The 57,671-nt window shown below is 67.6% G+C and carries 43 protein-coding genes; 16 read left to right on the top strand and 27 right to left on the bottom strand.

Annotation, left to right across the window (positions count from 1 at the left end):
- From AB0368_RS33445 to AB0368_RS33460, 4 genes are all read left to right on the top strand, one after another.
- Nucleotides 1–100 (top strand): integrase core domain-containing protein (locus AB0368_RS33445; RefSeq protein ID WP_139338199.1); only part of this gene is annotated, 100 nt, incomplete at its 5' end.
- A 9-nt stretch (nucleotides 101–109) separates the two neighbouring features.
- Nucleotides 110–583 carry an NUDIX hydrolase gene (locus tag AB0368_RS33450; protein ID WP_366158022.1) on the top strand — a complete coding sequence of 158 codons (474 nt, stop codon included), beginning with the start codon at nucleotides 110–112 and terminating at the stop codon, nucleotides 581–583.
- 580 nt (nucleotides 584–1,163) lie between these two features.
- Nucleotides 1,164–1,790, top strand: coding sequence for a hypothetical protein (locus tag AB0368_RS33455; protein WP_366158023.1), 627 nt, complete (start codon nucleotides 1,164–1,166; stop codon nucleotides 1,788–1,790).
- A gap of 181 nt (nucleotides 1,791–1,971) precedes the next feature.
- The gene (locus AB0368_RS33460) at nucleotides 1,972–2,100 is read left to right on the top strand and encodes a hypothetical protein (protein ID WP_366158024.1); all 129 of its coding nucleotides are present in this window, start codon (nucleotides 1,972–1,974) and stop codon (nucleotides 2,098–2,100) included.
- A gap of 148 nt (nucleotides 2,101–2,248) precedes the next feature.
- Here AB0368_RS33460 and AB0368_RS33465 read toward each other — a convergent pair whose 3' ends face one another.
- The gene (locus AB0368_RS33465) at nucleotides 2,249–2,854 is read right to left on the bottom strand and encodes an ATP-binding protein (protein WP_366158025.1); all 606 of its coding nucleotides are present in this window, start codon (nucleotides 2,852–2,854) and stop codon (nucleotides 2,249–2,251) included.
- The gene (locus AB0368_RS33470; protein WP_366158026.1) at nucleotides 2,842–3,456 is read right to left on the bottom strand and encodes an acyl-CoA dehydrogenase family protein; all 615 of its coding nucleotides are present in this window, start codon (nucleotides 3,454–3,456) and stop codon (nucleotides 2,842–2,844) included. Before AB0368_RS33470 ends, AB0368_RS33465 begins: the two co-directional genes overlap by 13 nt.
- A 450-nt stretch (nucleotides 3,457–3,906) precedes the next feature.
- Between AB0368_RS33470 and AB0368_RS33475 the strand changes: the two genes are divergently transcribed.
- The 5 genes from AB0368_RS33475 (at nucleotide 3,907) to AB0368_RS33495 (ending at nucleotide 12,809) form a co-directional block, all read left to right on the top strand.
- Nucleotides 3,907–4,227, top strand: a complete 321-nt coding sequence (locus AB0368_RS33475; RefSeq protein WP_366158027.1) for a hypothetical protein — start codon at nucleotides 3,907–3,909, stop codon at nucleotides 4,225–4,227.
- A gap of 165 nt (nucleotides 4,228–4,392) precedes the next feature.
- Nucleotides 4,393–5,706: an MFS transporter gene (locus AB0368_RS33480; RefSeq protein ID WP_366158028.1), complete on the top strand. Its 1,314-nt coding sequence runs from the start codon at nucleotides 4,393–4,395 to the stop codon at nucleotides 5,704–5,706.
- Complete coding sequence (locus AB0368_RS33485) at nucleotides 5,703–6,284, top strand: hypothetical protein (RefSeq protein ID WP_366158029.1); 582 nt, start codon at nucleotides 5,703–5,705, stop codon at nucleotides 6,282–6,284. The genes AB0368_RS33480 and AB0368_RS33485 overlap by 4 nt, the downstream gene beginning before the upstream one ends.
- Before the next feature lie 433 nt (nucleotides 6,285–6,717).
- The gene (locus AB0368_RS33490) at nucleotides 6,718–7,452 is read left to right on the top strand and encodes a hypothetical protein (protein ID WP_366158030.1); all 735 of its coding nucleotides are present in this window, start codon (nucleotides 6,718–6,720) and stop codon (nucleotides 7,450–7,452) included.
- A 164-nt stretch (nucleotides 7,453–7,616) separates the two neighbouring features.
- On the top strand, nucleotides 7,617–12,809 hold the full coding sequence (locus tag AB0368_RS33495; RefSeq protein ID WP_366158031.1) for a hypothetical protein: 5,193 nt from the start codon (nucleotides 7,617–7,619) through the stop codon (nucleotides 12,807–12,809).
- 47 nt (nucleotides 12,810–12,856) lie between these two features.
- Here the strand turns inward: AB0368_RS33495 and AB0368_RS33500 are convergent, their stop codons facing one another.
- The gene (locus tag AB0368_RS33500) at nucleotides 12,857–13,006 is read right to left on the bottom strand and encodes a hypothetical protein (RefSeq protein WP_366158032.1); all 150 of its coding nucleotides are present in this window, start codon (nucleotides 13,004–13,006) and stop codon (nucleotides 12,857–12,859) included.
- A gap of 316 nt (nucleotides 13,007–13,322) precedes the next feature.
- On the opposite strand from AB0368_RS33500, the gene AB0368_RS33505 reads away from it, so the two are divergent.
- Nucleotides 13,323–17,234: a hypothetical protein gene (locus AB0368_RS33505; protein WP_366158033.1), complete on the top strand. Its 3,912-nt coding sequence runs from the start codon at nucleotides 13,323–13,325 to the stop codon at nucleotides 17,232–17,234.
- A gap of 251 nt (nucleotides 17,235–17,485) precedes the next feature.
- On the opposite strand, the gene AB0368_RS33510 is transcribed toward AB0368_RS33505, so the two are convergent.
- The 6 genes from AB0368_RS33510 to AB0368_RS33535 all read right to left on the bottom strand — a co-directional run bounded on the left by AB0368_RS33510 (nucleotide 17,486) and on the right by AB0368_RS33535 (nucleotide 31,280).
- Nucleotides 17,486–18,640, bottom strand: coding sequence for a DUF2399 domain-containing protein (locus AB0368_RS33510; RefSeq protein WP_366158034.1), 1,155 nt, complete (start codon nucleotides 18,638–18,640; stop codon nucleotides 17,486–17,488).
- Nucleotides 18,637–23,862, bottom strand: a complete 5,226-nt coding sequence (locus tag AB0368_RS33515) for an SbcC/MukB-like Walker B domain-containing protein (protein ID WP_366158035.1) — start codon at nucleotides 23,860–23,862, stop codon at nucleotides 18,637–18,639. Before AB0368_RS33515 ends, AB0368_RS33510 begins: the two co-directional genes overlap by 4 nt.
- A complete protein-coding gene (locus AB0368_RS33520) occupies nucleotides 23,855–25,162 on the bottom strand; it encodes a DUF2398 family protein (RefSeq protein ID WP_366158036.1) in 1,308 nt (435 codons plus the stop codon). Before AB0368_RS33520 ends, AB0368_RS33515 begins: the two co-directional genes overlap by 8 nt.
- The gene (locus AB0368_RS33525; protein WP_366158037.1) at nucleotides 25,159–26,637 is read right to left on the bottom strand and encodes a DUF2397 family protein; all 1,479 of its coding nucleotides are present in this window, start codon (nucleotides 26,635–26,637) and stop codon (nucleotides 25,159–25,161) included. Before AB0368_RS33525 ends, AB0368_RS33520 begins: the two co-directional genes overlap by 4 nt.
- 321 nt (nucleotides 26,638–26,958) lie before the next feature.
- Complete coding sequence (locus AB0368_RS33530) at nucleotides 26,959–30,444, bottom strand: DEAD/DEAH box helicase (protein WP_366158038.1); 3,486 nt, start codon at nucleotides 30,442–30,444, stop codon at nucleotides 26,959–26,961.
- The gene (locus tag AB0368_RS33535) at nucleotides 30,429–31,280 is read right to left on the bottom strand and encodes a hypothetical protein (RefSeq protein WP_366158039.1); all 852 of its coding nucleotides are present in this window, start codon (nucleotides 31,278–31,280) and stop codon (nucleotides 30,429–30,431) included. The genes AB0368_RS33530 and AB0368_RS33535 overlap by 16 nt, the downstream gene beginning before the upstream one ends.
- Before the next feature lie 262 nt (nucleotides 31,281–31,542).
- Here AB0368_RS33535 and AB0368_RS33540 point away from each other — a divergent pair, with 262 nt between their 5' ends.
- Both AB0368_RS33540 and AB0368_RS33545 read left to right on the top strand, forming a co-directional pair.
- The gene (locus AB0368_RS33540) at nucleotides 31,543–31,860 is read left to right on the top strand and encodes a hypothetical protein (protein ID WP_366158040.1); all 318 of its coding nucleotides are present in this window, start codon (nucleotides 31,543–31,545) and stop codon (nucleotides 31,858–31,860) included.
- A gap of 90 nt (nucleotides 31,861–31,950) precedes the next feature.
- Complete coding sequence (locus AB0368_RS33545) at nucleotides 31,951–32,394, top strand: type II toxin-antitoxin system prevent-host-death family antitoxin (protein ID WP_366158041.1); 444 nt, start codon at nucleotides 31,951–31,953, stop codon at nucleotides 32,392–32,394.
- 111 nt (nucleotides 32,395–32,505) lie between these two features.
- On the opposite strand, the gene AB0368_RS33550 is transcribed toward AB0368_RS33545, so the two are convergent.
- The 3 genes from AB0368_RS33550 to AB0368_RS33560 all read right to left on the bottom strand — a co-directional run bounded on the left by AB0368_RS33550 (nucleotide 32,506) and on the right by AB0368_RS33560 (nucleotide 34,691).
- Nucleotides 32,506–32,853, bottom strand: coding sequence for an Lsr2 family protein (locus AB0368_RS33550; protein WP_366158042.1), 348 nt, complete (start codon nucleotides 32,851–32,853; stop codon nucleotides 32,506–32,508).
- Between the two features lie 195 nt (nucleotides 32,854–33,048).
- Nucleotides 33,049–33,660, bottom strand: coding sequence for a hypothetical protein (locus AB0368_RS33555; protein ID WP_366158043.1), 612 nt, complete (start codon nucleotides 33,658–33,660; stop codon nucleotides 33,049–33,051).
- Between the two features lie 161 nt (nucleotides 33,661–33,821).
- Nucleotides 33,822–34,691, bottom strand: a complete 870-nt coding sequence (locus AB0368_RS33560; RefSeq protein ID WP_366158044.1) for a site-specific integrase — start codon at nucleotides 34,689–34,691, stop codon at nucleotides 33,822–33,824.
- Nucleotides 34,692–35,545: 854 nt separating this feature from the next.
- Between AB0368_RS33560 and AB0368_RS33565 the strand changes: the two genes are divergently transcribed.
- Genes AB0368_RS33565 through AB0368_RS33575 form a run of 3 tightly spaced genes read left to right on the top strand, consistent with a single transcriptional unit; the run spans nucleotide 35,546 to nucleotide 36,663 of the window.
- A complete protein-coding gene (locus tag AB0368_RS33565; protein WP_366158045.1) occupies nucleotides 35,546–36,010 on the top strand; it encodes an MFS transporter in 465 nt (154 codons plus the stop codon).
- Between the two features lie 2 nt (nucleotides 36,011–36,012).
- Nucleotides 36,013–36,354, top strand: a complete 342-nt coding sequence (locus tag AB0368_RS33570) for a hypothetical protein (RefSeq protein WP_366158046.1) — start codon at nucleotides 36,013–36,015, stop codon at nucleotides 36,352–36,354.
- 21 nt (nucleotides 36,355–36,375) lie between these two features.
- Nucleotides 36,376–36,663 (top strand): hypothetical protein, encoded by a 288-nt coding sequence (locus tag AB0368_RS33575; RefSeq protein WP_366158047.1) that lies wholly within the window; start codon nucleotides 36,376–36,378, stop codon nucleotides 36,661–36,663.
- A 70-nt stretch (nucleotides 36,664–36,733) separates the two neighbouring features.
- Here AB0368_RS33575 and AB0368_RS33580 read toward each other — a convergent pair whose 3' ends face one another.
- The 9 genes from AB0368_RS33580 to AB0368_RS33620 form a co-directional block, all read right to left on the bottom strand.
- A complete protein-coding gene (locus AB0368_RS33580; protein WP_366158048.1) occupies nucleotides 36,734–38,095 on the bottom strand; it encodes a hypothetical protein in 1,362 nt (453 codons plus the stop codon).
- A 290-nt stretch (nucleotides 38,096–38,385) separates the two neighbouring features.
- Nucleotides 38,386–39,594: a site-specific integrase gene (locus AB0368_RS33585; protein WP_366158049.1), complete on the bottom strand. Its 1,209-nt coding sequence runs from the start codon at nucleotides 39,592–39,594 to the stop codon at nucleotides 38,386–38,388.
- Between the two features lie 266 nt (nucleotides 39,595–39,860).
- Nucleotides 39,861–40,568 carry a hypothetical protein gene (locus AB0368_RS33590; protein ID WP_366158050.1) on the bottom strand — a complete coding sequence of 236 codons (708 nt, stop codon included), beginning with the start codon at nucleotides 40,566–40,568 and terminating at the stop codon, nucleotides 39,861–39,863.
- 1,039 nt (nucleotides 40,569–41,607) lie between these two features.
- The gene (locus AB0368_RS33595) at nucleotides 41,608–42,672 is read right to left on the bottom strand and encodes an XdhC/CoxI family protein (protein WP_366158051.1); all 1,065 of its coding nucleotides are present in this window, start codon (nucleotides 42,670–42,672) and stop codon (nucleotides 41,608–41,610) included.
- A 1-nt stretch (nucleotide 42,673) separates the two neighbouring features.
- Nucleotides 42,674–45,235, bottom strand: a complete 2,562-nt coding sequence (locus tag AB0368_RS33600; RefSeq protein WP_366158052.1) for a molybdopterin cofactor-binding domain-containing protein — start codon at nucleotides 45,233–45,235, stop codon at nucleotides 42,674–42,676.
- Nucleotides 45,236–45,267: 32 nt separating this feature from the next.
- Entirely contained in the window at nucleotides 45,268–46,179 is a 912-nt protein-coding gene (locus AB0368_RS33605; protein ID WP_366158053.1) for a 2OG-Fe(II) oxygenase family protein, read from the bottom strand.
- Nucleotides 46,180–46,486: 307 nt separating this feature from the next.
- Nucleotides 46,487–47,500: a S66 peptidase family protein gene (locus AB0368_RS33610; protein ID WP_366158054.1), complete on the bottom strand. Its 1,014-nt coding sequence runs from the start codon at nucleotides 47,498–47,500 to the stop codon at nucleotides 46,487–46,489.
- Between the two features lie 64 nt (nucleotides 47,501–47,564).
- Nucleotides 47,565–50,186 carry an alanine--tRNA ligase gene (gene alaS / locus AB0368_RS33615; protein ID WP_366158055.1) on the bottom strand — a complete coding sequence of 874 codons (2,622 nt, stop codon included), beginning with the start codon at nucleotides 50,184–50,186 and terminating at the stop codon, nucleotides 47,565–47,567.
- A gap of 109 nt (nucleotides 50,187–50,295) precedes the next feature.
- A complete protein-coding gene (locus AB0368_RS33620; RefSeq protein ID WP_366158111.1) occupies nucleotides 50,296–51,141 on the bottom strand; it encodes an aminoglycoside phosphotransferase family protein in 846 nt (281 codons plus the stop codon).
- On the opposite strand from AB0368_RS33620, the gene AB0368_RS33625 reads away from it, so the two are divergent.
- Nucleotides 51,088–51,213 carry a hypothetical protein gene (locus tag AB0368_RS33625; RefSeq protein ID WP_366158116.1) on the top strand — a complete coding sequence of 42 codons (126 nt, stop codon included), beginning with the start codon at nucleotides 51,088–51,090 and terminating at the stop codon, nucleotides 51,211–51,213. The genes AB0368_RS33620 and AB0368_RS33625 overlap by 54 nt on opposite strands.
- Nucleotides 51,214–51,242: 29 nt before the next feature.
- On the opposite strand, the gene AB0368_RS33630 is transcribed toward AB0368_RS33625, so the two are convergent.
- The 6 genes from AB0368_RS33630 to AB0368_RS33655 all read right to left on the bottom strand — a co-directional run bounded on the left by AB0368_RS33630 (nucleotide 51,243) and on the right by AB0368_RS33655 (nucleotide 57,634).
- A complete protein-coding gene (locus AB0368_RS33630) occupies nucleotides 51,243–51,842 on the bottom strand; it encodes a hypothetical protein (protein ID WP_366158056.1) in 600 nt (199 codons plus the stop codon).
- Nucleotides 51,830–52,612 (bottom strand): ABC transporter permease subunit, encoded by a 783-nt coding sequence (locus AB0368_RS33635; RefSeq protein WP_366158057.1) that lies wholly within the window; start codon nucleotides 52,610–52,612, stop codon nucleotides 51,830–51,832. Before AB0368_RS33635 ends, AB0368_RS33630 begins: the two co-directional genes overlap by 13 nt.
- Complete coding sequence (locus tag AB0368_RS33640) at nucleotides 52,602–53,402, bottom strand: ATP-binding cassette domain-containing protein (protein WP_366158058.1); 801 nt, start codon at nucleotides 53,400–53,402, stop codon at nucleotides 52,602–52,604. The genes AB0368_RS33635 and AB0368_RS33640 overlap by 11 nt, the downstream gene beginning before the upstream one ends.
- A gap of 81 nt (nucleotides 53,403–53,483) precedes the next feature.
- Nucleotides 53,484–54,626, bottom strand: a complete 1,143-nt coding sequence (locus AB0368_RS33645) for an ABC transporter substrate-binding protein (RefSeq protein ID WP_366158059.1) — start codon at nucleotides 54,624–54,626, stop codon at nucleotides 53,484–53,486.
- 592 nt (nucleotides 54,627–55,218) lie between these two features.
- On the bottom strand, nucleotides 55,219–56,538 hold the full coding sequence (locus AB0368_RS33650; protein WP_366158060.1) for an MFS transporter: 1,320 nt from the start codon (nucleotides 56,536–56,538) through the stop codon (nucleotides 55,219–55,221).
- Nucleotides 56,539–56,599: 61 nt separating this feature from the next.
- Entirely contained in the window at nucleotides 56,600–57,634 is a 1,035-nt protein-coding gene (locus AB0368_RS33655; RefSeq protein WP_366158061.1) for a hypothetical protein, read from the bottom strand.
- Between the last annotated feature and the right edge of the window lie 37 nt (nucleotides 57,635–57,671).

Below are 57,671 nucleotides of genomic sequence, written 5' to 3' on the forward strand. Positions count from 1 at the left end.
GGCCTTCCTACATCACTACAATCACCACCGGCCCCACTCAGCAATCGGCGGCCTACCACCCATCACCAGGTTGACCAACGTCCCTGGACAGCACAGCTAGCCTGCCGTGGTGACCTCTGACTACACCGCCACACTGCCGCGCAAGCGGATGGGCGCCGGTGTGCTGCTATCGGACGACCAGGGCCGCAGCCTGCTCGTCGAGCCGTCATACAAGGACTATTGGGAGCTTCCTGGCGGCGCTGTCGAGGCCGATGAGTCGCCGCACGCCGCGGTGGCGCGCGAACTCACGGAAGAACTCGGCCTGTCGGTCGAGCTTGGCCGGTTGCTGGTGAGCGACTGGGTGCCGCCGCGCCCTGGTCGCACCGAGGGCCTGATGATGGTGTTCGACGGCGGTGTCCTCACGCCGGAGCAGACCGCGCAGATCCGGCTTCCGGCCGATGAGCTGCGCAGCTGGGCATGGTGCACCGAGCAGGAGGCCGGCGAGCGGCTCTCGGAGCTTCTCGCGCGCCGGGTGGCTGCGGCGGTCCGGGCCCGCGCTGACGGCGTGACGGTGTACCTGGAGAACGGATTCTTCGTCGCCTGAGCGATGACACGCACGGGCCTCGCCTGGATCGGTGGCTACGGAGAGCCTGCTGCCATATTTCCAAGGTCAGCCGCGGTGGCCGACTCCCCGTCCACGCGGGGGGGCGGCGATTCCCGCGGCGCCGGGCCGTCAGGCTAGCGCGGTCAACACTGGCCAAATTGGGCGATAACGGCCGTTATGTCAACTCAGGTTGACAAGCGGGTGGAAGTGGACTACGCCGCGGTCGCCGAGCTGGCCATCGAGCGCGTGCCGCCGGCAGCCCCACCGGCCTTGCGCCCACCAAGGTGTGCCGAGCCATCCTGGAGCCTGCCCCGCCGCCGAGGCGATGCGGTCCAGGGGCGGAACGCTGGCTCGGGGCGGGCAGGCCATCGGCCCGCAGGGCTGATCCGGCGCAACCACTCACGCACGTAGCCCGGGCACAGCGGGAGCAGCGGCCTGCACCACCCACCCAGCCACGAGGACCGCCTTTGACCTTCGCCTTTGACGCTGGTGGCATCGCCTGTGAGCTGCTGCGGGGGGTTTGTCGACGCGGCGGCGGGCGGTGGTTGTTACAGGTCGCGGCTACGATCCTCCGCCTCGCTTGATCAGGATGTACGGGGAGGTCGTGGTGGGGTACGGGGCGATGGCGTGGGCGGTGGATCTCGGCCGTATTCGCGGTGAGGTGGGAAGCGAGGATCCGGCGCTGGCGCAGCGGTACGGGGCTGCTTTCGCCGAGCGTCGTGACGAGGTGCAGGGGATGATTGACGACGTGATCGGGGACGGTTCGGTCCTCACGCTCCCGGATGTCGCACGGCACATGATCCTGGGAGAGCCGTACGACGAGCGGATCGGGTTCGCCTACGGCTATTTCCTGGAGTATCTGTGTGACGTCCATGGGGCGTTCTTGCCTAACCCGCGGTGGATGCCGGTGCCGGTGGACTGGTGCGAACGCGTGGACGAGGTGCTGGGCGGTGCGGGGTTGCTCGCCGAGGACTTTTCCATGTCGGACTTGATGTTTGGTGGTGCGCCGGTGCCGCTGCCACGGATCGACGGCTTCCCGGGGATCGGCTACCGGGAGTACGGGTCGTTGGAGGAGCCGGCTGGCCTGCTCGCTCGCGTCGGAGCGACGGATATCGCGGAGGAGTACCAGGACGCCGCGTACGACGTGTTTCAGTGGCTTTCCGAAGCGCATGACGCGGGTCGCTCGGTGGTGGCCTTCTTCCACTAGGGAATTCGTGCGCGGGGTGGCGTCAGTCGTCGTCGGCGCGGCGGTGGCGGGCGGCGCTGGCGAAGGCGCGCAGTTTGGCGGCGAGCTCCGGCTGGGGGGTTCTGGCGTGCGAGCCGCTCGGACAGCGGCTGATCGTGGAGCAGGTGTACGAACACTACGGCAACGTCGGGCAGGGCTCGAGGTGCTGGGCCGTGTCGACGAAACGCCGGCACTGCGCCGCGCCGTGCAGCTGCTGCGCGCATCGGGAGCCGATGAGCAGGTCGCCGCGGCACGCGCGGCCTGGCTGCGCGAGCGCGCCAACAGCCGGTGACCCGCCGCGGTTAGGCCCTCAAGGACAGTCGAATACCCCGGCAGAGCCGGCGGCCGCACCGGTTCGTGCCGCGCGCTCATGCACCAGCAGCCGCCGCGCCCGTCGCAGGTTCACGCGCGCCAGTACCGCGGCGAACCCGTCGCAGAGTTCATGCCCGGTGCGGGGCGTTCTGCGGCCGCGCAGGCTCGGTCGTGTCCGGCGATTCGCCGACCGGCGCACCCGTTGGCAGGGTGAGCAAGATCCGGGTGCCGCCGCCGGGATTGTCGGCGGCGCGGATGCTGCCGTCGTGGCGTTCCGCGATCTTCTTGCAGATCGCCAGACCCAGCCCGGTGCCGGCGCAATTGCGGGTGTGGGCAGCGCTGCGGTGGAAGGTGTCGAACACCTTCGCCTGGTCTGCGGCCGGGATGCCGATGCCGCGGTCGGCGATCTGGATCCGGGCGTGGGTGTCGCCGGGCCGGTGGTGCGCGGAGATGTCGATACGGGCCCGCTGGCCGGGCAGGGTGTACTTCAACGCGTTGCCGATCGGGTTGTCCAGCAGCTGGCGCAGCAGCACCGGGTCGGCGTGCACCGTGGGCAGCGGCCCGGTGTAGACGTCGGGGAACAGGGCCACCTGTCCGTCGGTCGGGTTGCGCAGGTGCGCGGTGCGTTCGGCGACGACCTCGGCGGTCAACGCTTGCAGTTCGACCGCGACGGGGCTGATCGCCGCGTCGCGGGCGGTGGCGTAGGTCAGCAGGTCGTCGATCAGCCGGCGCATCCGCTCGACCCCGGCGTGCACCCGCTGCAACGCCGGGCGCAGCGCTGCCGGGGAGGTGGCGGCGTCGAGGTAGCGGCGCGTGCGTGGCGGTGCTGAACATGTACAGCCGGCGCCAGGACCGGCGCCGCGGGCTGCTGCCGGGACGGGGCGGACGCCGCGGTGAGCAGGCTGAGGCCGCCGGAGCGGTACAGGCTGTCGTGGATGCCGTCGGGGTAGAGCAGCCCATTCAGGTCCGCGCGGGCCTTGGCGATGGGGTGGTGGCGCTGGAACCCGGCCGCGCCGAGTAGCGGCGCTAGCTCGGCGACCGTCTGCACCGCCGAGTCGACGCCGGCGGCTTTGCCGACCCGGGCCGCCAGGTCAGCGCCGGGGTCCGCGGCCGCGGCCAGCCGGGCGGTGGTCACGGCTGCGAGCAGCGCCGCGGTGATCTGCGCGTGGGTGGGGCCCAGCGTGATCAGGGCGTTGTCCCGTACCCGGGGCAGGCTGCCCACCCGGGTCCGGGCGGCGAGCCCGTCGACGACCAGGGCGTGCACGCCGGCTGCGGTGCCCGGCGCGGTCGCGGTGACCAGCCGCCAAAGCCCGCGAAGGAATACCGCCAGGCCCACGCCGGGAGCGCCGATCAGCGCGGCGCGCCCAACGCTTGGCCTCCACGACCCAGCAGCGCCGAAGCGGGCGAAGTCCACCGCGCCCGGACAGCCCAGGACAGCTACGGACAGCTATTTCGCGGAGATCCGAGCAGGCAAGGTCGTCAAGGAAGCGACCCACCTTTGCTCGACAATCGCCGCCGTTTCGACCGCACCCGCATCCAGCGGCGTGGCCGCACACGAGGCGCGAACCCATGCCGGTGCGTTCGCTGCCCGGCTAGGTAACGGCGTCACGGTCACGCCGCGGACCGGAGCCCACCACCACCACCATTCCCGGAAAGAGGCAGCAATGAACAAGACCCTCGCTCGAACCGACGCTGTTGTTACCGCTGCGCTGGGCCTGACGTTCACCGTGGCCACGCCCGCGCTGGTCAGCGCGGACAGTGCAAGGGCGACGCCTACGCCTCCTGCGTGGCGGTCAACGGCACGAAGCTGCACGTCAACTCGATCAAGAGCCGCGTCGCGCTTTACGCCAAGACGTGCCGGACCGGCCACAGCCAAGTGCTGATCAAAGGCAAGCACTACGCCGACTCCAACGGCGGCAAGGACAAGGACTACTGCTCCAAGTCGATCTTCGGCGCCGAGGTCGCCACAGGCACGTGGAACGTCAACCGCGACTACGCCAAGGGCACCAAGACCTGCTTCAAGTTCGGGCGGTACACCGGCGCCGCCGGGCCCGGCACGTCCAACGGCTACACCAGCTACGGCACCGCCTGCGCCGCCGTCGGCTGACCCGCACGGCCCAGTGCTGCGGCTGGTGACGCCGCCGGGATCACCAGCTTTCCGTGCCGGCACCGCACGCGAGGCAATTCCGCTGCCACCGTGACGCCCCTATTCCTTCCGTGGAGATCTTCCATGACCGTCGCCTTAAATCCTGCGCCCAGCACGAGCGCTGGCGTGTCCGGTGTGTTGCGCCGCTACCGACTCGCGATCAGCCTGATGTTCGGCATCGCCGGCATGACCATCGGCACGTGGACCGCGCGGATCCCCGCCATCCAGCACAACATCAAGATGGCCGACGCCAAGCTGAGCACCTGCCTGCTCCTGCTCGCTGTTGGCGGCCTGGTCGGCATGCGTGCCGCCGGCTGGCTCATCGACCGCCACGGCAGCACCACGGTCATGGTCTGGCCATCGCTGGCCCTCGGCGGGGCGCTCCTGCTCGCCGGCCACGCCCCGACGTGGACGATTCTGGCCGCCGCCCTGCTCACCTTCGGCATCCTGCACGGCACCCTTAACGTGGCGATGAATGCTGCGGCAGTCTCGTGCCAGACCGCGTACGGACGACCGATCATGACGTCCTTCCACGCGCTGTTCAGCATCGGCGGCGTCGCCGGGGCCCTGCTGTCCGCCGCCTGCGCCCACATCGGCCTCAGCGTCGCCGACGCCTTCGCCGCCGTCGCTGTCATGTCCACCGCTGCGGCCGGATGGGCGATCCACCGCCTCATCCCCGCACCCGTCTCGAACCCCGACAGCCAGGAGTCAACAGCCACGGCCGAACCGGCGCACCGCCAGCCGCGAACCCGGATCCTGCTGCTCGGCCTGCTCGCCTTCAGCGCACTGATCAGCGAAGGCGCCGCCGCTGACTGGGCCAGCACCTACCTCACCCGCCTCGGCGCGACACCCGCCACGGCCGCCACCGCCTACGCGGCCTTCGCCGCAAGCATGACCATCGGCCGGCTCATCGGCGACCGCCTCACCGCCACCATCGCACCCGCCGCCCTGCTGCGCGGCTGCGGCCTGATCGGCGGCGGTGGCCTCGCCCTCGGCCTGATCGGCGGGACGCCGGTCGCTGCGATCGCCGGGTTCGCCTGCCTCGGCGCCGGACTGTCCTGCGTCGTTCCGCTGCTCTACTCCACCGCAGGCGGCCTCGACCCGGCCCGACGCGGCGCAGCGCTGTCGCGCGTCGCAGCGCTGGGCTACCTCGGCTACGTCACCGGCCCGGCCATCATCGGCGGCGCCGCCATGCACGTCGGCCTCGGCAACGCCCTCCTCATCCTCCCCGCCCTCGCGACTCTGCTGATCATCGCCGCCCCGGTCGTGCACCGCAGCCGCGGCCGACACCACCGAACGAGAAACCCTCGTAGCCAGAACACGCTCGTGCCGGCCGGAGGCGACGACAAGACACATCCCACCCGCCAGATCCTCACGCCCAAGTTCACCACCAACCACATCGACCATCAGGTCCCCGAGCTCGAAGGAGCCCTCCGATGAACACCACCCTCACCCGCACCGCCACCATCGCCGACGCCGCCGCGGCCATTGCTGAGCACGATAAGACAATCAGCTCGACCCGGGTCACCGCCCGGACCCGGCGCCGCACTCCGCTGCTGATGATCATCGCCGCCGCCATCGCCGCGGCACTGCCACTGATGGGCGCCACCCCGGCGCAAGCCGCCACCTACCGAGATCCGACCGCGGGCTCAGGATCGAGGGCCCTGTCCGCATCCGGCTGTCGAGCAGCACCGTACTCGTTCAGCTTCTCGGGGTATGGCTCGCTGATGTTCCCCGAGCACCCGGACAAGGGATGGAGCCGCAGCTTCAGTCCGGTACTCACGACCACCAAGCAGTGCAAGGACATCCAGATCTGGAACACCAACAACTGGCGGATCCGAGCCTGCGTGAGCTTCGGTACCAGTACCTACGTCAAGTGCAACTACACCACTGACTTGATCGCCGGTCAGTGGAAGAACGTGGCCACCAACGTCAAAGACGGCACCAAGTTCCGCCTGGTGGTGGGCATCATGTTCGAGGACAACGTCCCTGGCGCCTCGGGTAAGGCCGAGTTCTGAGTTCCCGGCAAGCCCTGGACCGACGACAGGGTGTTGCTGCGGTTCGCGCGACACCCTGTCGTCCCGCCGACGCGGTGCCGAGCCGGGTGGACTCATGCAGCCACCAGCCTGCTCACCGGCGAGATCGACCCTCCCCGTCCGCGTGCCGCGCTGCCACCGGGTGGCAGCACGACCTACCCCGGCATCGTCACCGGCCCCTCAACATCGGCGCCCCGCAACACCGCTCAGGCTCGAAAAACGCCTACCCACGAGCTCGCCCTGGCCATGCTGACGATCACGCGGTCTGGGCCGTGCGCCCGCCCGCTCCGAAGCCGGCCAGCTCACCGCACTTCAAGCGGACGTCCGCTGCGGGACCGGCGACACGATCCGCCGCCCGCGGACCACCCACTCGCATCCCATCGACACAACCCACCCCACGGAGGAACCCGCCACCATGCGACGACGCACCCTCGCGAGCGGCATCCTCGCCGCCACCGCAGCCCTGGCCCTGACCGCCTGCACCAACACCGGCCAGAACGGATCCCGCACGAGCACGACACCAACGAAGGCACCCGCAGCTGAGCTCGCCGAGGCCGCCGGCCGCGTCAAGAACGACACCTTCAAGATGACCATGACCGTCAAGATCGACACCACTGATGCCAGGCTCGACGGCGCCATGGACCCGGCCAAGAAGATCGGCGCCTTCACCGCCACGACAAAACGCGGCGGCACCTCGGTCATGGAATGGCGCATCCTGGGCGACGTCGTCTACCTCAAGACCAACACTCCCAGCCTGCCCGGCGCCACAAACAAGCCCTGGCGGCGCATCAACCAGGCCGAATCCGCCAGCCTCGCCGAAGGCTTCGACGGCGCCAAGATGGCCAACCCGCTCACCCAAGCCATTAACGTGCAGCGCCCCAGCGCCCGCCACTTCACCGGCAGCTTCGCCACCACCGCGGTCGCCAAGGCCCTCAGCGTGCCGACCCTGAACGGCAGCTCCAGCGCTACACCGGCACCGACCGTGGCCTTCACCGCCGACCTCGACGATCAGGGCCGCCTAACCCGCTACCACCTTGACGTTCCCAGAACCAAGGGCGGCACCTACCCACTGGAACTGACCTACTCTGACTTCGGTACCCCGGTCACCGTGCAAGCACCACCGGCCGATCAGGTCGCCGGCACCAGGTGATCGATCACGAGGGAGCCCGACACACCTGGCCACCGGTCCACTTGGCGGTGGCGCTATCCCTCCGCCGAGTTTGCGCCGTCGCCAGCACTCCAGTGGTGTCGTGCTTACCCGGCGTCGCTGGGTTGCATAGAGTGACTGCGTCGGGCGGTCGGGGAGGTACCACGGTGGGGATCACAGGCGAGTCCGAGGTGCATGATCGCACCGAAGCGGCCCTCTGGGCTGCGCCGGCCGGACCGCTGCCCGAGCCGCCGGTCGAGACCAACCTCCAGGTGCTGCCTCTCGGTCAGTTGAGCTGGCCTGACGCCGAGAAGCTCTTCCTGCGTCTTCTGGAGACTGTTCGGCCGGTCACGTACGCGAAGTTGTTCGGCACGCCCGGCCAGGGACAGCAGGGCATCGACGCGTACGCCCGTCTGCCCCTGGATCTGACAGCTGGCGACGCCACCGGCCGGGACTACATCACGCTTCAGTCACGTCGGGTGCAGACGTTGACCGCCGCCAAGATCAAGAAAGCGGTGGACGACTTCCTGGACGGCGACTGGTCGGACAAGACCCGCACCTTCTACTACGCGACGTCCTACGACTTGCAAGACAACAAGCTCGACGATGAGCTTCGGACGCAAGGCGATCGACTGGCCGCGAGCGGGATAACTTTCGTCCCTTGGGGCGTGCAAGAGGTATCCGCGCTGCTGAAGGGCCATCCGCGCATCGTTGACGACTTCTTCGGCAGGAGCTGGGTCAAGGCGTTCTGCGGGCCTGAAGCGGCCCAGGCGTTGGCGAAGAGCCTGCCCGCTCTGGACAGCAGGGAGCTGCGGTTGCGGTTGCGGCAGCTCTATCAGGCGGTGTTCTCATCCCAAGGCGGCGTACAGCAGACGGAGGACCCTGCCACCGAGCAGCAGTTCGTGATTGTCAACGTTGACCCGCGGCCCCAGCAGTCCAGTGTCGTGGACGTTGAGCAGCCGAGCACCGAAAGCTCGATCAGATCGGCGCATCCGGAGGACGGCTTCACCTACGTCGCCTCCCGCCTGGGCGCTCGCCGCCAGTCGTTCCGATCCGCCCAGAAGCTCATCGCCGCCGCCGCGGCGGACGGGCCGAGCGCCCAGGGAGCCATGCCGGCTGACGAATGGCTGGCCGCAGGCAAGTATCGGCTCGTCATCGGCGGCCCCGGCGTGGGCAAGTCGAGCCTGCTGCGGTTCGCGGCGGCCGACCTGCTCGCCGAACAGCCGCAGTCAATCACGCTGCAGCGCGAGCACGGCGGTGACCTTCCCGTCTGGCTCCCGTTCGGGTTCCTGTGCCGGCACCTCGACGCCTCGGCGGAGAATTCGCTGGTCTCCGCCGTAGAAGCGTGGCTGTTGTCGCAAAGCGCCGCCGATCTCTGGCCGCTGGCCCAGCGGGCGCTGCACGACGACCGGCTGATGCTATTCGTCGACGGCATCGACGAGTGGAGCGACGTCAGCTCAGCCGAGCATGCCCTCGGCGTTCTCGAGGCGTTCCTAGGGCGCTCGAACGCCACTGCGATCCTCTCCACGCGCCCCTACGCCGTCGACCGGCTCAACTGGCAGCGCCCGTGGGTCCACGCCGAGATCACGCCGCTGACCGACGGGCAACGCCGCAGCATCGCTGCGGGGATTCTGCGTCCAGGCACGGCTGCGGAGGTTGACCGAGAACCACGACTGCACTGGGGGACCGGCGTGGACGCGTTCCTCGCCCAGATCGAGATTTCCCCCGACCTCGCTCAGCTGTCACGGTCGCCGCTGTTCCTCACGCTGCTCGCAACGACCTGGCAGGGTGAGCCGTTACCCCGCCAGAGATTCAAGATCTATACCCGTCTCGTCGAGCTGCTGATCGAGAAGCATCCACAGATGCGACAGCGGGCCTCCCACGCTCGCGGCGGCCCGCTTCCCGCTGCTGACGCCAGCACGCTGCTCGCGGCGGTCGCCTACCGGCTGCGCCTCAAGGACGCGGCCGGCGTTGCCACCAAGCAGGACATGCGGAAGATCATCGTCGAGTCGATGACCGACGACGAAGTGCTCGGATACCAACAGGCCGAAGCCCGGCGGCTGGCCGACGCAGTCCTCACGATGGCCGAAGACGAATTCGGTCTGATCGTCTCGCACGGCGCCGGCTCCTATGGATTCCTGCACCGCGTCGTGCTCGACCACCTGGCCGGCCAGCACCTGGCGATGCTGGCGCCCGACGAACAGCTCGAGGCTGTCCGGCGGTTCGTCCACGATCCTGCCTGGCGCGACGTGTTACTCGCCCTGCTCAGCGCCCAGGTCAGCCCGCATACCACCGAACCCCTTCTCGCGGCGGCCCTGAACGCCGGTGACGGCGTGTGGGCGGACCTCGATGGATACGAGCTGCTGGCCGACGCGCTGGCCGCCGGCGTCAGGCTCACCCCCCGCGTCCAAGCCGCCCACACCAAGGACCTCGCCGAGCGGGTGGAGAAACACCCCTACGCCCGGCACCGCGCCAACCTGATCACTGCGCTGGTCGCCACGCTCGCCAGTCCAGCCGCCAGCACCCAGCTGTTACCCCTCATGAAACGGTGGCTCACCGCGCCGCGCCCAGAGCCATCAGCGACCATGTGGGCTCTGCGCGATCTGCCCATCGCCGACGACCAAGCCGCCAAGCATCTTCTCTGGGGAATACGGCACCCCCGCGACGAGGTGAAGATCAACGCGGCTGGAGCTCTCGCCCGCCGGCTCGGCGGACAGCCACACCTCGTCGCGCCACTGGTGGCACTCACCGAGACCGGGCCCAGCTCGTCCACCCAGGCGGCTGCTATCCGTGCCCTCGGCGAAGGATGGCCGGACGCCCCGGACACCGAGCGCCTGATCGAGTGGGGCCGCCGCCAACCATCCACTGCGCTGCGGCTGGTGGCGCTGAACTTGGTGTTCAAGGCCGCTGAGCCACAAGACAGCTCCGCGTTCCGCACGGAGGAGCGTGCCTGGCTGCTCTCCATGCTCTACCACGAGGACTACCGTTCGGGACCTTGGCCGGCCGCGGACCTGGTCGCCGCCTGCGCCGCCGGGAACTCTGAGGCCGCCGACTTCGCGCTGCAAACCCTCAGGACAAATGGGTCCTCCGGGGGAGATCGCGATCTGGCATGGCACCTGGCCTGCACGTCCTTCGCTGATGATGTCCGCTTCAAAAACTGGGTCGCCGAGCAGCTGGCCAGCGAGGACGAGCACAGCCTGATCCCTTACAACCTCGCCGCGATCCCCCTGCAGTGGCGTGACGACCCGGTCTTCGCCCAAGCCCTCCGCCCGCACGTCCAAGACGACCTGGCGAAACTTGCTCCCTTCGGCAGCGCTGGTCTGGCCACCGCGCTTCCGCCCGACCAGGCCACGACGGTGCTGCTGCGCGGCCTGGACGCCTGGCGCCCGTACGGAGCGGCCCGCGTCCTGGCCGACAAGTACGGCGATGACGAGACCGTCCGCGAGGCCCTGACCGCCAGGCTGCGCGGCCCCTACGAGCAGGCCGCGCCCCTCGCCGGGGTAGCCATTGATGTCCTCGGCCCCGAAGAAGGATTCGCCGTCCTCGTCTCGCTGCTGCGCCAGTCGGCCGAGGAGGGACGCAGCGAGCATTGCGTTGTGGTCGCCGAAGCGGTCGCCGAGGCATGGATTCGTCTGACGGCGACCGCGGATGAGCCCGGAGCCGGACCAGCACCGTCTGTTCTCGCCGCCTACGACCCGGCCGAGCTGGCCGCCTTGTGCACAGCTGGTGAAGCCCATTCGCTGACCTGGCATGTTGACGCTGTCATCAGCGCCTGGCCGTCCCAGCCCGCCGTACAGGACTTCGCCGAACAGCTCATCGACGACATCCGAACGCTCACCTCCGGCCTCCCGGACACCATCCCGGTCGCCATCCTCCGCAGCCACTGCACCCGAGACGACGCACGGTCACGAGAACTCTGCGCCAAAGTGTGGGCCCAGCTCGGGCACCTGGAACCGGAACTACGCGAAGTGCTGACGTTCGAGCTGACCCGCAGCGCGCTCACCCTTGACCAGCTAGTCGAGGTGCTATCCGAATGGGAGAAGGAGCCCGACTCCGAAGTCCGCCGCATCGCCTTCATCGGACTGGTGCAAGCGATCAAGCGCCACCAAGAGGTCCACGACCAGACGGCCGGCTCCGAGGTGGTCATCGACCATATGCGGTGGCTGGTAGAGAAGATCAAAGCCAACCTCTGCGCCTACGGCCCCGACCTCGACGACCTGCGGCAGCTGGCATGGATCGGCATGCTCATGCTCGGTGACCTCACGGTCATCGACGGCATCACCGAGTGGATCGGCGAATCCCGCCCGGTTGCCGTCAAGCTCACGAAACTCCCCGAAGGCGCCATCGACCAAGTCCTGGTCGACCTCATCGCCGAGCATTGGGACCGTCTACGCGAGCACTTCGGCGACGACCTATACCAGCGCCTCGACCGGACCGCCAGCGACCGGGCCAAAAGCGTCGCTGACCACCGGCACGACGTCATGGCGGCCTTGGCGACGACGGCTGCCCGGTTCCCGGCCGTCGCTGAGATCCTGCGCCACGAAGCCGACACTGATAAGAAACTTCGTGAGGACCCGAACTTCCTGCTCTGGGTCAGGCAGGAGAACCGCGGTGACGAAACCGTGCTGCGCGCCCTGGCCGGCAAGCTTGGTGCCACGAGGCACAGCTGGGCGAGCCAGGTGCTGGAAGCGGTGCTCGACAGAGATAGCTGGGCCGTGCCCGATGACACCTTCAAAGCGGTGCTCACCGACGACGCGCACACCGATCCCTCCGGCGCTCGGTGGTACAACGGAGCCAAAGTAGCCGCCTACGTGGAGCTCTTCCCGGACGACGCCGTATCGGTCACCGCATTCCGCAACCTCGAAGCATGGTTCCGCGACGACCAGGCCCGCCGCGCGCCTCGCGAATGGGATGACACATTGCCTCTGGTGCTCGCGCTCGCTCCCTCGCAGGACCTTCCTGTGATCTTCCTGCGTGTTCATGAACGGTTCCGCCACTTCAGGATGGCGCATCTGCTGCCTGCCCTGCTCAACCCTCTGGTGCGGCGTCTGCGCCGGGACGCGATCGCGGTCGACGCCTTCAAGGCCGCCGTGCGCGACCCGATGGGTATCGCGCAGCAGACTCCGCTGTTCGAGATCGAGGCGGATCCCGTCGCCCGGCAATGGCCAGACATGGTGCCGGCGCAACGGGCCTATCTCTTCGCGCTGGTCCTACGGCAAGCAGGAACGCTGCCGCACCACAAGGCCGCCCCCGTCGTGCAAACTTTGACGTCCATCTCCCCAGACATCGTCGTGAACAATCCCTTCACCGAATGGGAGGGGCCGCTGCGCCTGGCGGTCCTGGATCTTCTGCACGGCTAGGTCGGATACGCAGCCCGCCGTCGGCAAAAGCCCCTGTGATGGCCCACTTAACTGCCGCCGCCCCGACGGTTGTGCAGAACGCGCCGTCGTCGGCGAGGGCGACGCTGCGCCTTGATGGCCCCCGCCAGGGTGATGATGCCGCCGGCCAACGAGATGAGGTCGCCGAGAATGGTCGTCACGGTGGTCCAGGTCTGCATGGTTGATCGTCCTTCGTGTTCACGGGCTCGGTACGAGATCCAGGTTGTCCCCACGGTCGCGTCGCCGGCTGTACGCTGCCGTACTTTCCCTGGTCGTACGCCTGTGACCAGGCCCGGAACGACAGTCCGCAGCACACCCGCCGTACGCTGAGCGCACAGCAGACGCGACGGGAGGACACCGGTCATCGGCGGGCGCGGCAAACCGATCAACCAGTCACAGTGGCCCGCCCCGGGACCGCGGCGCGACTGGCTCGAGCTGTGCGCGCGGATCCATCGCGAGAACGGACTCCCCAGCCTGCGCACGTTGGCAGCCCGGATGGACCTTTCGTCGGCCACCCGGGTCGGCGATATCCTGCGCGGTCGCTCTTGGCCTGCCGACGACGCTCAGGCCGAGAGTTTGCTGATTGCGCTCGGTGCCATGGACGCGGAACTCTCGCGCGGGCGGCGGCTCTCCCGGAAAGCCCGCATGGAGCGGGATTCCGTGCCCGGCCGGCGCGAGCACCCGGACTGGTGGCGTCGTTCCGACTACGTCGAAGGGCTCGCGGACATCGCGCCGCCTGACCTTATAGACCGCGCCACCGAACTCGACGAACTCGCCACCTGGTGCGCCGGCGACGAGGCGTACGTCTGGTGGCAGGCGCCGCCCCGGGCAGGCAAGACGGCGCTGATGTCGTGGTTCGCCCTGCACCCGCCACCGGACGTGTGGGTGGTGTCGTTCTTCGTCACGGCACGACTAGCCAGCCAGGCGGACAGCGCAGCCTTCACCGACGCCCTGCTCGATCAGCTCATCGCGATCACCGACGAACAGCTCCCGCAAGTCACATCGCCAGGCGGACGCGACGGGCTCCGTCGCCGGCTGCTGTCCGCAGCCGCAGCAAAGGCCACCGCGGCGGGATACAGACTGGTGCTCCTGGTCGACGGACTCGACGAGGACTGCGGGTCCGCCCCCGGCTCGGGCATGGCCAGCATCGCCGCTCTCCTGCCCAAGCGCCCGGACGACCTCAAAGTTGTCGTCGCGGGACGCCCCGATCCACCGATCCCGACCGACGTCGACCGAGACCACCCCTTGCATACCGCCCGGATACGCCCCTTGGAAGCCTCGCCGCACGCCCGCCACGTGACCGAGCTCGCCGAACGCGAACTCGATGAGCTCCTCGCCGTCGACCCCCGGCGTCACGACGGACTCGGTCTCGAGGTACTGGGACTGGTCGCAGCCAGCGGCGGCGGCCTTGACCGCAACGATCTGCACATACTGACCGGAAGACCGACCTACCAGATCGATCATCTGGTGGACGGGGTATTCGGCCGCACCGTCGCTGCTCGCGCCGAGCAGCACGCAGAGAAGCGGGTTTTCCTCTTCAGCCACGAGACCCTTCGAGCACAGGCCGTCGAACGACTCGGGCCGCACACGCTCGCGGCATTCCGAGAGCGCCTGCACGCGTGGGCGAACAGCTACCGTCTTCAGCACTGGCCCGGCGACATGCCCGGGTACCTGGTCCGCGGGTACTTCCGCATGCTGCAAAGCACCGATGACCTTCACCGCATGTTCGCGCTCGCGACCGACACCGACCGCCATCAGTGGCTACGGAACCTTACGGGAGGCGACGACATCGCTCTCAGCGAGATCAGCGTCACCCAGCAAGCCCTCCACCACGCCGGCGTTACCCACCTGCCCCACATCGCGCAGTTGGCCTGGCTGCGGGAACGGATCCGTCGCCGCAACACCCACATCCCCTGGTCACTTGTCGAGGCACGCGCTCGCCTGGGCCAGACCACCCGAGCTGAAGCACTGGCCAATTCCTTGACGAGCGCGGACGACCGAGCCGTGGTGTTCGCGTCACTGGCCGACATCGCGGCCGAGCGTGGCCAGCTCGACGAGGCGGAACGCCTTGCCACCTCGATCCCTGCCGGAAGTCGGCGTGTGGGTGCCCTACTTGCCGTTGCCCGTCACGCGGTGGCCACCAGCGAGTTGCCCCGGGCGCGCCGGCTGGTTGACATGGCGGCCGGTCTCGTAGACGCCGACCCGGCCTTGCGTCAGGCCCGCGTGTTCGGGCAGCTCGCGGTCGCGTCGGCCAGCCTCGGTGATCAGCCCGCATCAGCGCGGTTCACCGACCAAGCCGAGGCGTGCGCGTCGGCCCTGAAATTTCCCGGCATGCGTCAGCAGGAACTCGACGCCACAGGCATAGCCGCCCTGAAAGCCGGCGACATCGAACGGGCGGTGCGGCTGCTCAACGCGTCACCGACGCGATTCGGCCAGATCCAGCAGCTGCGGCAGCTCGCGGCGACCGCAGCCCGGTACGGCGACCGGGACCGAGCCGTGGCCTGGGTCGAGCACGCAGCTGAGCTGTGCATGAGGGTCAATGCCGCCCAAGAGCGCGCCAACCGGTGCACGCTGGTCGCGACAGCGTTCGCCGAGCTGGGCGACGCACAACGCACCGCCGAGATGATCGACCATGCTGTCGGCGCCGCGCGCCAGCTCGCACCCGTCGAACAGGCCCGCATGCTCGGCTGGTGTGGTGACGTAGCGATCACGGCCGGGGACCTTGAGCGCGCGACCGCGCTGGCCGGTGAGGCGGAACAAGCAGCTCGGTCGATAGCCGATCCTTCCGAGCGGTCCTCGGCGCTCGCGTTAATCGCCTCGCTCGTGGCCAGCTTCGACGCCGCCTGGTTCGGGCGCCTTCTGCAAGAGGTCGATGCGCCCGAGGAGCGCGACCGACTACTCGAGAATGTTCTCCATGGACCCGTCCCGGTCAGTCCGGACCGTTTGCACGAGCTGGCCGGCATGATCCAGGATCCGTTCCGGCGAGCGCAGGCCCTTGCCGGAGTAGCGGTGCGCCTCGTCGGCAGCGGCGATCTTCGTGACGCCGCCAGGTACGCCGATGAAGCAGAACAGATCGCCCAGTCGATCGACACTGCCGAAGCCAAGACGGCCTCCCTGGTCGCGGCCACCAACGCGATGCTGCAGCTGGACGACCGCGAGCGGGCGGCAGCGCTGGCCGCCCGTCTGGAACCTACCGTCGTTCTGCTCGGCCCAGTCGGATCCGGGTCGCTGCTGCGCACCGCAGCCTGCGAAGCCCTCGTCGCCGTGGGTGACGTGACCGCAGCGCTGCGGCTTGCCTACACTCACGAACAACCTTCCGGCGATCCATCGTTGATCACCGCTGTCGCGCTCGCTGCTGTCCGTGCGGGTCTGCCCGCCCAAGCCCGCGACATCGTGCTCGCGCTGCCGGCCTCCTCCACGAAGATCCACGCCCTGACCCAGCTCGCACAGGAGCACATCGCCGGAGGCAAGGCGGAACAGGCACGTCAGCTGACCACCATTGCCCGCACGACCGCAGATAAGATCACCGAACCCCGCGACCGGGACTACGCGCTGCACTGGCTTCCGGCTGTGCTGTGCCGGCTGGGCGACGTCGACGGCGCCCGCCAGGTCACCGACCTGATTCGATCAACTGCGCCTCGGGTTGCGGCGCTCGTCCAGCTCGCAGAAACAGCTGCAGCAAACAGCAAGATCGGCCTGGTCGAGCAAGTCACCATCGAAGCCGAAAAGCTGAGCGCCGCCCTGGATCCCGGTCACTCCCAACTCGACCCGCTCGCCAAACTCGCCGCGGCAGCCGCGGCAGCCGGCCTCGACGATCTGACTGACCAACTCCTGCAGGGAGCCGCCACCGCGGCACGCGTCGACCCGCTCATGCGCGACCAACTTGCAGCGCTCCTGGCCGTCGCGGCAGCAAAGGCAGGTCGACTCGAGATGGCCGAGACGCTTCTCAGTGACGACGATGCGACAGCAAGCTTCTCCTGGAGCTCGCACGCCTCGAACGTCGCCAAGGTCCTTGAACTGATGCTCCAGCAGGGTGATGTCCAGCGGGCCGCCCGCACGCTGAACAGCACCACCGGGTCATGGCGCGGACACATTGAGAAGCGGTTCGCCGCGGCCGCCGCCATAGCCGGGAACTTCACCGTCGCCGAGAACGTCTCACTATCGATCGAAGACCCCGACTTGCAGGCCGCTGCGCTTGCCGCGACAGCTGTCGCCGCCGACGTCGACACAGGTCAACGGCTGCTGTCCCAAGCGTTGATCGCCGGCGGCTGGGACGCCTGCCTAACCGCGATGGCTCACCTCGCACCCGAACTGGCTCGAACCTTCGCCGACGACGTACTCGCTCTCGAGGACGACATTCCGGCTCGCCACATCAGCAAGGCGATCAAGCCGATCCTCACGCTCTGAGTCGTCGGCGTCGCCATCAGACCCACCGCCGAATGCACTGATCCGCCGATGAGCACGAACCTGCGGTTCACTGGCGCCGACCGGCCGCATAGTGACGCGGTATCGGCATGTATCGGCGCCGTCTGGATCGGCGCCTGCGAACCTCCAACTGCCGTCGGCCCCCTACTTCGAGCGTACGTAGCCGTTGAGACTCCTTGGTCTCCCCACTCGGCGACTGCTGCTACGCCGCGTCGTTGATTGGCCGCCGATGGTCAATGGCGAGTGGCGAGCGGGTCGGACGGATCAAGGCCGACCAGCATGGCGAGGTACTCATGATCCTCCTGGTAGAGCACGGCGTTCGAGACTGTGGCATCTGGTGGCAGCAGGTGTGAGGCGTCGACGATGTCGGCGCCGTAGCGGGTGCGGACGGCCTCTGCGATGACGAGGCCGGCCGGGTCATGGTCGCCGCTGTATCGGATATTCACGCCGCTGTGCGCCAGCATCTGCAGGAACTGGTGGTCGACGGCGGACAGGGAGCCTGAGGTGCAGGCTATGGGTCCGGGGTATCGGCGGATCAGCGCTTCCTCCACGACGGAGGGGTTCTCGACTACGAGCACGGGGCCGCTGTCGCAGAAGCGGGGCGGGAACATCGTCAGGTCGTAGAGGGTGAGGTGTACTGGGCGGGAGGTCGCGGTGGCGTGCTGGAGAGCCTGGTCGACGGGGCCGTCACCGGCAGCGTCGAGGTGGAGTGTGATCACGGTGGAGCTGATCCGGTCGGGATAGATCCCGCAGCGGGAGAGCAGGGCGACTCGTTCGTGTGGGCTCCTGGCTTTCACGGGTTCCTCGCCTTGAAGCTCGGCGGCTAGCATGACCAGTTTCGCCCCATGGCCGGGAGCGTTCAGGTCGAAGTAGTGCGGGTCGGCGGCGCAGTAGAACGACAGCCGAGGTAGGGGTATCGGGCGCTGCAGCGGGATCAGGTCGTGTGCTCGGGCGAGGGCGTCGATGAGGCGCTGCCGTTCTTCCTTGGCCGGTTCTGACAGCCCCCCTGCCCGTAGATGCTGGAGCAGCCGCGGCGTCTCGGGTAGCACGGTCTGGGCGTAGGTCCAGAAGTCGGACTTCATGGCGGCGAGCCGGCGCCGGGGCTGGGTGATGTCGGGCAGCCCGACGGTGTCGCGCAGGATCGTGGTGAGGTCCGCCGTCGGGCCTAGTGCGTGCAGCAGCCGTTCGACGGGAACCCGCGCCCAGCCGTCGCGGGCGATCAGGCGAGGAGCGCGGCTGTGGGCGAGCCACGCGTTGATGAGGGCGAGGCCGGCGGTGGTGAGGCGTACGCGAACGGTCTTGATGGCGGAGAGGTCACCGGTCTCGATGTACCTGTCTTTGATGGCTTGCCACAGCGGTATTACCTGGGGGTTGTGCAGGTCGCTCATGGACGGTCCGCGCCGTCTTTTGGTGCCGGCGCTGTCGGCGTGCTGATGCGGATGGCTTCGGGTAGGCCGTTGCCGTCCCAGATGTAGGGCACGCTGAACCTTGCCCCGGTCGGGCTTTTGATGATCTTGTGGATTGCCGTGGTCCGGACCTCGGGTACGAGGAGTTTGCTCATGCTGGGCAGGGTGGCGATGACGTCGAAGTCCCAGTCCCGCAACAGGTGCAGCAGGGTGCGCAGGTTGTTTTTGTCGAGCGCAGCGTCGAGTTCGTCGATGAAGGCCATGCGGGGGCCGGTGAAGCCAGGAGTCGAGTAGAAGGACCGAACGGCGGCCAGCAGCGGCAGCATGCTCGCGAGCCGTTTCTCGCCGGTCGACAGGGTGTCGAGGGGATTCTTCTTCCGGGTGATCTCCCTGAACACTTCCTCGGGGTGCGCCTCGTCGGAGAACTCTTTGTGAGTGACCTCGATTTTCCAGGTGAACCATTTGCGGTAGTCGAAAATACGGGCGATGCGCTCGGCTGTGGACTCGTCGCCGGATTCGTCACGCAGCCGCTTGGTGAAGAAGTCGTACATGTCGTCGTGGTTACCGTCGTCATTGGGTTTGCGGATGTGCCCCAGCGATTCCACGGCGTAGGTGTCGTCTTCCCGGGCGACCCAGTCCAGCCGGACGCCGACGCGTTCGACCCCGGTGCGCACGCCTTTGAGCGTTGTGGCGATGCCGTCGACGATGGTGTGGGCGAGTTGGATGCGGGTGTTGATCTGTCCGCGCAGCTGGACGAGCAAGGAGTCCTTGATTTCCTTGCGTAGCTGCTCGTCGTAGTCGTGTTGCAGCGACTGCAGACTGCGGCTGATGTCGGCGGCGGCCTGTTTGAGGGTTTTGGCCTGGCCCGTTTCGAGGGCCGTGGTGCTGTCGGCGAGCACGATACGACGCAGGCCGGCGGTGCCGATCTCCTGTTCGACGACGTGACGGCCCATCCGCAGGAACACACCGACTACCTGTTGTAGTTCGGTGCCGAGCCGAAGGCCTTCTCGGCGTAGCTGATCGCGTGCGGCGTCGGCGGGAACCCGCTGGGCCAGGCGGGTCGCTACCGCGCTCGCCTCTTCGTCGCCGTCGGGGCGCTCGTAGGTGTCACCGTTGGTGACATCGGCGATCAGGCCGTGGTCGAACAACTCGAGGAGCTGGCCGTCGGCCGTGCCCCGTTTTTCGCGCAGGTGTCCGAGGCTTTGCCGGGCCGTCTTCTCCCGCTCGTCCAACCGTGCCAGAACGTTGTCGGCGTCTCGGACGGTCGCGTCATGGAGCTTGCCGGTTGCGACTAAGGATTCCTGCTCACGCTGGTTCTCGTCATACTCATCCAACAGCTTTTGAAACGGCTGCTCGTACAGACGGCGTTCTTCGTCGAGTTCATGCTGCCGGCGCCCGGCGTGCTCGCTGGCCTGCAGCGCCTTGCTCGATGCCGTGGCCGCGAGCCTGCTCGCCTCGCTCGCCGTCGCGGCGGCTCCTTGGGCCGTCAACCTGTCGTAGATCAGCCGCTGGGTGCCGCCGACCCACGCGGTTACGGCCGTGCCCAAACGGCGAAGATCTCCTTGAAAGGCGTCGAGTGCGTCAGCTTCGACAGGCAGCCGCCGACCGTCCTGGGTGGTCGCCGCCGCGCGGCGACGCGCACGGGCTTGTTCAGCCTGCGATTGGCATCCCTGCCAGTCGGCGCGGCCGGCGGCCTCCGCGGCGGCGGCCCGTTCGGCGCGGTCCTCGATGCTCACAAGGCTGGTCAGCGCGTGGCGGAGCTCGTCGAAGGGCGCCAGCGCGGTGCGGCTTCGTTGTGCCTGCTCGTCGCGGCCGGTCGCGTCCTCGACGGCGAGCCGGGTCGTTTCGGCCGCCTGGTCGGCGGCTGCCTTCTCGCCTGCTCTGGTCGCCCGGCGCTCGCAGGAAGCAGCGAGGACCTGCGCCGCGGTGCGGCTGTTGTGAAGGTGGCGGATCAGGTCGGTGCACGCCGCCGTTGCTGCCTCGATGGCGGGTCTGTCAGCCGTAACCCGCGCGTGGCCGCAGGAGGTACTGGCTGTTTGCCAGGCGCCGTCGGCTTGCTCCGAGCTGGCCCGCGCGCGTTCCGCGGCGGTGCCGTGCGCGGTCTGGGCGCCGACGAGTGCAGTAGCGGTCTCCGCGAGGCGGGCGCGGGCGCGCATCAGCTCGTCGAACGACGGCAGCTGTGCCTCTTGGTCCAGCAGGGCGAGGCGGTCGTCGAGCTGTTTCACATGTTCGTGGGCTGCCTGCACGCGGGGCTCCAGGACAGCCCGCAGCTCTCGCAGCTGCTCCAGGTCGCGCCGCCGCCGGTCGGCGCGGGCCGCCGCGCCGATGAATTGCGGGCGCCATCCGGGCGGTGCCGCGGCGGTGAGCCACGGCGTGCGCAGCTGATCGCCGTCGAGGATCAGGCCGTTCCCGCCGCTGACGTCCAGCGCGATACCGCGCAGAATCCGGGTGATGTAGTCGTCGCTGATCGCGTCCGTGGGATGAGCGACGAGGACGTCGGCGAGGCTGGGGCCGTCCACGGCAGGGCCTGGGCGCAGCAGCGCGTCGCCACCGATCGCGGTGCTGTGCTCCGGGTCGACCCAGGCGTCCAGGATGCCCCCGACCAGCAGGGCGCCCTCGATTGCCGCCTGGCGTTGCTCGCCGATATCCGCCGCGAAGTCGACCAGATCCCACAGCGGCGCGCCCGTGCGCCCTGCGCGTTCAGGACGCCACGAGGGCGCGTCAGGTGCTTCCTCTTCGGTCTCGGCCTTGACGATACGGACGTCCAGCCTTCGCAGTTCGTCGCCGAGATCAGCGGCGTGTCGTCGCGCGCGGGCGGCGTCGTCGCGCAACGGCCGTTCGGCACGCTGCCGGGCGCCGGCCACGTGCAGCGGGAAAGGAGATAGGTCGCCCTCGCGGGCGACCGCAGCGTCGGGTATCTCGTGGGGCTGCAGCGACAGGACATGCAGCGACGACGTCCACTGCTGGACCCGGTCGACGAAGTCGTCTACGCAGGCGTCGCGGCGGTGCTGTTGCTGGTCGTGCTGATCGGTGGCTGTCTGGAGCTTGCCGGCGGCGTCTTCGGCAAGGGCTTTGTCGTGGTCGGCTTGGCCTTGCTGCCGCTGGGCGGTGGACACGTCGGTGGCGGCCTGCCGCAAAGCCGCCGTGCGCTCATCGGCTGCGGCGACGGCGGCATCACCATCGGCGACGCGGTCGAAGACCTCGTCGGCGGGATCGATGCTGGCGAGGTCGGCCGCCCACCGGGCTACCGGCTGCGGTGGCTCGGGCAGTTGCGCGAGGATGCCGGCGATCAAGGCCGCTATCCGGTGGGCACCCGTCGTCGCCTGCTGAGCGGCGATGTCAGCTTGATCGAGCAGCTGGGCGGTGTCGGCGGCGCGGTCGGCTGCCCGGTTGAACGCTGACGTCTTCTCCGGGAGGCCGATCGCCGCACGCGCGTTGTTCACGGCCTGATCGGCCCATCGGGTGATGGCGTCGGGGTCCAGCGGTACCGCTGCGAGAAGCTGCATCGGTACCGGGCCGAGAACGTCCGCGTGCTGGGCGTTAAAGGCTGCGAGCACCGTGCGGGCGGCCTCATCGTGTTCCGCGACGAGTCGCTGTGCCTCGGCAAGCTCGTCGGTGGCGGCGGTGAGCTCGCCGGCCGTGTCGGCGTGCCGCTGGGCGCTCTGCGCCTCGGTGCGCTCCAGGCTCTGCACCTCGGCATTGGCGGAACGGACCCGGTCGATGACCGATTGACGATGGTGAGCCCAGCTTGTTACGGCGTCGGCGGCCGTCGGGATGTCGTCGGAAGTCAGGTGCGTGGGTTGCACAAGGTCATCGGTGAGCGCGTTGCCGGCGGCCCCGATCGCCTCGCAGAACGGCTCGGCGGACAACTGCTCGGCGTGCTGGCGTACGACGGCGGTCAGCGCGGTCGCCTGACGCGCACTCACCTCGAACGTGGCACTGGTGCGATTCTGCCGGTCCAGGGCTTTGTCGGCCTCCTGCTGGCGTTCGGCCGCGGTGCCGGTGAGGTGTTTCGCCGTTTCGTGGGCTGCCTTGACGGCGTCGGCCAGGTCGGGAATGTTGCGGCCGCGGTGGCCCTCGGTCTTGCCTCGCAGCACGTCCGCGCTGATCTTCAGCTTCGTCAGGTCCTGTTCGGCCTTCTGGTACGCGGCGTGCGCGTCGGCGTGCCGGGTTTGCTGCTCGCCGATGTCGCGTCGCAGTTGATCCACAGACTTTTCGGCTCGGTGGACGTCGGCGAACGCGGCCAGCGCAGCATGCGCGGTGACAGCGGCAGCGCTGTCGGCGTAGCGGCCGTACGAGCCGGTGAGCCGTAGCAGCAGGTCGCGCTCGCGTTGGGCGGTGTTGACCTTGTCCTGCAAGTCGTCGAGCTGGCCGAGGTTCTTGGCGAGCAGTTCGGTGTACTGGGTGGGCAGTGCCGGCAACGCCGAGGTCAGGGTCTGCTGCATCTCGTCGGGGGTCATCCGGTCGTTGACCCGGACGCTGCGCAGCGCACGCAGGACGCTGGTCAGCGCCTCCATTTGGTCGCTGTCGACCTCCGGGAAAAGTTGAACACGGACGGCATCGGCGTAGGCGGCCTCTTCCTGGACGCTCAGGTGCCGGCCCGCCAGCCTCTGCAGTCGATCATGAGAGGTGAAGATCTGCCCCTCGGCGTAGGCGACCTGATCGGCCAGCGCGTCGATGTCGACCGGGTCGTCATCATGTTGAAGGTGCAGATCGGCGCCCACCCGGCCCGGCAGGATGAACCAGGCTTGCTCCATCGGGTTGGATTTGTCGCCTCGCCAGCGAATCCACAGGCCGAGCGTGAGCCACTGCGGCGCCCCCTGCTCGTCGCACCGGCCGAACTCCAGCCACCATGCCCCTGTCTTCTCCCGGCTGGGGGTGCGGTTGTGGTGTCGCTCGGCGAGGGTGCCGGCTCCGCGTTGCGACAGTGACAACGCACTCGGGCGCACGTTGCCGTCGAGCATGGTCGGGAACCACAGGCCACTGGTGAGCGATTTTCCTGAACCGTTGGGGCCGACCAGGGTGCTCCATCCATCGCGGAAGAGGAACTGCTCGTCGACCCAGGCCCAGGAGTTCACAACCCCGGCGCGTACCGGTTGCCAGCGGCCTTTCGCCGCGGGCAGGGCATCGACAACCAGGGCCGGAGGGGCCCCGAAGCTGTCGAACAAGGTGACGTTGGAGGCCGTGCGGGAAGAGTCAGTCACGGTTGCCGTCCTGCGAGAAGAGATCGTCGTCGGCGACCGGCTCGATCGGCCGATCAGAAGTGGTGACACAGATCCGCCAGTAGGCGTGGGCGCCGGTAGCGCTCCAGGTCTCCGGGGGACCGCTGTGTCGTCGGAGAACACCAGCGCTGGTCAGCGCGGTGAGGGCGTCGCGAGTCAGGGTGCGTACCGCGCCGCTGGTGCGATAGGACTTGGCCCAGTCAACGTTGCCGGTCAGAGCCTGCTCGATGACGGCCTGGCAACAATCTTGGGTGAGATCAGGGGGTGGATCGTCGCCGTCCAGCGAGCGCAGAAGCAGCAGCGCGGCCTGCCCGGGAATCGAGCGCGGTTGGGGGAAGTCGAGGTCGGTGCTGAGGTGATCGTGATCGCTGGTCAGCCAGATGTCGCGGCGAACGATGCAAGTCAGGCCGGTTTCGGTGGCGGTGTGCAGCGCGTGCCGGCGACCTCCCGGCGTGGCGAGGTAGCGGGCTTCCGTGCTTTCTCCGTCCAGGACAACGACGGCGTCGTCGAGCACCGCGCGCAGGGCTCGGTGACGCCGTTGCAAGTCGTGCTGGCTCTCCGAGGCGTGGCCGGGAAGATCCGCCTGGTCCTGACAGAGCCGGGCGACGTGGGTCTGCGGTGCGCCGATGTCGATCTGCATCTGCGAGATCGCCGTCACGGCGAGGAAGTCGTTGAGGCGCTCCGGATTGCAGGTGATGATCACATCGCCGCTTGCCTCGCCACCGCCGATCGCGAGCGGACGGTCGGTGCTGACGACATGCCAGTGCTGCAACATCATCAACGCTTCGACGAACGCCCGCCTGTGCTGATCCGCGCGGGCCCGGGATTCTCCGGCCTCGGTCACCACCTGGAACTGCGGCAGCACGTCGCGGGTGGACTCCTCGGCGCAGATCCGGATCACCTCCCGCTGCAGATCGCCGTAGGTGATCTCGGGTCGGCGCCACAGCTGTTCTGCGGCCAGGCACAGCAGTACCAGGACCAGCGGGGATGACGGACCGCCATTCGGCCCGGCGACCGGACACCGATCCGCGGGCGGCTGTTCACGGCGCTTGAACAGGCGCACGTAACGTCCATAGCCGGACGTCTTCACTCGCCAGCCGAGATTGCTTTGGAACCAGCCCCGTACCTTCTCCTCGCGGAGCCTGGCCAGGCGGTAGACGTCAGAGTCGGACTCCTCGGTGAGGAACGGCCGACGTAATAGGGCAGAGATGATCGGCGACAACTCGTTCGCCGGAGCCTGGTCGTCGTCGAAGTCCGCGAAGACGTCGTACAGGTCGCTCATCGCACGCCCACCGACAAGGGCTCAGCGGTGATGGCCGCGATCTCGATCCGCATGTCGGGAGCGGTCAAAGCCCCATCGCCTACCGCGATGCGGCATGTTTTACCGGGCTGGCCCACGGCGATGCGCAACCGGCACCGCAACGTCAATGCCTCGCCGTAGCCCAGCTCAGGATCGAAGCTGTCCATGGCCTCCTCCAGCAGCTCGACCAGAATCTCCAGATGCTCGGGATCGATCCCGGTGAAGAAATCGAGAGCCACGAAACCGGGAGTCACCAGGCCGGCAGACAGATCGGCCAGCCGTGTCATCTCGGCAATGGCCGCCTGCTCCTCGGCCTGGCGGGTCAGAGTCAGGTTCTCCATCTGCCGCGCGCCCGCGCGCGGCGACTTCGTGGCTGCCGGGCGCCGGCCGAGACTGACCGTCACGTCTGCCCCGGAAGCGTGCGCCGCCGGGACGGTCGGCAGGACGTCGTCCTCGTCGCCGACAGCGTGAGGATGCTGCGCGGCCCACAGGCCGGTCGCGGCGGCGAACACCGTGTAGGCGTCAGCACTGTCCCCCTGGGCATGGATCATGCACGCCAGCTGGCGAAAGTCCGCAGCAAGATCACTACTGCGGTTCGCCGCGTAGTAGCGGCGGGTGATCGCCGACAGCAACGCGTCGATGGCGTAGAAGGCCGACTCGATGATCTTGTCGATGTTGCCGCCTCGCACGAACCAGGCATCCAGGCTCTCCAAGTGCGTCACGGCATCGGCGACCCAGGCCGTCGTGTCTCCTACGACCGCGCCGGCGCCGGCCGAGGCCGCCTCGGCGATAACCGCATAGTCCTCGAGGCGGACATCGTCCAGGCTGCTCCGCAACGGTGCCAAAGCTGTCTGGGTATGCTGCACAAACTGCCGCAGGACGAGCATGATCCGCGTCCGGCTTTCACCGAACACCTCGTCGTCGGTGACGTCATGCTGATTGAGCATGCGCATCGCCTCGTAATAGTCGCCGGCCGCGTTAAGTAGCTGACCCACGTGAGAACGTACGGCCGTGATATCTGTTGCCAAGCGCATCGGATCGGTGTGCAGATGCAGAAGCAGCTGGCGCAATGTCTCCTGGATCGAATCGATCAGCCGAGGCGGCAGCGCGAGGACCCGGTCGAGGTCATTGATCGCGTCGCGGACAGACCGCACGATGATGCGGCCCTTCTTGCTCAGCGCCCACGCCTCCTGGCGGCGGTGACCGTCCCGTAGCTCCTCCCTCGCGGCCGTGGGGCTCAGAAACACCAGCACCAGCCGCATCTGAACGAGCTCATCAAGGCGCTCCCGAAGCAACTCTGCGGGCATCGGACCGCCGTACCCGTCGCGGCTCATCTGGGCCGTGATGTCCCTCATCGTCGACATCGCCGAGGTGCCGCTCAGCCGAAGAAGTGCGGACAGGACCGCCGCATAATCCTCGCGGGCATCACCCCGCGGCTCACCCACGAACCGCCACATGTCCGGCTCGATACTTCGCCACCAATCGGCCCTCATGACCCTCCCCGCGCATCGAAGAATTGGTTCGCGCAGGGATGCTGTCAGAGGGGTACGACAAAACAGCTACTAGTACACGCGTGCCATTTCTGGGGGCCGCATCTTATTGATCTTTACTGATGCTGCTCAGTCTCTTGATCGCAAGGAAGCGGGTGGCGCTCGGATGTCCCGGTTGATTTGCGCCATCTCCGCTTTCACTCATATGGGTGAACCGATTCACTGGCAAAAAGATCGGAAACCGGCATCGCCGACATCACCGAGAAACGGGTTGCGGCTGTTGGGGTGCTACTCGGCCGCGTCAAGCGGCAGTGTGATCCGCAGAGTGGTGTCGGAGAGTTCGGCATCGAAGGCCAATCCGGTGTCGAGGATCGCCTGGATGTCCGTGTGGTCGGCGGCAGATACATACGCGAGAGCCTGGAGACCGGACCAGACCGCAAGGCGGGCCGGCTCGGGGTCGTCCTCGACCGGCCGGACCGAGAGGTCCTGGTGCTGGTTGGGATCTTGGACGTCGAGTACGTCGAGGGTGACCGAGCCGGTTTCCAGGAGAGCTTTGAGTAGGCTGCGGCTGCGCAGTCGGGTGTAGTCGAGCAGGTCGAGAACCTCGGATGCGGAGGCGTCGTAGCGGTCACGCCATTCGGTGATGCCCATCCCCGCCAGCCACGCGCGAAGGTCGTCGTGGGTCGCTGGGAGATCGCGTGGCCGGTCCGCCGAGATTGCGTGGGCCAGCCGACGTGACCTGATTCCCGAGGTCATCAGCCGCAGCGCGTGCGGGGAGTCGACGCCGTACCGGATGTATCCGGCGAGTTCGGGGCACAGCCGCGCCTCGGTATCCGCGTCCAGCAGGTGCGTGTTGACAATGTCGACCACGGCGCCGACCGTCCAGGCGAGGAAGTGCTCGAAATGCTCGGAGGCGGCCCCGACCATCTGTTCGATGCGGTATGCAGGATTCGTGACCTGGGCGAGGTGCGTGTTGGCGAGTTCGGGCAGCGTCTGACCGGCGACCCAGTCGGCAAGCAGATCGACCGGGGGTACCGCTATGTCGGCCCCGCGCTCGCTGCCCTTGAACTGCCAGGCGGGCGCCTCGGCGAGGTCGAGCAGCTCGGTGAATAAGGTGGGCAGCTGGCGGATGGTCGAGGCCGGGGTAAGCAGGTCCGGCAGGGTGCCGTTGGCCTCGCCACGCTGGATCGCGGCGGCGATTCTGGTGGCCAGGATGTCGATCGTGCGCGCGGATCCGATCGAGGTCCCGGTTCGCGCCCACCGGCGCCGGCTTTGCGGCTCGCTGGCCAGGTAGCGTCGTCGGGTGGTGTCGGCGATCTGGGCGCACGCCCGTCGGGCCTCGGGGGATTGCCTCGCGGCGAGGGTCGCGTCGACGATGCCGGCGAGGTCGACGTCGGCAGGATCGATCCCGCGGCCCTCCTCGATGGACAGGACGAGCCAGACGAAACTGATGAAGTCACCAGCCTGGTCGAACGTGGTGAAGATGGCATCCTCGTTGGCGCGAAGCTCGCCCTCCAGGCTCGCGAACGCGTCCAGCGCCTCATCGGTGATCAGCGACGACGTGACGGCCAGCGACTCGGCACTCGGGCTGAGGTCGCGGAAGTCCTGCTCGGTCGGCCCGGCGGCGCGGACCAGGACAATCCACCCCTCGGTTTCCTTACCCGCTCGGCCCGCCCGTCCCATCGCGTTGACCAGGCGCGCACCGCTCAGCCGGCTCTGCTCGGACTGGCCCTGAAACGGTTGGTCGTAGATGACCACGGTCCGCACGGGCAGATTCACCCCGTCGGTCAACGTGGAGGTGCACGTCAGGTAGGGCAGCATGTCGTCGCGGACCGCGCCTTCGAGCGCCTCCAGCACCTCGACGGGAAGACCGGCGTGATGGAAACCAACGCCCCGCTTAAGGACGTCGACCAGCGGATGGTCGTCGCCAAGTTGCTGACGCACGAAGTCCACCAGTGCGGCCAGGCCGGGTTGTTCTTCGCAGAATTCGGCGATGCCGCCGGCGAGTTGCTGGGCCTGCTTGCGGGTCGTTGCGACCACCAGCACCGATCCGGCATGACCGAGCAAGGTGATCGTCTCGCTGGCGATCAGGTACTTCTTGGTGGTCCGGCCGTTGTCGATGATCTTCTCGCGGGAGAGGGGTTCCTCCGACTTCTGGACGAGGACCCATTCGACGTCGGGTGTGACGGTCAGTCCGGCGGTGCGGTTCTCGGCCAGCCTGAGCCGGATGTAGCCGGTCAGTGGGGTGGTATGCCGAAACCGCCACTTGCGGCCCGCCCCTGCTTCGACGCGGGAGTCATTCCAGTTGGCCGCGGTGGTGAACGCCGCGTGCAGCCGGCGCGGTCCGCGCCACTGGGACTCGAAGCGCAGGCAACCTCCGCCCGGGTCAAGCCACTGGGCGATCTCGGCTGCGTTCCCCATCGCCGCCGAGATCAGGACGATCTTGTGGTCGGTTTCCTCCGTGAGGTAGTCCAGCAGGGCGATCACCGCTTCGAGCGTGAAGCCCCGGCCGGTCTCCTTGAGCAGTTGCGCCTCGTCGAAGATGAACAACCCGAACCGGTCCAGGACGGCCGCGGCGTCGTGACGCAGCAGGTGCGCGAGGCGTTCCGGCGTCATGACCTCCACGTCGGCCGGCTCCTCGTCCTGGACGGCGTCGAACAAACCCCACAGACTCGAGAAGTCGGCCTGCTCCGCGCCGGTCTCCTTCTGAAGCACTCGCACCCGGCTGGACATGGCCCGCCGTACCTCGCGGCCGAGGCTGCGGGTCGGCACGACGTAGCAGACGCTTCGATCGGTCCGGTCGATGTGCTCGACCGACAGCAGCTGCCCGACCAAGGTCTTCCCACCGCTGGTGGGCACGGCCAGAACCATCCGGCGTACGTCCGGATCGAACGGCGACCTCGCCTCAGTCAGCAGCGCACGTTGCGGCTCCCACAGCGTCATCACCGGCGGACTGCCCATCGTGAACGACTGCCTGACCAGCGCCGACACGTCCGGCGGAAGAACGTCGGGGTTCCACAGTGAACCGGCTTGCGCCTCGCCGGAGAGCCCCAGCAGGTGGTTCGCTACCCACCGCGAGTGCAGGTCTTCGGGCCCGGCCTCGCCGACCGCGGCCATCCGCAGCCGGCCTACGCCGGTCTCTAGCCGATCGGACCGACCGGTGGCGAGGTACATGAGCAGGTCCTCGGCGCCGAGCACCACCATCTGGCTAGGCCCGAGGGCAGTGGTCGTCAGATCATCGGTGCCGGCGTCGCGCGCGAGCGTGTTGAGCTGACGGCGCCAGACGCCGAACCAGCGGAACAAGGTCCTGGTCTCGAAGCCGAGAAACGCCAGACCTGCCTCAAGGGACAAGGTCGCGAGGTGGTCGGTGACTGGGCCAGTGACGTCGATGTCGTCCCGGAGCCGGTTCATGATGGCGGTGGCGTTCGGATCTCGGCCGCCGCGCCGGTACCCAATGGCGGCCGCGAACCCGAACGAAAGCCGCTCGGCACGGCCCCAGCCGTCCTGATTCAGTGCGAGGTCAAAGATGTGGGCGCTGACCAGGAACGCTTGCCGCTGCCGTGGGAGGCTGTACCGCTGCCGGGCTTCATGAATCGACGCGACGGCGTGCAAGTACCACGCGGAGTCGAGCAGTTCCTGGGCGATCTGGGGGTCGCGAAGGAACAGGCGAACTTCGACATCGGCAATGAGTTGTTGAAGCTCCTCAGCGCTTGGCAGGTGGGTCCTTCCCGCCAACGCGTCGCGCAATAGCGCCAGGTCTAGAGACCGCTCCACACGATCTCCTTCACGCGTTCGGCGAATCCCGCGAAATCAGGGATCGCGACGACCAGACACTCGGTCTGCCCCGCGGCTTTGAACTCCGGGAACGCGGTCCGGATCGACCCGAACGCCCGCGGCGGCTTCGGCTCGTGCTCCACCGACGTACCGACCGAAACCCCCACTCCTGCGCGTTCGCTGCGGTCGAACCACAGCTCGACCATGCTTGCGTACAGATCTGCGATCTCCCCGGTGGCCTCCAGCGTCTCGGGGCCGACGATTTTCGCAAGGTACTCCGAGCCCCGGTCGCTGAGCTGCTTGCTGGCCCGGTTGATCGTTGCAGAGACCTGTTTCTGCGCTTCGTGCTTCTTGATCTCCCACAGGCGAAACACCAGGACGCCGTCCGGGTTCTTGTAGATGATCAGACCGTCTCCGCCTGGTTCGAGGGGATCAACCTTGACCGGGTGGGCCTTGACGAGCTGCCGTCCGTCGCGGCAGGTGGACCGCTCCCGCATGACGCGGCTCCACAGCAACTCCGCGATGTGTCCCTGTACGTGATCGACATCGGCCGGGTCGGCCGGTGTACCGAACGCGATCCCGACGAAAGTCGCCACGATCTGCTGCCGGTTCCCGGCGTGTGGTGCCCCGCCGTCACGGCGGTCGCGCCACCACTGGAGCACGGGTGCGGTACCGCACGCGGTGGCGACCGCGTCATCAGCGAGTAGGCGTGCTGCAGCCTCGCGAGCCGCGCCCGTGAGTGCTTTGCCGCCGATCATGTACTCCACCAAGGAGCCGGGTGGACCCTCGACCAGCCCGAGCATGGGCGTCAGAGCAGCAGGAATCGTCACGGTCACCTGCAGCCGAACTCCATGCTGAACATCACACGACCATTATCGGCCATCGGGGCAACGTCCTCATCGGGTCCGGCCGCTCAGCTCCAGCTCACCCGGCCGCCCCAGAGCAGCGATCCACGCCCCGACCCCGACGAGTTCGACGCCGCCTACACGCGCTCGCAGCCTAACTGAACCGCCACCGACCTCGTGAACTGCCACCGTCGACTCGCCCTGCAAACCCTGGTAATGAACCCCAGAACCTGGCACGACATCCTCAGCCGCCGTGGAGCACCTCACCTGCTCACCGAGCCCGAAGACCTTCGACGCCAGTTCGGGTCCACCCTTCGTCTCGGCTGGCGTGACCCAGCGGAGCATCTTTGCCCGCGACCACTTCAAGACCAGCAGCCTTGCGAGGCCCGGCGAGCATGGTCAACCCGCCTCGCGCTACGCCTGGACGACGATGAATGCCGGGCAGCCTAAACCCTTCCTGTTCAATTCAACAGCAATATCGATTCGTTCGCCGATCACCTTGCCTCTACGATCGACGCCGAGTAGGCAGCCGCCGATTACCAACCATGGCCACGGTGAAAACCACCGCTAGGCAGGTGCCAACTATGGCTACGAGTCGAGCCGAGTTTGTAGCGCCCGATGATCGACCGAACATGTCATAGCCTCCCGTCACTATGAAGCTATGGCCGAACCCGCCGTACCGCTGCCGCACCGTCGTCGTATCGAACTGGCACTGATCGAGGCGCGAAATCGGTTCACCCAGCTCGTACGCTTAGCTTCCCTCGCAGGCCAAGTCACGGTGATCACCGAGCAAGGGCGGCCGGTCGCCGCGATCGTCCCGGCAGATGCGGCGCTCAGCGCCGAGCCGCTCACGGCGCCAAGGGCCCACACGGAGCATGCCGCGGCCGGCTGGATGCGACGTATCGAACAGGTTCGAGAGGCGGTACGCCGGCAACATTCGCAGCAGATCATCGAACTGGAACACGCGCTGACCGACGTCTGGGCAGTCCTCGACCGTGTCGCACCCCGCGGATCAGACCGTGCAGCTGATGAGCTGCGCGTCGCCCAACGCGACGTGCTGGCGAAGCCGCCACCGACCACCGGGTCTCCGGCGCGGCCGAGCTAAGGCCCACGGTATCGACTACGCTCGTTGAGACGCCGTTGCGAGTTCTTCCCCCGTGGAATTCGCAACGGCGTCTCGTTCACCCAGCACCGGACGGGCCGTCCTGCTGAAGGCTCAGCGAGTTGCGTGAAACGCCTCGACCACTCCACCCGGGATCCGGCCCCGGTCGGAGACCTCGTATCCGTTCTTCTTCGCCCACTCCCGGATCGCCTGGTTCTGGTCACGGCCGGCCCGGCTGGGCTGGGCTGCGGCGCTACGGGACGTGATACGGCCAGTTCCCGTTCCCCGGCGGACCCGGACAGCTTTCTCGAGGTAGGGGTCGAGATCCTTCCGGAGCTTGCCGGCGTTCTTCTCCGACAGGTCGATGGTGTAGTTCACCCCGTCCAGCCCGAACTCCACGGTGCGATCGGCGTCGCTGCCGTCGAGATCGTCCGTCAAGCGGGTAATGACTTGCTTCGCCATGAATTCAACACTCCTGTTTTCACGACCTGTTCGGTCGTTGCCGTATCAGCTTTCACCATAGTCGTAACGTGCGGACATTCAGCGGACCGCTACAGGCGCTGACCAGGTATCGAGTGCCGAACGCAGTCGGATGGCGAGGCGAAAGCCGTCGCTGCTCAGACTGCTGTAACCGCGGCAGACACTGCAGAATGCGGGCTACTGCAGAACACCCGCGGCCGGGGGCCGCACAGGCTGCTCTTTCCGCTGACGGCGCTGTTGAGCCACCGAGATTAGCGCAGAGGCGAGACCGCTTGCCGCCACGGTCGTCGGCGCACCAGGGCCGTAGATGCTGACGACGCCGCACCGGCGGCAGTACCACGACCGCCGCCAAAGCCCGACCGCCTCGTCGACCAGCGGACCCATCACCCGGAGGCGGCGCTGCCATGCTCGCAGCACCCAACCACTGCCAGCCGCCACGGCGAGAAAGAACATCAGCCCGAACCACGCCGTACCGTCAGCCGGATCCGACACCGCCAGCAGTAGATTCCACATCGCCAGCAGGGCAGACCCGCCGAAGACGATGGCCGGCCCGGTGGCGGCACGTGGTCGCCTCGGCGCGGCCAATGCACGAGCCAACGCGCTGACCTGAGACACCCGACCGGTGACAGGAACGTCGTAGCCGAACCGGCCGGTCACGCTGCCATGCACCACTCCAGTGGAGTGACCGGCGCGTACCGCAGCCGGCACGCTCACCACCTGATCGAGGCGACGGCACCGCAAGCACACCGCGTCGTGTGCTCGCTGCCGCGGGAGCTGCTTATCGCTCATGCCACACCTCCATTATGGAACCAAAATTCGTTCGGACAGGCGCAATACCGACGAAGTGTCGAGCGAGCTGCGCGCAAGCCGGGCCCTGGAGGATCGCTGACCTTGACCGACTCACGCGCAGCACCAGGAGCCTCGACAACTCCCTCGGAGGAGGGGCTACGTTAAGCAGCCTCGCCCATCCCTTCGATGAAGGGTGAGATTTTGCCCTTCGACTTCTTCGCCGCCTTCTTGCGGTCCTTCTTGGCGCTCTGCATGTCCGTGACGGTCCCGTCGGTGAGCCGCTCGTCGAGCGCCTTCAGGCGGGCCTTGTCGCCGCGCGTCAGCCGGTGACCGTAGACATCAAACGTCGTCTTGATCGAGGCGTGCCCGATGTGGTGCTGAATGACGAAGAAATCCCACCCGGCGTCAATGAGGTACGCCACGTGCGAATGACGCAGGTCATGGAAACGGGGCCGCTGATGCAGCCGTGTCGTGCATTCGCACGACGACACCGCCAAGTCGCTGACTCGCCGCACCCTCTTGCCATTACCGACCTTCGCCGGGGTCGGCGGATGAGCGGCGCACCGCTGAGCCGCCGCAACCGCCTTATCCCAGTACCTCGACCGGAAATTGTTCGCGTCCCACGGCTTACCCCCGGGAGCAGTGAAAACCAGATCACCGCGGCGCTTGCCCTTGATCCGTTCGGCCAGCAACGCGGCAACCGTCTTCGGCAGCAAGATGGACCGCCTCGACCGTTCCGACTTCGGCTCAGCGAACGTGCCACCACGGCGCAGCGTCTGCTCGACGTAAAGCACCGGCCGCTCGCCGCGCAGTTCCACAGATCCCACCCGCAAACCGAAGATCTCGCCCATCCGCATTCCCGTCCCCAACGCCACCCGTACAAGATCACGGATCGCCTCCGGGCACGCAGCGACAAGCAGACGCGCCTCCTCGGTCGACAGAAAGCACGCGTTGTACTTGTAGACCTTCGGCAGCCCGTTGCTCCGATGCCCCGGCTGGCGGTCGAGCGGGTTGTCAGGTCGGAACCGCATCCCGCATCCCGCATGACCATGCTCAGCACTGCCCAGTGCTTCTGCACGCCGGCGGGCATCAGATCTGCCGACAGGTTCACCTTCCACGGATCGATGTCCTCGTCCCGGCTGATCTCGTCCACCCGCAGATCGCCCAGGACGGGCACTACGCGCCCCCGCAACATGCGGGCGTACTCCTTATGGGTGCTTTCCGCAACGTCGACCTTCAGCGTCAGCCACTCATCCACCCAGGCGGCCAGCGTCGGGCTGCGCTCCACCTCCTCTCTCTGCTCGTCGTCCGGCTCGTCGTCGACCTTGTCGATGCCTAGGAGCGCGGCGTACACGTCTGTGTCGCTGATCTTGTGATGACGCGCCTCGGCGAGATCCTTGGCCGCCTGCGCCAGCTTCTCGGTGGCGAACGTGCACGTCTGCCAGTCGCCCTTGCGACCCGAACGCCACCGAACCTCGTAAGACCGCCCGCGCGGTTTCATAGATGCCATGCCCAGGAAAGTAGGCCGAACAGGTGTACGCATGCGAACACCAACGGGGCATGTCGGTCCCTACCGAGCGTAAGAACCAGCACCGTGAAAACCTTCTGACCAGGCGTTACTTGCAAACGTGCAGGTCACAGGGTGTATAAGTTCGAACTGGCAGTGTGTGGGGGGTCAGGGGAGGGGTAAAGCGCCTCGCTCGGGCGCTGAACCTGCCGAGCGTGAACCCACGTATATTCGATGAACTCAATGTCGCTTCGGATTGCCGGTGCGTCTCCATTGTCAAGTCTGTTCCCTTGGATTCCAAACACTTGATCGAACCGCTTCAGCCCAGGTTCCTAGGACGCCTGGAGGCTGTGACCCTCGCCCGAGCCGGCCTCGTTCGTGTTGATCTTCGTGTCGGCCGTCACCCCGATCCCGCTCTACAACCTTTACCGGCAGCAGGACGGGCTGACCACCGCGGATCTGTTCGTCGCCACCGCGGTCTACCTCGCCACCGCGGCCGTCTCGTTGCTGGTGTTCAGCCGCCTGTCGGACCACCTCGGGCGGCTGGTCGGCATCGGCGCCCTGGCCAGCTCGGCGCTCGGACTGATCGTGCTGCTCGGCGTCGACGGTCTTGCGCCGCTCGCCACCGGCCGGGCCCTGCAGGGCTTGGCCACTGGCCTGGCCTCCAGTGCGTTGGGTGCGTTCGTCGTCGACTCCGCGCCGGAACGTCCCAGGTGGTTGCCCGCGGCGGTGGCCAGCGCCGCCCCGATGCTCGGCACCCCAGTGGGCGCGGTGCTGTCCGGCGCCCGGGTCGACCACGCCCCCGCACCGCGCCACGTGCCCTCACCTTGGTCCTCGGGCTAATCGTGATCGCCATCGTCCCGATCGCGCTGAGCCGGGAAACCGTCACCCGGACGACGGTGCGGCGGGCCGCCGCCTCATTGCGTCCCCAGGTGCATGTGTCGGCCGGGGCGGGGCGTGCCTTGCTGGCGATGGCCGGGCTGATCCTGGCCACCAGGTCGATGGGCCGCTTCTACCAGGCGTTCGATCCCTCGATCGCCCTGCAGCAGCTTGGCTCGCACGCCTCGCTGACCGCCGGAGCGGCCTTCGGGTCATTCAAGGTGCTCGCCCTGATCGGCGGCCCACTGACCGCCCGGCTGCGCCCGGACCGCGCGTTGCGGCTCGGCGCGATCGCGTACGCGGTCTGAGTGGCCGGGATCCTGGCTGCCTTGAGCGCCGCGGCGATCGCGCCGTTCCTGGCCGTGAGCATGCTCGCGGGCGCCACCCAAGGCGGCGCCCGGACCGGCGGCATGCGCACCCTGCTCGCCAGGACCGGCCCGGCCGACCGCGCCGGCCTGCTGTCGACGGTGTTCCTGTTCTACAGCAGCGCCGCGATCCTGAGCCTGGTTGCTGGGCGGTTGACCACCACGTTCAGCCTGATGAAGATCGCCCGTCGGCTACGGCGTCTGGTCCTCATCGGCGTCGCCCGGGTCCTCGTGATCGCCCGGCCTGCGTAACCTCGGCCAGGCGCCCTACCACCCCAGCAATAGACCCCCGGCGCCCCCTTGTCTGGGCGCACGTGAAGCCTCACTGCAGAATTTTGCTCAGCTGCCGCTTCAGGTACGCGGACTTGCGGTGCTCGGCGATCTGGTCGAATACAGCTTCGGGCGCCTGCGCCATCCGCAACAGCCGCAGCACGTACAGCCAGTAAGCCGACTCGGACAGGAAATACTGCTCCGACAGTTCGTCGTTGAGGCGGATGCCCTTGTGGTGGGCCATGTCGTTGCGGTCCTTGGTCAGCTTTGCCGCCCACCTGTCGTGGCGACCGCCGAGCAGTGCGGCCATCGTGGCGCCCGCCTCCCGGGCAGAACGCAGGATCCGCTCCCGGAATGTGGTGCCCCGCCCATGCTCGAGGGTGTCCATGCCCTCGACCGGCGCGAGCCGATCCAGATAGTGATCATGCAGCGGCCCTCGGTTGGCGCGGCGGGTCGACATGACCCGTCCGAGCGTGGACCGGTGCCGCCGCACGGTGTTCAGCCAGCGGGCGACGCCGTCGAGACCGCCCAGCTGCTCCAAGGTGAAATACAAATCGCCCACACCCAGCGGCCGCTCCTGCGGCGCCGAGGTAACCGTCCACCGGGCGAACAGCTCGATCGGAAGCGGATACCGGCTCTCGGCGACCGCCTCGGGGATGCCCGGGACAGCTGGCGCGGCCCGCGACACGTCGGGGTGGCGCAGCGACAAACTGTCGAACGCGGCCGGACGGCCCGTGGCGATGCTGATCAAGTCCTGGATGTCGGACGCGATGGCGATCAGTTCCCGCACGGGGACCGGGTCGGGGCAGGTCACGGCGATCGCAAAGGACTCCGGGATGTGCACCCCCTCGTCCGTGTACCGCGGCGTGCCGAGGTGGTGGCGCAGCTCGACCGTGGCCCCGCTGTCCAGCGCCGCCGACTGCACCGGCAGCGGGGCGCCTTGCAGGCTCAGCGCCCGGCTCTCGGGGTTGATCGAGCCGGTGATCGCGCTGTGCGCCACCCAGGTGTTCAGCCCGGCGGGCTGCAGGATGACGGTGGTTGCCGTCGCCGGCTCGTCGGCGAGGAAGTGGGTGCCCTGGTAGACGTAGCGCACGTGGACCCGCTGCCGGAAGCTCGCACCGAGCATCGGACCGCGGACGCTGAGCTGCACGCCGTCGTCCAGGGTGAAGAGCTGGCCCTCGGCGTCGCCCAGGATGCGCGCGTACGTCCCGGCGGCCTCGAGGTCGTCCTCGCCGATCGCGGCCGAGGACCCGTTCTCGTCGTGGACCCATTGCACGACGTCGGTGACCTCACGCAGCGCCCCGATCAGCGTGAGGTGGGCGCCGTGCACGGGGTCCACGACCAATCGGCCCGGCAGCCGCACGTGCGCCCGCTCCGGCAGCCACCAATGCCCCCAGACCTCGAAACTTGCCACTTCGTTGCCTCCCCAAGACCTCGGCCGTAACTGGGCCGAGGAACAGGTCAACGAGCGGCAGCGGAAGTGGTGACGGCCAGGCTGCCGAATTCTTGTCCGCGGCAGCGTCCCTCTGGAAACAGGGTCTGACACCGGTTGCCGAGGCAGTTCCGCGGCTCCCCGAGGTGCGGACCGATAGCTTCGGATGCTCGCTGGCGGAGGTCCCCAAGTCCGTCGGGCCGGCCCGTGACGCTGACGGCCCGGTCCGCCGAGACGTGATCATCTGCCCTTCGTGGCGCCGTCGCCGGGCGTCAAAGCTCAGCAAAGGCGTCACGAAGGCGCCGGTCCAGCCCGGCCAGGCGATCGTGGTCACCGTCGGCGAGCAGATGCCCGTAGGTGTCCAATGTCGTGCGGATCGAGGCATGGCCCAGCCGTAGCTGAATCGCGTACAAATCCCAGCCCGCGGCGATCAGCTCTGCCACGTGCGAGTGCCGCAAGTCCTGGAAACGGGGCCGCCCATGCAGCCGAGCCCAACCTCGCGCAGCCGCCGACCCCACCCATCCTGGCCCGGATGCGGCAGACGGATCCGCCAGGCACTGCTGGGCCGCGATAACGGCCGGCCGCCAGTACCTCTGCCGCAAGTTATTCACCTCCCACGGTCCTCCGCCCGGCGCGGTGAACACCAGCCCGCCAGACGCCCTGCCGCCGATCCGCGCCGCCACTACCTCGGCTGTGGAGGCTGCCAGCGTGATGGTGCGCTGCGACCGGGCAGTCTTCGGGCCCCCGAAGTCGCCGCCACGCCGCAAGACCTGCTCAACACGCACGAGCGGCTGCGCCGCATCGAACCGCACATCAACCACACGCAAGCCGAGGAGCTCACCGAGCCGCATCCCGGTGCCCAGCGCCACCATCACCAAGTCACGCAGCGGCTCACCACAGCAGGCGACCAAAGCCCGGGCCTGATCACCGGTGAGCAGACAAACCCGACTCGGACCCGGGCGCGGCAGACCATTGCCGCGATGTCCGTACGGGCGCCGCAGCGGGTTGTCCGGCCGCCACTGCGGTACCGCATCACGCATGACCTCGCTGAGCACCGCCCAGTGCTTACGCACCCCGGCTGGCATCAAGTCCTTAGCGAGGGCCGCCTTCCACGGGTCCAGATGCTCATGGCGCGAGACGTCCCCAATACGAAGATCACCCAGGTCCCGGACTACGCGGTGATGCAACAACCGTGCGTACTCGGCATGGGTGGTGGGGGAGACGTCGATCTTCACCGTCAGCCACCGCTTGATCCAGTCACGCAACAACGGCGTCTGCGGTCGGCGCGGCGCCTTCGGCGATCCAGGGTCGATCGCCGCATACACCGCTGCGCTGGCGACCTGGTGAGCCTGCGCCTCGATGTACTTCTTCGCCGCGAGCGCCTTCGCCGGCGTCGGACCACGGAACGTGCAGCACTGCAGCCGGCCCGCGTAGCGCCACCGCAGGCAGAACGAAGCGTTTCTTCTCTTCATGGAAGCCATCGCCCGAGCCTTGCTCGCCCGCCGCGTCCACCGTGTACCCCGGCCGAGGCATGTCGATCATCCTGACGAACCGGCCCGCAAGGGCAGCACGGGGCGCTGGTGACCTGCTGTCCTCCTGTCCGGGGAATGCCGAACAACACCCGAATGGGGAACGCTCCGGCCTCGGTGAGGCCGCTTTTCCGGATGCCCGGATGTGGCCATCGATGACGAGGCGCTCGGCGACGCCAGGAACTGCTGAACCCATCGAGCGCGGCTGTCGGCGGCGTCTAGAAAACACCCCACTGTCGCCAGTCGAGGACCCAGTCCGGCTCGGCCGGTGTGCGCGTCAGCCCTTGCGAATCTGACTCAGACTTGAAGATTGGCAAGGACGCGATGGCCTCGGCGATCCGGTCGTGAGACTTCTGGTCGTAGATCGCATCGCAGACGACGATGATCTGCCCCGCCTGCAGCACGTGGGTGACGACACTATGGCTTGTCGCCGCCCGCAGCAGCTTCTTGACGGCGCCCCGCAGCAGTGCGACCTGATCGGCCGGGACATTGTGTACCTCGACGTGACCGCCTTCGAGGACCTTGTCAGCCGCCAGGCGAGCAACGAGCGCGAGGCGGTCATCGGCCGCGGGCTTCGGAAACTGGCGGTCGACCACCGCCAGGCAACGCCGGCAGGTCGGCGCGAACGCGGTCTCGCGAAACAGCGAGACGCTGCCGCCGTCGCCGCCGATCATCATCGACCACTCCCGCCCACACAGGGTTGTCGCCGACCATCGTGGCTCCGCCAAGGCCCGCCGATCGTAGACAGCGAGCAGCTGAACCCGATCCGGGTCCTTGCTACGCAGATAATGCTCCAGAACGGCCATGCGCCCAGAGCCAGGAGGTTGAGCTGGTGCAGCGAGATGAACCGCCGATCCGCCGGTCACCGTCAACAGCATCGGTGTCCCGCCGATGTCGATCGTATTGGCGCCGAAAAGCTTGGACATGGCCTCTACCCCTCTGTGTGTCGACCTACGGGCCGCGATGGCACGATCGACCCGGTATCGCTTCGATCAGAACCGATACGGTGCGGCGACTTCAACCCCGCCCGGTCACCCGATGGAGTAAAGGAATCTCCGCAGCTCTACGGTCCGCCGTTTGATGTCGGGCGTGGTCGGTCTCGAAGGGCCTGCTCAGTGTCATTGCCGCCCAGCCGGGTTTCCCTTCGCTCCATGGCCACGGCGCCGAACGCGGGGATGAGGTCGTTGTGGAGGTAGGCGGTGTAGCGGTTCACGGTGTTCGTCTTGGAGCGTCGGTGACTTGGTCTCGAGCCACTGGGTGAGATAGCCGGCCACCGTTTCGCTGTCGTCGAGGCTGACGCCGGCGCGCTCGCACTCGAGCACATGGGCGAGAGCCGCCGAGGCCGCCGTCTTGGTGGCGAAGCCGGTGCGGCGCATGGTTCGGCGTTTGTCCAAGCTCGGCAGGTCGACGGCGAACCCCCAGCCGCCGTGCCGGGCGTTGGACAGCTTCGGGCATCGAGGGCCGAGTAACCGCCCGGTGCCGTCACGGCAGGCGCAGCAGCGGTAAACCCGGCCCCGGTTCGGATTCTGTCTCATGGCGTCGTCCTCGGTAGAGGTGAGCTTTTGTCACCTCTACCGGTGCCCTGTTCGGCCGCGACAACATCGCGACAACCCCGCATGTCCTGCCTGCGTGCGACGCTGATACTTGTGGCTCGGTCAAGGGCCACGTCGGCAGCCGCGGTGTCAAGGCCGGCCAGCTCCGTGGCGGTAGACGCCTCGCGCGTTTGGTCGTCCAGCTCGTCGTCGCTCAGGCCACATACGGGATGGCCTGTCTCTAGTTGGACAGCAAGTCGCCGCAGAACTCGGTGCTTATAGGTCGGGCGGCGGTAGTGAGGGCTCGGCGTACAACGATCAAGGCGGTCGACGAGCCCCTCACACCCGGCTGCCGAGGTGGATCGTGTGCCTTGTTGGCGCCGCGTTCGCCAACGCAGGCTTGACCTGCGGCAAGGAATCCACCGAAGCGTCTTTAGACCTTCCGTTGTGCATGGATGGGCCCACTGGTCACGCTCAAAGAGTCGGCGGAACGCCGCGTCGACAGACTGAGGATCTCCGCGACGATGGATATTGCGGTCTGCTCGGGAGTGGCCGCACCGATATCCAGACCGATCGGAGAGCGCAGCTTGGCAAGCTGCTCCTTGTTGACGCCTGCGGCACATAGCTGAGCCACACGCTGTTCGTGGGTGCGGCGTGAGCCCATGGCGCCGACGTAGGCGGCAGGCGACGCCAACGCCGCCTTGACCAGTGGGATGTCGAAACGCTGGTCATGCGTAAGGATGCAAATTGCGCTGTCATTCCCGACCGGGTTGCGCGCGAGGTACTGTTCCGGCCATTGCACGACTACTTCGTCAGCGTGCGGGAACCGTTGGACAGTGGTGAATACTGGGCGGGCGTCGCAGACCGTCACGTGGTAGCCGATGAAGCTGGCAGCGTGTGCGAGCGCGGCGGCGAAGTCCGTGGAACCGAAGATCACCATTTGTGGCCGGGGAAGCCTGACGTCGAGGAACATCTTGGTGCCGGCGACGTCGTATAGTCCGGTCGTCGTGACCGCGGACAATCTCCGGGGCAGAGCTAGACGCGAGGCCGTCGACGTGCGGGCATGGAGCCGCACGATGCGCGGTTGCCCGGAACCGGTGATCTCATGTAGAAGCCGCGCCGACTCGCCGCGGGCAGCGGCAGCGGCAGCGCGGTCGGCGGCCCGGTAGTCATCCGACCGCGCATAGGGCAGATAGGGCTGAATCACGACGGTGAATTCGCCGCCGCAGGTCAGCCCGGCGGCGAACGCGTCGTCGTCGCTGTAGCCGAAGGTCTCGACTCGGTAGTCTGCGTCGTCGATAGCTTGGTGGCACAATTCGAACAGGGCGGACTCTACGCAACCTCCGGACACGCTGCCGATGACGGTGCCGTCGCGGTCGATGGCGAATGCGGCTCCGGGTTGCCGGGGTGCGCTACCGGTCACCGCAGCGACGGTTGCGACGGCGAATTCGCGTCGCTGTTCGAACCAGTCGTGTAGTTGTTCGGCCAGGTGAAGCATGTCAGTGCCCCGGCTGCAGCGGTAATGTGTCGCGCCAGGTCCCGTCGAGGTCGTGCAGCATTGCTGCGATGGCGGCAGGGGTGGCGATCAAGCCCATCTCACCCACACCTTTGATCCCGAACGGAGCGTCTGGTTGCGGTTGCTCGATGAGTTCGACCTGCACGGGCGGCATGTCTGCCGCGGAGATGATGCCGAGATCGCGCAGGTTGAGGCGGGTCGGCTTGCCGTCGGGGCCGGTGGGGAAGTCCTCAGACAGTGCATAGCCGAGGCCCATGTGCACGGCGCCTTCGATCTGGCCTTCGCACAGGGTCGGGTTGATCGCTCGGCCCACGTCATGCACGGCGATCATTTTTTCGATGCGGCCGGTGGCGCGGTCGACGACTGCGAGTTGTGCGGCGAAGCAGAAGGTCCGGCCGAGTACGGTGCCGACGGGCTGGTCGGCGAAAGTGGGAAGGTCGGCGTCGATGTCGTAGCTGGCGCGGTAGGTGACGCCCGCCGCTCGGCCGTGCTGGATTGCCTCACGGCATGCGTCGCGGACTGCGCCTGCCACTGCCAGTGCGGTGCGGGATCCGGTGGTTTGCCCGGCCGGCAGCTCTAGTGCGGTGTCGGAGACGATGGTGACCATACGCAGATCGACGTCAAGTTCGGCGGCGGTGACCTGCGCGGCGACGGTGTCGACGCCTTGGCCCATTTCGGTGAATGAGTGGGCGACGTCGACGCGGCCGTCGTCGTGCAGGTATACGGAGGCGTGGGAGGTGGTTAGGTAGCCATCGCCGAGGCCTGAGTTCTTCACGATGAGGCCGAAGCCGACGGCTTTGCCCGCGGCTTGGGCGGTCTGCAGGTGCGGCCGGATCGCGTCCAAGCAGCGCTGGGCAGAGGCGGCGTCTTCGCCGACGATTTGCCCGGGGCCCCAGGTGGCGCCGGGATGCATGAGGTTGCGCCGGCGGATCTCCCACGGGTCGATGCCGTTGGCTGCGGCGAGCCGGTCCATGATGCCTTCCATGGCGAATTGAGCCTGCACGGCACCGAAGCCGCGGAAGGCGCCGCAGACGGGGTTGTTGGTGCGTGCAGCAACGCCGTGTACGTCGACGTTAGGGATGACGTACGGGCCGGTGGCATGGCCGACGGTCCATTCGAGCACCGCCAGGCCGACTGAGCCGTACGCCCCGGAATCGGTGAGAAACCGGGCGTGCAGGGCGGTTAGCTTGCCGTTGTTGTCTGTGCCGGCGGTGAAGGTCATCTGGAACGGGTGCCGCTTGGGGTGCATGAGCAGCGACTGTTCGCGGGTCAGGACGCATTTGACTGGGCGGCCGGTCAGTAGTGCGGCTAGCGCGGTATGGGCCTGGTTGGACATGTCTTCTTTGCCGCCGAACGCGCCGCCGGGTGACACTGACGAGACGGTGATTCGGTCGGGTGCCAGGTCGAGCACATCGGCGATCTGCCGACGGTCGTCGAAGATTCCCTGGCCACCGGAGTACACATGTATTCCTCCGTCGGGGGTCGGTAGGGCCAGGGTGGCCTCGGGTTCGAGGAATGCGTGCTCGACGCGCTGAGTGGTGAAGGTCGCCGTCGCCACGTGCGCCGATGCAGCCAGTGCGGTATCGGTGTCGCCGCGGCGGTAGCCGGTCTGGTGCAGGATGTTGCCGCCCGTCATCCACACTGTCTCTTCGCTGCTGGCCAGCGCCTGCTGCGGGTCGACGACGGGCGTCATGACCTCGTAGCTGACGGCGACCAGGTCAGCGGCCCGCTCTGCGGTCGCTTTGTCGTCGGCGACGACGACGGCCAGGACATCGCCGGCGTAGGAGGTGATTCCGCGCTCGGGGATCATGATCGGCCAGTCCGCGCCGATCAGGCCGACGCGCAATTGCCCGGGTACGTCTGCGGCGGTGTATACGGCGGCGACGCCCGGCAGCGCGGCGGCTGCGGTGGTGTCGATGCCGAGGATGTGAGCGCGGGCGTGCTCAGTCAGCCGTAGCGCGGCGTGCAGCATCTCCGGCACGCGCAGGTCGTCGATGTACTGATGCTCGCCCAGGACAAGGTCCTCGGCGCGGTAGCGCCGGGATCGGGATCCGACGGCGCTGACGGACTCCGCCGGAGGCTGACCTGCCGTCAGAGTCTGTACCGCGTCGATGATCTTGACATAGCCGGTGCAGCGGCACAGGTTGCCACGCAGATGCCGGGCGATCTCAGTGCGAGTCGGGACGCGCGGCCGGTCGAGCAGCGGCTTGACGCGCATGACGATCCCGGGGATGCAGAATCCGCACTGAGCGGCGCCGGCATCGGCGAACGCTGCGGCGATGCGTTGGCGCTCGCCGTCGGGCAGCCCTTCGAGGGTGGTGACTTCCCGAGTGCCCGCCCAGGCAGGTGGTGTCTTGCAGGCGAGGCGAGCGGTGCCGTCGACGATCACCGTGCAGGCCCCGCACTGTCCGGCGGGGGCGCAGCCGTCCTTGGCGGCGGTGAGGTCGAGTTCTTCGCGCAGCGCGGCCAGCAGGTGCGGGTGGTCGGCGGCGACGGTGAGCCGTTGCCCGTTGACGGTCAAGGTGGCGGTTGGGGTGTCAGTCATGGGTGTGGCTGCTTCCGGCCGGAGGGGCAAAATCAATGGCGTACTTCGCGTTGGCGTCGCACGTCTGCCGCGCGTGAACCGGGTGCCGAGGTGTCGTGCAACGGTGTGGTCGGCGCGTTGCGGTGTGGGTGGCAGAAATACGGGACCGACAGCCGTCCGGGCCCGCCGGCGGGCGGGACAGTCACACGGTGCGGAAGTGCCCGCACCGCGCCGTTGCTCCAGCGCTGCATCAGGTCACCGAACAACACGATCAAGGTTCCGGCTTGTGCTGGTACGGGTTGCCACGCTCTCTCGGAGTCCAGGATTTCGAGCCCGCCGGCGCCGTTGTCCTGGAACAGGATCGTCAGCGCACCGAAATCGGTGTGCGGCTGCTGGGCCAGCCGATCCTGGCGGGTGTGCGGCGGGTACCAGTTGGCGATCATGCCGGATGCGTGGTGGGTAAACGTTCGCTGCACCCAGCCGGGCGGTGCGTCGATGATCTGAGCGGCAGCGTCCAGCAGTCGCATCGACAGCTGGTGAACCTGCGACAAGTAGGGCCGCCAGGCGGCCTGCAGACGCGGATACGCGACGGGCCATAGGTTCGGTGGAGGAGAATCGGCGGCGGTGTAGTTTGCGGCCGCCAGCTCGGCCGCCGTGTCGAAGCGGCTGACCGCGAACGTCTCGGCGGTGTTGGATCCGCCCGCAAGGGCGTGCGTGCACCAGCCCTGATAACGGCTGGGTACTGCAGCGGCTGACTGGGCCTTGACCGAAGCGGGCTGTGCGAAGAAGCCTGTCGTCGCGGCGTACATTTCTTCGATCACGTCATCGGCCACGCCGTGGTCAGTGACGGCGAACCCGCCGAGCTCGCGCCCGGCACGGGCGATGCGTTGCATCACCGCGACGCGGTGTCTCGGGTCGTCGGCGCCGGCGAGGCTGATCACGTCGAGGGCAGGCGCAGGCGCCATGAAATATCTCCCCTCTGTCGCCCATCCGGGCTGACAGGTGGCTTCGGTGACCTGGGCCAAGATGCGGCCCGGGTCGCAGCGACCCTAAAACTTGTGCCGAGTGAGGTCAACCCGGGCTCGGCCGCCTACTCACCAGCTTCCTCGAGCATGGCCCCCCTGGGCAGGCAGGAACTGCTCCGGGACAGACCTGTTTCATCGATGATCGAGTGATTGAGGGCGCCTTCCGAGAACTTCAGTCCTGCAAGGGTCCTGAAGCGCCGCCAGTGGCGGCGGGGTACTCGTTTGTGGGCGCCTGCAGCACGTCACATCAGGCGGTGACGGCTGACTCCAGCAGGAACAGCCGTGAGTCGTCCACCCGTGCGCGGATGCCGAGCGGCAGCGTAGCCACCGGGTCGGTGTGGCCGTAATCGACGTTGGCGAGCACGGGCAGCCGGAAGTCCTCCGTTACATCCAATAGGACCTGGTGCAGCTGGTCGGTCTGCGCGTCGTCGAAATGGTACGGACGGCCGAGCACGACTGCGGCCACGTCGTCGAACACGCCCGCGTTGCGCAGGTGCCACAGTTGCTGGTCGCCCTCGCCGGGGCCGAAACCGTGGCCCGGGGTGTCCAGAACCAGAATTGCATCGCGGAAGTCCGGCTCGAACGGTGTGCCCAGCAGCTCGCAGAAGTTCGTCAGCGTGCCGGCCAGCAGGGGACCTTCGGCCACCCCGGGTCGCAGCGCCGCGTAGGGGCGTGCCGGACGCCGGGCGCGTTCCCGGTTGCGGGGCCGCGCCCAGCTGACCCGCTCGTCGGTGTAGGTCGGGCTGCCGACGATCTCACCCACCGGCTCGGCGCGCATCACTGCGCGGCGGAACCAGTCCACCGTGTGGGGATCAGGTCTGGTCCACTCTCCCCACTGCGTCATGATCATCGGGGCGGAGAATGTCACCAGGTTCGTCTGGGCGTAGATCGCGTGGTTGATCGAGGTGATGTCGGAGTAGCCGCAGAACATCTTCGGATTGGCCTTGATCAGGTCGTAGTCGAGGTCTTCGAGCAGTTGCGCCGAATGCCGCCCGGCGATGATCGACACGACGGCGGCGATTGTGGGGTCGGCGAACGCGTCGTGGATGTCAGAAAGCCGCTGTTCGCGAGTGCCGGAGGTGTAGCCCCGCAGCCCGAGCGCGTGCGGCATGACCTTCACGTTCAGGTCGAAGATCCGCTGGAACGCCGCGATCGCGTGTCCGAAGCGGATCTCGTGTTCCGCGGCCGCGCCCCACGACGGTGACACGAGGGCGACGGTGTCACCCGGGCGCAGCATGGGGGGTTTGATCAGGTCCGGCACTGGCATCCTCAGGGGGCGTGAACGGCGGCGGGCGGGCCGCCTTGAAGCGGACTGCCCGCCGCGGTCAGACAGCGGTTGATAGTAGCGCGGACAGTGCTTCGGTCACTTCGCCGTCGCGGGGTGGCCGACCGCCACCGCCTTGGGCGATGGCGGCACTGCCGCCACCGGACCCGCCAAGCCGCTTGGACAGCCCGCGAATCAGCTCTGTAGCGTCGAGTCTGTCTTGGTAGGCCGGCGGCACGGAGACCACCAGCCGTGCCTTGTCGCCGTCGGTCGACCAGAACACGACCAGCGCATTGTGCTCGTTGGCCGCCTTCTGCGCACTTGCGCGGAGGGTGCCTGCGTCGGCGTCGACCTCCGCGCATATCAATCGCCAGGGGCCGAGCAATGTGATCGTCAACGCGTCAACAGCGGTGGCAGCTGACGTGGCGGTACTCGCCGGGCGATGACGGGCCTGATCGTTGAGCTTGCGTACCCGCTCAACGAGCTGCGCCGGGCTCGCCTTGAGCAGGCCTGCGGCCTCGACCAGGATGTCTTCCCGCTCGTACACCCAGCGCAGCGCCGCGTCTCGCGTGACCGCGTTTATGCGCCGCACGCCGGCGGCAGCGCTGCCTTCGGCGGTGATGCGTAGCAGACCGATCTGCGCCGTTGATGTGACGTGCGTGCCGCCGCAGAACTCTTTCGAGAATCCGCCGAACGAAATCACCCGAACCTTCTCGCCGTACTCCTCACCCTCCAGGTACAGCGCTCCCGACGTCGCGGCGTCCGCGCTGTCGATGACCGTCACCTGCCGCGGCAGATCCGACAGCACCTGCGCGTTGACCATGCCCTCGATCTCGCGTAGCTGTTCGGCGGTCACCGCCTGAGGGTGGGTGAAGTCGAACCGCAGCCGCGCTGGATCGACCAGCGACCCAGCCTGGCGAACATGCTTGCCCAGCACACGGCGCAGTGCCGCGTTCAGCAGGTGCGTCGCGCTGTGGTTCGCAGCGGTAGCCGCGCGGGCAGTCGCGTCGACAGCAAGGCTGATCTGCTCGCCGTGGTGCAGCTCACCCGCGGTGACGGTGGCTCGATGCAGGTGGTGACCGCTGGCGTGCCTGACCGTATCCGTGATCTCCAGGCGGGTGCCGGACGCGGTCGTGGCGACGCCGCGGTCACCGACCTGGCCACCGCCTTCGGCGTAGAACGGCGTGTGGTCCGTGATCATGTCGATCTCGTCGCCGGCCCGCGCGACGTCGACCGGCACACCGCCGCGGAACACACCGAGCACAGCAGCGTCCGTTGTGGTCTGCTGGTAGCCGAGGAACGTGTCCTCCACACAGGCCGGGAAACCTGCCGGGAGAACGTCGTCGCGGCGTAGCCGCCGGCTCTTGCCGGTGTCGGTCTGCTTACGGGAGGCCTGCTGATGGTTGGCGAACTCGGCGGCGAAGCCGTCCAGGTCGACGTTGCTGCCCCGTTCACCGGCCAGATCGCGGGTGATCTCCACCGGCAGGCCGTAGGTGGCGAACAGCCGGAACGCGTCAGCGCCGGAGATCGTGGTCGGCTCGGCGATCAGCGTGTCGAGTTGGTCCATGCCGCGGCGCAGCACCCGGCCGAAGTCGGCCTGCTCCTGCGCCACGCCCGCCATGATCGCATCCTTGCGGTCCATCAGGTACGGGTAGTAGCCCGCCATACGGCCAATGACCGCCTCGATCACCGACTCGGCGTCGAACCTGGCAACGCCGCGGCGGGTTGCCACCGCGATGCACTTGCGCAGCAACCGCCGGGGAATGTAGCCACGGCCCTCGTTGCCCGGCATCACCCCGTCGGCGAGAACGAACGTCGCCGCCCGTAGATGGTCGGCGGCCATGCGGTGGTGGTGCTGCACCGGGGCGCCTGCCTCACCGAATGCGCTCTGCACTGCGGACACGATCGGCGTCATCAGATCGGTGTCGTACACCGTGGGATGGCCGTTGAGCGCCAGCGTCAGTCGCTCCAGTCCCGAACCGGTGTCGACGCTGGTGAACGGAAGCGGCTTGTACGTGCCGTCCAGACCCTTGTCGAACTGCATGAAGACGCCGGCGTTCCAGATCTCGATGTACCGGTTGACGGTGTCGAAGTGCCCGCCCGGCACGTACGGCACCCCGAAGGTGTCGCCGGTGTCGATGAAGACCTCAGTGCACGGGCCGCAGGGGCCGGAGTCGCCGGCCGGGCCCCAGAAGTTGTCGGCCATTCCCAACGCGACGATCCGGTCTCGCGGGATACCGGCCCGCTCCCACGCCGCCGCGGACTGCTCGTCCGGCGGTAGGCCCAGCGAGGGCTCCCCGGCGAAGACCGTGACGTATAGCCGCGCCGGATCCAGTCCGAGCCCGTTGGTGAGCAGTTCGAACGCCAGCTCGACGGCGCGGTCCTTGAAGTAGTTGCCGATCGACCAGCTACCCAGCATTTCGAAGAAGGTGAGATGGTGCCGGTCGCCGACGTCGTCGATGTCGCGGGTGCGCAGGCACGTCTGCACGTTGCACAGGTCCGGGTGCGGCGGCTGCGCCTCGCCGGTGAAGTACTTCTTCAGCGGCGCCATGCCTGAGTTGATGAACAGCAACGTCGGGTCGTTGGCCGGGATCAGCGACGAGCCGGTGATGCGGCGGTGGGACTTCTTCTCGAAGAACTCCAGGAAGGCAGCACGTATGGAGTCGCTGGAAATGGTGCCCATGATGGCTGAACCTTTCACATCGCCGAGTGCGTTGTCGCTGCTCGCGTGGTTGCGCAATGCTACCTGACCAGCGGTGGGGTGTGCTCTTGGGTCGTCGTGGGGGATGTCTTCAACCGGTCAGCGACGCGGCCCGCAGGCGGACGAATTCGGTCAACCGGGCACGCATCACCGGTTCGTCGAGAGGGAAGCCGACCGGGGCGAGGTTGGCCATCCATAGCGGGAAGCTTGCCAGGGCAGCGATGCCGCGGTGCACGTCCCACAGCGCCATGTCGGCCACCGGGCCGCGCTTCTGCTCGTAGCCGGCAAGCAAGGCCTGCGCGGCTTCGGTGCCCGCGATGAGAACCAGGTCGGCGCGGCAGTGCGCCAGGTCGAAGCCGGCGGCGCCCAGACTGGGGTAGTCCCAGTCCACCACGCCCGCGACGCGGCCGTCATCGCCCCACAGAACGTTGCCGGGGTGGAAGTCGCCATGAATCAGCACTTCGGCAACAGGAGCCTTCGAGAGCTGCGCGCACCAGCCGGCGAAAACAGCTTGCGACGCCGGTGTGATCACGCCGTTGAACTGCTCCAGCGCAGGGACGCCGAAATGCGGATAGCGGCCGGCTCGCCAGGGCTGCGCCTCGGCCGGGGCGGCGGTGTCATGGATGCGTGCCAGCATTGCGCCCAGCACAAAGCAGCGTTTGGTGAGCTCCGCGGCCGGGATGTACGCCGACGCAGGGTGGATGTCGTCCATGATCAGGCACGCCTGCCCGGTCAGCGAGCCGTCTGCGTCGACGAACAGTGGCCGCGGTACCGCCTCGACGCCCGACCGCACGGCCGCCAGCACCTGAGCCTGGCGGGTGAACAGGTCCGGGTCGTCGACCAGCCTCGCCGCGGTGCAGGTCTTCACCACGACGGTGGCTGCATGAGCGCCGTCGACGGTGACCCGGTAGACCTGGCTCTCGGCGCCACCGGACAGCGGGTGGACGCCGCGCAGGACGCCGAGCCCGGCCGTACCGACGGCCTGCTCGAGAAACCACAGCTGCGATGAGTCCACCGACGGTGCAACAGTCGCGGTCATCAATGGCCTGCCAACGGCCAGGGCAAGGTCCGCAGCTGCGTAGCGAGGTCATCGGCCAGCGCTCGGTGCATGTCCCGGCGCTGCTTCAGCGGTACGCGAGCCACGTTCAGTCGAAGGTGGGCGAACGGCGGCGCGACCCGCAGCGCCTCGTTGCGGGCGATCCGGTCAGCGCGCTCGGCTTCGGGCCGCTCCGAGCTCGCCGCAAGCTCTGCCTGCATCTGATCGAAGTCTGCCGGCCAGAGCAGCACCACCTTCAGCTCGGGCAGCCGCTGGCACAGCTTCGGCAGCGTCGGAGGTGCGACCCCTAGCAGCACATGCCGACGCCTGCTCAACGCCTGCGCACCAGCCAGGTCAAGCGCATACCGCGCAGGACCCACCGTGTCGACGAACCAACCCGTTTCGACCAGCCGGTCCATCTGATGCTCGTCGACGAACCCCATCGTCTCATCGCCAACCTCCCCAGGCCGCGGCTGCCGCGTGGTCAGCAGTGACGCAGCTGTGAAGTCGTCCCGCTCGTCGAGTAAGAACCGGATGAATGTCGACTTGCCGGCGAAGCTTGGTCCCACCACGGCGAGCAGCCGCCCACCTAGGACGTCCAACGCGAGACCTTCCGTTCCAGCAGGGTGGCGGCCAGGGCAACCAGTCCGCACACGACCGCGACTTCGATCAACATGGCGTACATCAAGCCCGACTGCAGCTGATACAGCGCTACCGCGACGATGTTGCCCACCCCGGTGCTGGAACCCAGCAGCTCGCCCACCGTCGCCCCGACGATGCTGGCGGGCGCTGCCAGGCGAAGACCTACGAACAGGGCCGGCACCGCGGTCGGGAACTGAATGAGCCGGAACCGCATCCAGCGGCTGGCGCTGTAGATCTCGCCCAACTCCAGCAGGTCGGTCGGTGTGCGATGCAGCGCGGAGTCAACGGTGATCAAAATCGGGAAATACGACAGCAACGCAGCAATGACCGAGATCGTCATAATGCTGTCCTGACCGAACGCCAGCACGATCACCGGCACCAGACCGAACACCGGAAACGAATTCGACGCGTACGCCAGCGGCAGGCTCAGTGCCCGCAGCCACGGCACCAGCGTGTACAGCGACGCCACCAGCACTGCCGCCGTCGAACCCAACCCGAACCCGATCCCGGCCTTGATCAGAGTGCTGGTGATCGCCTCCTGCATCAGCAGGAACTGCGCCCACCCCTCATTGAAGATCATGGACGGCGTCGGGACCAGCACCGTCAAGGACGTCATACCGGCTGCCGTGCGGCGCGCGTCGTACCACCGCTCACCGAACTCCCACAGCACGAACAAGACGGCGACGATGGCGGCGACGCCGGCGCCACGCCGCAGGCGCTCAGCGGTCATCTTGGGCTCGCAGCCGCTGGCGGACCAGGTTGGTCATGCGAAAGTACGCCTCCTGCGAGCGCACCGAGGCATCACGCACTCGCGGCAGGTCGATCTCGACGACCTCGGCGATCCGCGTGGGCCGCGGTGTGCAGATGGCCACCCGGTCGCCCATGAACACCGCCTCCTCGACACTATGCGTGATCATCACGCACGTCTGGTCCATGCGCCGCTGCAATGCGGAGAACTCGGCGTTGAACCGCTCACGGCGCATCTCGTCCAGCGCGGAGAACGGCTCGTCCAAAAGGATCACTTTCGGGCTGCGGACATATGCACGCGCCACCGCCACCCGCTGCTGCATTCCTCCCGACAACTCCCGCGGATAGGACCGCCGGAAGGTGGTGAGCTCGGCCAACTCCAGCGCCCGTTCGACCGCGGCCTCGTTGCGGGTGCGAGCGAGATCCAGCGGCAGGCGTAAGTTCTGCTCCACCGTTCGGTGCGCCAGCAATGTGGGCTTCTGGGTCACCAGCGCAATTTCGCCCGATGTCCGGACCGTGGCCGGGTCACGCTGGTCCACGAGTATCTGCCCGTCCGTCGGGGTGATCAGCCCCGCGATCGCGCGTAGGAGGCTTGTCTTGCCACATCCCGACGGGCCCAGCACCGACACGAGGCTGCCCGCCTCGACCTCGAGGTTCGCGCCGTCGACGGCCAGAAGCTCACCACGCCGGGAGCGATAGCGGACCTGCACGCCGCGTACCGACACCATTGCCGAATGAGTGCCCGCCGCAGGTCTTGCTGACGCACAGGCCAATGTCATTGCGTTCTCCCCCGAATTTTGCCAGCTTCCGCAGCTCGCGGCCCAGGTCGTGACCCGGGCCGCGAGCGCAGGATGTTACTTGCCGTAGACGCGCTGGACGACCGAGGTGTCGATGAGCTCCTCCACGGCCGGCGTGCGGGGTAGCCCGGCCGCGGTGCTGTACGCAGGAACGAAGCCCTTGATCACATCCAGGTTGAGCTGCCCGATCTGCGCGTCCGAGCCGTCGACCTTCATGTAATCGATGCTCTTCTCCACCAGCGTCTGCTGCTGCTCGGCGTTGAGCTCCTTGCCCCCGCAGCGCTCGTCACGCAGGTACTGTGCGGCGGCTTTCGGGTCGCGGATCGTCTCACGCGCGCCTTGGGCCGTGGCCTTGAGCCACTTGTCGAGAAGTTCCGGGTTCTTGGCGATGAACTCCTCACGCGCCATGGCGACATAAACAGGCTGCGTGAAACCGGGCAGCTCGCTGACGGGAAGGAACCGGTAGGGAATGCCGGCCTTCTCCACGGCGACCGCCTGGTTGGTGGAGAACCCGAGCAGCGCGTCGACCTTGCCCGCGATGAACGGAGTGGCGTCGCCACTGATCGTAGTGATCTTCAGATCCTTGACCGTGACACCGGCGTAATCGGCCAGCGCCTTGAAGATCGGTGCGCCCGGGGTCGAGCCGATCACGTACTTGCTGCCGTCAGACTTGGTCTTGGCGAGGTCCTTCAAACTGTTGATGCCGCTGTCGGCGCGGACGATGAACCCCAGCGGGCTCTTCTGCCACAGCGACGCGAAGGCGCGCACGCTGTACTTGTCATCCTTGCGCGCCTTGCCCTCGATGAGGGTGACGAGGTCGTTGTCGACCGCGATGTCGACGGCAGGGTTGGTCGCCACGGCGTTGGTAGCGTTGAGGAACGTCGCGGCTACAGGCCCGCCCGCCTTCAGAGTTACGTCGAGACCCGCGTCGCGGTAGTACCCCTTGACCACGGCGGTGCAGGACGCGGCGGAGCCACCGTCGAGCAGCCAGCCGTACTGGACGGTGACCTTGCGCAGCTCTGCGCTGGTCGGGACGGGCTCGTCGGTCGAGCAGGCGGTGGCCGTCAGCACGGCCAGAGCGGCGGCCGAGGCGGCCATGATGGTGCGGAACTTGTTGCGATGCATGCCTTTTGCCACTTTCGAGTATCTCTGGACAGACGAACAGCGCCTATGACGGACGCTGGAGGCGTAGAAATCCACTTGATTTACGTTGTGGGTGCAGGCAAGATCGCGGGCGCGCGCGCCAGCATAAAATTCTCCCCTCTATCGCCCATCCAGGCTGATAGGTGGCTACTAGGAGCGCCCTTGGCGCTTGAGTGTTGGACCCTAGCCCGCACGCAACTAGCAGGTCAACACGGGGGCCGCCGAATTAGGGCGGCCCGGTCGGGATCACTCCTCTATGGCGAATTGCGGGGAGTGCGAGGGTGCGCTATGAGAGGCCAAGGGGTCGGCGGTCTGCGACCAATGCGCGATCACAACGGGTAGTGACCGCGTCCTGGAAGAGTGTTGGAAGAGTGTTGTTAATGGCCGCGGGCATTTGGCGCAGTCGGCGGTCGGTGACCGGAGCGCCGTGTGAGTAATATCTCGCTGGCGTTGGTTGATGGCCATTCAGGTATGGGAAGCTGCTGTCTGCTTCAGAAGCCGCCACGGTGAGTGCGCCGGCCGACCCTGGGGACTCGGTAGGGGTGCGGCTCATGGCGGCCTGCAGATGACACCCTTCAAAGACGTGGGCGGAAGGCGGCGATTGTGCGCGACCATCGCGCATATTGAAACCATCTGCTCAGGTCTGGCGTCAGCGGCTTATGGTCGCGTACCGGCCGGACACCGAGTAGATCGAGCCGGGCACGTCCTCTGCCGTCCGCCTGTGCCGACCGGCGTAGTCGAGGGCTGCAATCCTGCCGTGCAGCTGTACCGCGATTCCCATCAGGATCAACGTTGCCAGCGCCAGTATCACCCAGAACATGGCTGCGGGCATCGCTGTCACTATGAACAGCCCCGCCGCAGGGCCCAGCCCGAAAGCGCCAGCGAATGTCATTGCCATGCTCGCGCTGTATCGGCCCAACGCCTCCTTCGGCGCCAGGCGAACAACCAGCGGCATGACCGACAGCGAGAGCAAACATTCGCCGACCGCGAAGACAACGGCGAATCCAGCTAAGAGGCCGAGCCGTAGGCCGGTGGACGTCACCACCGAGGCGACGCAGCCGAACCCGTACGCGATTGTCCAGAGCGCACCCACTACGCCGAGCAAGACGGTCTCCGTCACATTTGCGGTCCATCGGGTAAGCGGCAGCTGGGCGATCACGACCACTACAGTGTTCAGCGCGCTCATGCCACCTACCACGAGCAAAGACTGGTGTAGTCGGTCACTGACGAGAACCGGTACGGCGCTGTCTGCCTGCGCGAACCCGAATAGCACAGTGACGAATTGGACGGCCAGGACAAGGCGGAACGTCGAGTCCCGGTACGGGGCGAACCGCACGATTGGCTTCGGGGGACTTGCGGCGGTTGCGGCTTCTGGAGTGGCGCGGGCGCCCCAGGCGATGAGTGCCATGGTGATCCCGAGGAGGGCGAAGCTCGCCGCGTTGACTACGTAAAGCAGTTCGAACGACCGGGTGTCGTGCTGCAGGCCGAGCAGCGCCCCGATCGCTGCACCGCCTCCTGCGCCGACGTTGGAGATCCAGTACCGGATAGCCGACACTCGCTTCATCGGGACGCCGTGGGCGGCCCGGACGAAGAACGGCGTGAGGGCGGAATGAAAGAGCCCGTTGCCGGCTCCGACGACGACGGCGCCGAGGAGGGTGAGCCAGGGCCGAGGGGCCAGCCCGATGATGGCCCAGCCGGTTCCCTGCAAGACAGCCCCGAGGAAGCTGACCGGCGCAGGTCCGCGTCGGTCTGCGAGGATCCCGCCGATCGGGTTGACGCACAGTCCGGCGGCGGCGATCGCGGCGAGCGCAACGCCGATGAACCCGACGCTGTACTGCCGGACGTCACTGAGATAGATGACGTTGAACGGCACGACGGTGCCGGTGCAGAAGCAGGAGAACAGAAAGGCCCCGAAGAATGTCTTCAGCCGGGCGGGCAACGCTGTGGTAACGGTGGAGTCAGTGGCCACGGGAGCACCCATTCGCTATTTCCGGGCGGTCCGCCTCGGACGCGATGCAGGAATCTGGTGTTCAGAGCAGGTGCGGGAGCTCCTGATCGGTGTAATACAGCGTGGTAAGCAGGACTAGCGCGTCCCAATCAGAGGTGATGAGCCGCTCGGCCATCAGTCCGCTCACTACACGGTCCCAGCGGACCGCTGGCGCCGCTGTCAGGTCGGTCAGCAGCGTGAGCCGCGGATCGCACGATGTCGTCGCCGCGTGCTTCGCCACCGCGGCGACTGCCGATCCCACTGCCGGCGCCCAGGCCGGCGTCAAAGCGCGAGCGAGCCGACCCGGCGACCGGCGGGCGAGGTCGTTCGGTTCGGCGAGTGAGCGCACCGGGCTGGTCGTGCTGCGGGCGGCCGCCGTCCGTATCTCGTGGTCGGCCGTGATCTCTGCGACCGCCGTGGCCAGTGCGGCGGCGACATCCTCGGGAACGGGACGGCCATCGAGAGTGAGTAGCCGCTGCAACAGCCGCAGGTATGCCAGCTCGAACGGCCGGCAGATGCCCGGCTGTTCCCACGCCGTCAGCATCGCAGCGACCGTGGCCGCATCGGTCGACTCGCCCGCGGCGAGCGCGTCGAGAGCCGCGCAGATTTCCCCAGGGGTGAAGAATGGCCAGGAGTTGCGCAACACGTGAGCCGGTGAGTCGGCCGTGTGCAACAAGTCCAGAACCCCGTTGACCGACGGGAAGTCGCCCCGCCACGTGCCGGGAGCCGCCTCCACCGGAATGCGGTAGCCCTTGTGGGCGGCGAGCACCTCGCCGGCAACCTCGTCCTCGGCCGTTCCGACCAAGACGGCCGCTGCCGGCCCAGCGGTCCACCGCCGCTGAATCATCCACCAGCGGAACCGTTCGGGCAGCCAGCCCGGGACGAACATGGCGGCGGTGTCATCCTCAGTCAGCCACCGGACCTGGACGGCAAGAATCCGCAGGCCGCTGGAGGCTATGCGGCGCACCAGGTCCGCGGCTACACCGAGACCGAACGATTCCGGGCCGAGCACGGCCATGCCCAGCCTGGGCAGCGCCTCGAGCTGAACATCCGTGACTTCGGCCAACAGGCCGTCCACGATGTCTGGGTCGGGCGTCAGCTCAAGGTACGCGGAT

The sequence above is a fragment of the Actinoplanes sp. NPDC051475 genome, assembly GCF_040689425.1.
GTDB lineage: Bacteria > Actinomycetota > Actinomycetes > Mycobacteriales > Micromonosporaceae > Actinoplanes.

Bases quoted from the DNA above. Each gene is read 5' to 3' on its own strand.
- AB0368_RS33465 (WP_366158025.1), bottom strand. From the start codon at position 2,854: ATGCGCCGGCTGATCGACGACCTGCTGACCTACGCCACCGCCCGCGAC.
- AB0368_RS33485 (WP_366158029.1), top strand. From the start codon at position 5,703: ATGAACACCACCCTCACCCGCACCGCCACCATCGCCGACGCCGCCGCG.
- AB0368_RS33490 (WP_366158030.1), top strand. From the start codon at position 6,718: ATGCGACGACGCACCCTCGCGAGCGGCATCCTCGCCGCCACCGCAGCC.
- AB0368_RS33500 (WP_366158032.1), bottom strand. From the start codon at position 13,006: ATGCAGACCTGGACCACCGTGACGACCATTCTCGGCGACCTCATCTCG.
- AB0368_RS33505 (WP_366158033.1), top strand. From the start codon at position 13,323: ATGGACCTTTCGTCGGCCACCCGGGTCGGCGATATCCTGCGCGGTCGC.
- AB0368_RS33510 (WP_366158034.1), bottom strand. From the start codon at position 18,640: ATGAGCGACCTGCACAACCCCCAGGTAATACCGCTGTGGCAAGCCATC.
- AB0368_RS33520 (WP_366158036.1), bottom strand. From the start codon at position 25,162: ATGAGCGACCTGTACGACGTCTTCGCGGACTTCGACGACGACCAGGCT.
- AB0368_RS33525 (WP_366158037.1), bottom strand. From the start codon at position 26,637: ATGTGGCGGTTCGTGGGTGAGCCGCGGGGTGATGCCCGCGAGGATTAT.
- AB0368_RS33545 (WP_366158041.1), top strand. From the start codon at position 31,951: ATGGCCGAACCCGCCGTACCGCTGCCGCACCGTCGTCGTATCGAACTG.
- AB0368_RS33550 (WP_366158042.1), bottom strand. From the start codon at position 32,853: ATGGCGAAGCAAGTCATTACCCGCTTGACGGACGATCTCGACGGCAGC.
- AB0368_RS33555 (WP_366158043.1), bottom strand. From the start codon at position 33,660: ATGAGCGATAAGCAGCTCCCGCGGCAGCGAGCACACGACGCGGTGTGC.
- AB0368_RS33560 (WP_366158044.1), bottom strand. From the start codon at position 34,691: ATGCGGTTCCGACCTGACAACCCGCTCGACCGCCAGCCGGGGCATCGG.
- AB0368_RS33585 (WP_366158049.1), bottom strand. From the start codon at position 39,594: ATGGCTTCCATGAAGAGAAGAAACGCTTCGTTCTGCCTGCGGTGGCGC.
- AB0368_RS33590 (WP_366158050.1), bottom strand. From the start codon at position 40,568: ATGTCCAAGCTTTTCGGCGCCAATACGATCGACATCGGCGGGACACCG.
- AB0368_RS33595 (WP_366158051.1), bottom strand. From the start codon at position 42,672: ATGCTTCACCTGGCCGAACAACTACACGACTGGTTCGAACAGCGACGC.
- AB0368_RS33600 (WP_366158052.1), bottom strand. From the start codon at position 45,235: ATGACTGACACCCCAACCGCCACCTTGACCGTCAACGGGCAACGGCTC.
- AB0368_RS33605 (WP_366158053.1), bottom strand. From the start codon at position 46,179: ATGGCGCCTGCGCCTGCCCTCGACGTGATCAGCCTCGCCGGCGCCGAC.
- alaS (WP_366158055.1), bottom strand. From the start codon at position 50,186: ATGGGCACCATTTCCAGCGACTCCATACGTGCTGCCTTCCTGGAGTTC.
- AB0368_RS33625 (WP_366158116.1), top strand. From the start codon at position 51,088: ATGAGCGCCGTCGACGGTGACCCGGTAGACCTGGCTCTCGGCGCCACC.
- AB0368_RS33635 (WP_366158057.1), bottom strand. From the start codon at position 52,612: ATGACCGCTGAGCGCCTGCGGCGTGGCGCCGGCGTCGCCGCCATCGTC.